General features: G+C 69.2%; 53 protein-coding genes and 2 pseudogenes (1 of these 55 only partly in view). 28 read left to right on the top strand and 27 right to left on the bottom strand.

Features of this window, described 5'->3' with window-relative positions; genetic code table 11:
- Window positions 1-352: the 5' portion of a PH domain-containing protein gene (locus tag PV682_RS38605; protein WP_319736819.1), read on the bottom strand. 308 nt of this gene lie to the left of the window's left edge; the window shows 352 of its 660 coding nt (coding positions 1-352); it begins with the start codon at window positions 350-352; its stop codon lies beyond the left edge, outside the window.
- 296 nt (window positions 353-648) lie between these two features.
- Between PV682_RS38605 and deoC the strand changes: the two genes are divergently transcribed.
- The 6 genes from deoC to PV682_RS38575 all read left to right on the top strand — a co-directional run bounded on the left by deoC (window position 649) and on the right by PV682_RS38575 (window position 6,781).
- Window positions 649-1,611, top strand: coding sequence for a deoxyribose-phosphate aldolase (gene deoC / locus PV682_RS38600; RefSeq protein ID WP_319736838.1), 963 nt, complete (start codon window positions 649-651; stop codon window positions 1,609-1,611).
- A 6-nt stretch (window positions 1,612-1,617) separates the two neighbouring features.
- Window positions 1,618-3,048, top strand: coding sequence for an aldehyde dehydrogenase family protein (locus PV682_RS38595; protein ID WP_319736818.1), 1,431 nt, complete (start codon window positions 1,618-1,620; stop codon window positions 3,046-3,048).
- The gene (locus tag PV682_RS38590; protein WP_319736816.1) at window positions 3,041-3,925 is read left to right on the top strand and encodes an aldehyde dehydrogenase family protein; all 885 of its coding nucleotides are present in this window, start codon (window positions 3,041-3,043) and stop codon (window positions 3,923-3,925) included. Before PV682_RS38595 ends, PV682_RS38590 begins: the two co-directional genes overlap by 8 nt.
- A 249-nt stretch (window positions 3,926-4,174) precedes the next feature.
- Window positions 4,175-4,651, top strand: a complete 477-nt coding sequence (locus PV682_RS38585; RefSeq protein ID WP_319736814.1) for a DUF5753 domain-containing protein — start codon at window positions 4,175-4,177, stop codon at window positions 4,649-4,651.
- A 383-nt stretch (window positions 4,652-5,034) separates the two neighbouring features.
- Complete coding sequence (locus PV682_RS38580; protein WP_319736813.1) at window positions 5,035-6,246, top strand: S1 family peptidase; 1,212 nt, start codon at window positions 5,035-5,037, stop codon at window positions 6,244-6,246.
- A 28-nt stretch (window positions 6,247-6,274) separates the two neighbouring features.
- On the top strand, window positions 6,275-6,781 hold the full coding sequence (locus PV682_RS38575; protein ID WP_319736811.1) for a hypothetical protein: 507 nt from the start codon (window positions 6,275-6,277) through the stop codon (window positions 6,779-6,781).
- Between the two features lie 48 nt (window positions 6,782-6,829).
- Here the strand turns inward: PV682_RS38575 and PV682_RS38570 are convergent, their stop codons facing one another.
- Window positions 6,830-7,237, bottom strand: coding sequence for a hypothetical protein (locus PV682_RS38570; protein WP_319736810.1), 408 nt, complete (start codon window positions 7,235-7,237; stop codon window positions 6,830-6,832).
- A gap of 92 nt (window positions 7,238-7,329) precedes the next feature.
- Here PV682_RS38570 and PV682_RS38565 point away from each other — a divergent pair, with 92 nt between their 5' ends.
- Window positions 7,330-8,034, top strand: a complete 705-nt coding sequence (locus PV682_RS38565; RefSeq protein ID WP_407705817.1) for a uridine kinase family protein — start codon at window positions 7,330-7,332, stop codon at window positions 8,032-8,034.
- Window positions 8,035-8,329: 295 nt separating this feature from the next.
- Here the strand turns inward: PV682_RS38565 and PV682_RS38560 are convergent, their stop codons facing one another.
- Entirely contained in the window at window positions 8,330-9,070 is a 741-nt protein-coding gene (locus PV682_RS38560; protein ID WP_319736808.1) for a SigE family RNA polymerase sigma factor, read from the bottom strand.
- 366 nt (window positions 9,071-9,436) lie between these two features.
- Between PV682_RS38560 and PV682_RS38555 the strand changes: the two genes are divergently transcribed.
- The 7 genes from PV682_RS38555 to PV682_RS38525 all read left to right on the top strand — a co-directional run bounded on the left by PV682_RS38555 (window position 9,437) and on the right by PV682_RS38525 (window position 16,280).
- Window positions 9,437-10,504: a class I SAM-dependent methyltransferase gene (locus PV682_RS38555; RefSeq protein WP_319736806.1), complete on the top strand. Its 1,068-nt coding sequence runs from the start codon at window positions 9,437-9,439 to the stop codon at window positions 10,502-10,504.
- 85 nt (window positions 10,505-10,589) lie between these two features.
- Window positions 10,590-11,267, top strand: a complete 678-nt coding sequence (afsQ1, locus tag PV682_RS38550) for a two-component system response regulator AfsQ1 (RefSeq protein WP_010352555.1) — start codon at window positions 10,590-10,592, stop codon at window positions 11,265-11,267.
- Complete coding sequence (locus PV682_RS38545) at window positions 11,264-12,820, top strand: HAMP domain-containing sensor histidine kinase (RefSeq protein WP_319736804.1); 1,557 nt, start codon at window positions 11,264-11,266, stop codon at window positions 12,818-12,820. Before afsQ1 ends, PV682_RS38545 begins: the two co-directional genes overlap by 4 nt.
- Before the next feature lie 83 nt (window positions 12,821-12,903).
- A complete protein-coding gene (locus tag PV682_RS38540; protein WP_319736837.1) occupies window positions 12,904-13,533 on the top strand; it encodes a hypothetical protein in 630 nt (209 codons plus the stop codon).
- 140 nt (window positions 13,534-13,673) lie between these two features.
- Window positions 13,674-14,225, top strand: coding sequence for a VanZ family protein (locus PV682_RS38535; protein ID WP_319736802.1), 552 nt, complete (start codon window positions 13,674-13,676; stop codon window positions 14,223-14,225).
- A gap of 99 nt (window positions 14,226-14,324) precedes the next feature.
- Window positions 14,325-14,537, top strand: a complete 213-nt coding sequence (locus PV682_RS38530; RefSeq protein ID WP_055719718.1) for a PspC domain-containing protein — start codon at window positions 14,325-14,327, stop codon at window positions 14,535-14,537.
- Between the two features lie 48 nt (window positions 14,538-14,585).
- Entirely contained in the window at window positions 14,586-16,280 is a 1,695-nt protein-coding gene (locus tag PV682_RS38525) for an immunity 49 family protein (RefSeq protein WP_319736799.1), read from the top strand.
- 109 nt (window positions 16,281-16,389) lie between these two features.
- On the opposite strand, the gene PV682_RS38520 is transcribed toward PV682_RS38525, so the two are convergent.
- Window positions 16,390-16,716 carry an ATP-binding protein gene (locus tag PV682_RS38520; RefSeq protein ID WP_319736798.1) on the bottom strand — a complete coding sequence of 109 codons (327 nt, stop codon included), beginning with the start codon at window positions 16,714-16,716 and terminating at the stop codon, window positions 16,390-16,392.
- 154 nt (window positions 16,717-16,870) lie between these two features.
- Entirely contained in the window at window positions 16,871-18,037 is a 1,167-nt protein-coding gene (locus tag PV682_RS38515) for an adenosine deaminase (protein ID WP_319736796.1), read from the bottom strand.
- A gap of 113 nt (window positions 18,038-18,150) precedes the next feature.
- Between PV682_RS38515 and PV682_RS38510 the strand changes: the two genes are divergently transcribed.
- The gene (locus PV682_RS38510; protein WP_319736794.1) at window positions 18,151-18,912 is read left to right on the top strand and encodes an alpha/beta fold hydrolase; all 762 of its coding nucleotides are present in this window, start codon (window positions 18,151-18,153) and stop codon (window positions 18,910-18,912) included.
- Between the two features lie 4 nt (window positions 18,913-18,916).
- On the opposite strand, the gene PV682_RS38505 is transcribed toward PV682_RS38510, so the two are convergent.
- Entirely contained in the window at window positions 18,917-19,867 is a 951-nt protein-coding gene (locus PV682_RS38505; protein ID WP_319736792.1) for a LysR family transcriptional regulator, read from the bottom strand.
- A gap of 63 nt (window positions 19,868-19,930) precedes the next feature.
- On the opposite strand from PV682_RS38505, the gene PV682_RS38500 reads away from it, so the two are divergent.
- Entirely contained in the window at window positions 19,931-21,196 is a 1,266-nt protein-coding gene (locus PV682_RS38500; RefSeq protein WP_319736790.1) for an MFS transporter, read from the top strand.
- A gap of 279 nt (window positions 21,197-21,475) precedes the next feature.
- Entirely contained in the window at window positions 21,476-22,483 is a 1,008-nt protein-coding gene (locus PV682_RS38495; RefSeq protein WP_319736789.1) for a sigma-70 family RNA polymerase sigma factor, read from the top strand.
- Here PV682_RS38495 and PV682_RS38490 read toward each other — a convergent pair.
- The gene (locus tag PV682_RS38490; RefSeq protein ID WP_319736787.1) at window positions 22,391-22,636 is read right to left on the bottom strand and encodes an STAS domain-containing protein; all 246 of its coding nucleotides are present in this window, start codon (window positions 22,634-22,636) and stop codon (window positions 22,391-22,393) included. The two genes, PV682_RS38495 and PV682_RS38490, sit on opposite strands and share 93 nt — an antisense overlap.
- A gap of 120 nt (window positions 22,637-22,756) precedes the next feature.
- Window positions 22,757-23,347 carry a Uma2 family endonuclease gene (locus PV682_RS38485; protein WP_319736786.1) on the bottom strand — a complete coding sequence of 197 codons (591 nt, stop codon included), beginning with the start codon at window positions 23,345-23,347 and terminating at the stop codon, window positions 22,757-22,759.
- A 249-nt stretch (window positions 23,348-23,596) separates the two neighbouring features.
- On the opposite strand from PV682_RS38485, the gene PV682_RS38480 reads away from it, so the two are divergent.
- Window positions 23,597-24,502 carry a helix-turn-helix transcriptional regulator gene (locus PV682_RS38480; protein ID WP_319736784.1) on the top strand — a complete coding sequence of 302 codons (906 nt, stop codon included), beginning with the start codon at window positions 23,597-23,599 and terminating at the stop codon, window positions 24,500-24,502.
- Complete coding sequence (locus PV682_RS38475) at window positions 24,499-24,768, top strand: DUF397 domain-containing protein (RefSeq protein ID WP_319736782.1); 270 nt, start codon at window positions 24,499-24,501, stop codon at window positions 24,766-24,768. The genes PV682_RS38480 and PV682_RS38475 overlap by 4 nt, the downstream gene beginning before the upstream one ends.
- Window positions 24,769-24,961: 193 nt before the next feature.
- On the opposite strand, the pseudogene PV682_RS44460 reads toward PV682_RS38475, so the two are convergent.
- The 11 genes and pseudogenes from PV682_RS44460 to PV682_RS38420 all read right to left on the bottom strand — a co-directional run.
- A pseudogene (locus PV682_RS44460) lies at window positions 24,962-25,183 on the bottom strand (NUDIX domain-containing protein); the annotation flags it as partial.
- A 409-nt stretch (window positions 25,184-25,592) separates the two neighbouring features.
- Window positions 25,593-26,876, bottom strand: a complete 1,284-nt coding sequence (locus PV682_RS38465) for a thymidine phosphorylase (protein WP_319736780.1) — start codon at window positions 26,874-26,876, stop codon at window positions 25,593-25,595.
- Window positions 26,877-26,935: 59 nt separating this feature from the next.
- Entirely contained in the window at window positions 26,936-27,325 is a 390-nt protein-coding gene (locus PV682_RS38460; protein ID WP_319736778.1) for a cytidine deaminase, read from the bottom strand.
- Entirely contained in the window at window positions 27,322-28,584 is a 1,263-nt protein-coding gene (locus PV682_RS38455) for an ABC transporter permease (protein WP_319736776.1), read from the bottom strand. Before PV682_RS38455 ends, PV682_RS38460 begins: the two co-directional genes overlap by 4 nt.
- Window positions 28,584-29,705, bottom strand: coding sequence for an ABC transporter permease (locus PV682_RS38450; protein WP_055719728.1), 1,122 nt, complete (start codon window positions 29,703-29,705; stop codon window positions 28,584-28,586). Before PV682_RS38450 ends, PV682_RS38455 begins: the two co-directional genes overlap by 1 nt.
- Entirely contained in the window at window positions 29,702-31,411 is a 1,710-nt protein-coding gene (locus PV682_RS38445) for an ABC transporter ATP-binding protein (RefSeq protein WP_319736835.1), read from the bottom strand. The genes PV682_RS38450 and PV682_RS38445 overlap by 4 nt, the downstream gene beginning before the upstream one ends.
- Window positions 31,412-31,608: 197 nt before the next feature.
- Complete coding sequence (locus tag PV682_RS38440) at window positions 31,609-32,664, bottom strand: BMP family lipoprotein (protein ID WP_319736774.1); 1,056 nt, start codon at window positions 32,662-32,664, stop codon at window positions 31,609-31,611.
- 190 nt (window positions 32,665-32,854) lie between these two features.
- Entirely contained in the window at window positions 32,855-33,931 is a 1,077-nt protein-coding gene (locus PV682_RS38435; RefSeq protein ID WP_319736771.1) for a BMP family lipoprotein, read from the bottom strand.
- Window positions 33,932-34,213: 282 nt separating this feature from the next.
- Window positions 34,214-35,635: an amidohydrolase gene (locus PV682_RS38430; RefSeq protein WP_319736768.1), complete on the bottom strand. Its 1,422-nt coding sequence runs from the start codon at window positions 35,633-35,635 to the stop codon at window positions 34,214-34,216.
- Window positions 35,636-35,838: 203 nt separating this feature from the next.
- Complete coding sequence (locus PV682_RS38425; RefSeq protein WP_319736766.1) at window positions 35,839-37,362, bottom strand: MFS transporter; 1,524 nt, start codon at window positions 37,360-37,362, stop codon at window positions 35,839-35,841.
- Window positions 37,359-37,967 carry a helix-turn-helix domain-containing protein gene (locus PV682_RS38420; RefSeq protein WP_319736765.1) on the bottom strand — a complete coding sequence of 203 codons (609 nt, stop codon included), beginning with the start codon at window positions 37,965-37,967 and terminating at the stop codon, window positions 37,359-37,361. Before PV682_RS38420 ends, PV682_RS38425 begins: the two co-directional genes overlap by 4 nt.
- Window positions 37,968-38,068: 101 nt before the next feature.
- On the opposite strand from PV682_RS38420, the gene PV682_RS38415 reads away from it, so the two are divergent.
- Window positions 38,069-38,719, top strand: coding sequence for a class I SAM-dependent DNA methyltransferase (locus tag PV682_RS38415; protein WP_319736762.1), 651 nt, complete (start codon window positions 38,069-38,071; stop codon window positions 38,717-38,719).
- A 152-nt stretch (window positions 38,720-38,871) separates the two neighbouring features.
- On the opposite strand, the gene PV682_RS38410 is transcribed toward PV682_RS38415, so the two are convergent.
- The 5 genes from PV682_RS38410 to PV682_RS38390 form a co-directional block, all read right to left on the bottom strand.
- The gene (locus PV682_RS38410; RefSeq protein WP_319736761.1) at window positions 38,872-39,348 is read right to left on the bottom strand and encodes a MarR family winged helix-turn-helix transcriptional regulator; all 477 of its coding nucleotides are present in this window, start codon (window positions 39,346-39,348) and stop codon (window positions 38,872-38,874) included.
- A gap of 197 nt (window positions 39,349-39,545) precedes the next feature.
- A complete protein-coding gene (locus PV682_RS38405; protein ID WP_319736832.1) occupies window positions 39,546-40,616 on the bottom strand; it encodes a hypothetical protein in 1,071 nt (356 codons plus the stop codon).
- A gap of 437 nt (window positions 40,617-41,053) precedes the next feature.
- Window positions 41,054-41,992, bottom strand: a complete 939-nt coding sequence (locus PV682_RS38400) for an N-acetylneuraminate synthase family protein (protein WP_055719919.1) — start codon at window positions 41,990-41,992, stop codon at window positions 41,054-41,056.
- Window positions 41,993-42,006: 14 nt separating this feature from the next.
- Entirely contained in the window at window positions 42,007-43,227 is a 1,221-nt protein-coding gene (locus PV682_RS38395) for an acylneuraminate cytidylyltransferase (RefSeq protein ID WP_319736758.1), read from the bottom strand.
- A gap of 41 nt (window positions 43,228-43,268) precedes the next feature.
- Window positions 43,269-44,588, bottom strand: a complete 1,320-nt coding sequence (locus tag PV682_RS38390; protein WP_407705816.1) for a DUF6716 putative glycosyltransferase — start codon at window positions 44,586-44,588, stop codon at window positions 43,269-43,271.
- Between the two features lie 200 nt (window positions 44,589-44,788).
- On the opposite strand from PV682_RS38390, the gene PV682_RS38385 reads away from it, so the two are divergent.
- The 3 genes from PV682_RS38385 (at window position 44,789) to PV682_RS38375 (ending at window position 48,338) form a co-directional block, all read left to right on the top strand.
- On the top strand, window positions 44,789-45,775 hold the full coding sequence (locus tag PV682_RS38385; protein ID WP_319736756.1) for a glycosyltransferase family 2 protein: 987 nt from the start codon (window positions 44,789-44,791) through the stop codon (window positions 45,773-45,775).
- Window positions 45,775-47,091, top strand: coding sequence for an alpha-2,8-polysialyltransferase family protein (locus PV682_RS38380; protein ID WP_319736755.1), 1,317 nt, complete (start codon window positions 45,775-45,777; stop codon window positions 47,089-47,091). The genes PV682_RS38385 and PV682_RS38380 overlap by 1 nt, the downstream gene beginning before the upstream one ends.
- A 125-nt stretch (window positions 47,092-47,216) precedes the next feature.
- Window positions 47,217-48,338 carry an acyltransferase family protein gene (locus PV682_RS38375; RefSeq protein ID WP_319736754.1) on the top strand — a complete coding sequence of 374 codons (1,122 nt, stop codon included), beginning with the start codon at window positions 47,217-47,219 and terminating at the stop codon, window positions 48,336-48,338.
- Here PV682_RS38375 and PV682_RS38370 read toward each other — a convergent pair.
- Window positions 48,335-48,985 carry a TetR/AcrR family transcriptional regulator C-terminal domain-containing protein gene (locus PV682_RS38370; protein WP_319736753.1) on the bottom strand — a complete coding sequence of 217 codons (651 nt, stop codon included), beginning with the start codon at window positions 48,983-48,985 and terminating at the stop codon, window positions 48,335-48,337. The two genes, PV682_RS38375 and PV682_RS38370, sit on opposite strands and share 4 nt — an antisense overlap.
- A 78-nt stretch (window positions 48,986-49,063) precedes the next feature.
- On the opposite strand from PV682_RS38370, the gene PV682_RS38365 reads away from it, so the two are divergent.
- Window positions 49,064-50,386, top strand: a complete 1,323-nt coding sequence (locus tag PV682_RS38365) for an FAD-dependent monooxygenase (protein WP_319736751.1) — start codon at window positions 49,064-49,066, stop codon at window positions 50,384-50,386.
- A gap of 22 nt (window positions 50,387-50,408) precedes the next feature.
- On the opposite strand, the pseudogene PV682_RS38360 reads toward PV682_RS38365, so the two are convergent.
- Window positions 50,409-50,639 (bottom strand): annotated as a pseudogene (locus PV682_RS38360) (LysE family transporter); the annotation flags it as partial.
- A 34-nt stretch (window positions 50,640-50,673) separates the two neighbouring features.
- Between PV682_RS38360 and PV682_RS38355 the strand changes: the two are divergent.
- The 4 genes from PV682_RS38355 (at window position 50,674) to PV682_RS38340 (ending at window position 55,357) form a co-directional block, all read left to right on the top strand.
- On the top strand, window positions 50,674-52,248 hold the full coding sequence (locus PV682_RS38355) for a recombinase family protein (protein WP_319736748.1): 1,575 nt from the start codon (window positions 50,674-50,676) through the stop codon (window positions 52,246-52,248).
- Between the two features lie 399 nt (window positions 52,249-52,647).
- Window positions 52,648-53,124, top strand: coding sequence for an Lrp/AsnC family transcriptional regulator (locus PV682_RS38350; protein WP_319736745.1), 477 nt, complete (start codon window positions 52,648-52,650; stop codon window positions 53,122-53,124).
- Between the two features lie 830 nt (window positions 53,125-53,954).
- Window positions 53,955-54,149 carry a hypothetical protein gene (locus tag PV682_RS38345; protein WP_319736743.1) on the top strand — a complete coding sequence of 65 codons (195 nt, stop codon included), beginning with the start codon at window positions 53,955-53,957 and terminating at the stop codon, window positions 54,147-54,149.
- A gap of 11 nt (window positions 54,150-54,160) precedes the next feature.
- On the top strand, window positions 54,161-55,357 hold the full coding sequence (locus PV682_RS38340) for a phage major capsid protein (RefSeq protein WP_319736742.1): 1,197 nt from the start codon (window positions 54,161-54,163) through the stop codon (window positions 55,355-55,357).
- A gap of 79 nt (window positions 55,358-55,436) precedes the next feature.
- On the opposite strand, the gene PV682_RS38335 is transcribed toward PV682_RS38340, so the two are convergent.
- Window positions 55,437-56,532: methyltransferase domain-containing protein (locus PV682_RS38335; RefSeq protein WP_319736740.1), on the bottom strand; the 1,096-nt coding region annotated here is incomplete at its 5' end.

Below are 56,532 nucleotides of genomic sequence, written 5' to 3'. Positions count from 1 at the left end.
GGAATGTGGCGCCCTCGTTGCTGACCGCCTCGTTCGTGTAGTTCGAGCGGACCACCGCGACCTGGGACCAGGGCAGGACGATGACACGGAAGGGGTTGCGGATGCGGAGGCGTTCCTCGTTGGCGTACACCGCGGGGCGGATCGTGAAGGCCGCTACCAGGGGGACGGCGAGCAGGAGCGCCGCGAGTGCCAGCCACGGCGTGCGGCCGTGTCCGACGACGACCGCGTCGATGCCGAGCCAGCCGCCGATGCCGAGCAGCAGGACTCCGCCGACGATGCCGGCGGGTGAGCGGTAGACACGGTCCGGGTACGTCGGACCGGAGGGCTGCGGCTCGTGTGCGGGGGTCGTCATGCGCCCGATTCTGCCCGAAGCGTCTCGCCGAGCCACCTCAGACCCCGGTAGGGGGTACCGGTAGCTCTGCCGGTGGGCCGCCTCCGAGCGCCCGGCACGCCGTCCACCCCTGGTAGGGGGTACCCGTCCCCCCACAGAGCCAGCCGCGGGCCTCATACCCGGGAGCCACCCCGACGCGTCGTACCCGTACCTCCCCGGAGCCACCCCGGCGTCATACCGGCCCTTCCCCGGAGCCCTGGTAAGGCCCACCGGCCCTATACATCCGCTACGCGCGTAGATATGCTCATCTGGTGACCATGCCCACCACTGCACCCCCCGCCGCCCGCTCGGCGCTCTCCGACGTCGCCGCGTCCGACAGCACACTGCGGCGCTTCCTGCACGGCCTCCCCGGTGTCGACGCGGTCGGCCTGGAGGCGCGCGCCGCCTCGCTCGGCACCCGTTCGATCAAGACCACCGCGAAGGCGTACGCCATCGACCTGGCGATTTCCATGGTCGACCTGACGACGCTGGAAGGCGCGGACACCCCCGGCAAGGTCCGGGCGCTCGGCGCGAAGGCCGTCCACCCCGACCCGACGGACAGGGCGACCCCCGCGACGGCGGCCGTCTGCGTGTACCCGGACATGGTCGCGACCGCGAAGGCGGCCGTCGCCGGTTCCGGCGTGAAGGTCGCGTCCGTCGCCACCGCCTTCCCCGCCGGCCGCGCCGCGCTCGACGTCAAGCTGGCCGACGTCCGCGACGCCGTGGCCGCCGGCGCCGACGAGATCGACATGGTCATCGACCGGGGCGCGTTCCTCGCCGGGAACTACCTCAAGGTGTACGACGAGATCGTGGCGGTGAAGGACGCGTCCGGCGCCGCCCGGCTCAAGGTCATCTTCGAGACCGGCGAGCTGTCGACGTACGACAACATCCGGCGCGCGAGCTGGCTGGGCATGATCGCCGGCGCCGACTTCATCAAGACGTCCACCGGCAAGGTCGCCGTCAACGCGACTCCCGCGAACACCCTGTTGATGCTGGAGGCGGTGCGCGACTTCCGCGCGCAGACCGGCGTACAGGTCGGGGTGAAGCCCGCGGGCGGCATCCGGACGTCGAAGGACGCGGTGAAGTTCCTGGTGCTGGTGAACGAGACGGCCGGTGAGGACTGGCTGGACAACCACTGGTTCCGGTTCGGTGCCTCCTCCCTCCTCAACGATCTGCTGATGCAGCGTCAGAAGCTGGCCACCGGCCGCTACTCCGGTCCCGACTACGTGACGGTGGACTGATTCCCCATGGCTTTCGAGTACGCACCCGCCCCCGAGTCCCGCTCGGTCGTCGATATCGCGCCGTCCTACGGCCTGTTCATCGACGGCGAGTTCACCGACGCGGCGGACGGCAAGGTCTTCAAGTCCGTATCCCCTTCCACGGAAGAGGTGTTGGCGGAGGTCGCGCAGGCCGGTGAGGCCGACGTCGACCGCGCGGTCAAGGCCGCCCGCAAGGCGTTCGAGAAGTGGTCCGCGCTGCCCGGCTCCGAGCGCGCGAAGTACCTCTTCCGCATCGCCCGCATCATCCAGGAGCGCAGCCGTGAACTGGCCGTCCTGGAGACGCTGGACAACGGCAAGCCGATCAAGGAGACGCGGGACGCCGACCTCCCGCTCGTCGCCGCGCACTTCTTCTACTACGCCGGCTGGGCCGACAAGTTGGACCACGCCGGGTACGGCGCGAACCCGCGTCCGCTCGGCGTCGCCGGTCAAGTCATCCCGTGGAACTTCCCGTTGCTGATGCTGGCGTGGAAGATCGCGCCCGCGCTCGCGACCGGCAACACGGTCGTCCTGAAGCCGGCCGAGACGACTCCCCTGTCGGCGTTGTTCTTCGCCGACATCTGCCGCCAGGCCGGCCTTCCCAAGGGCGTCGTCAACATCCTTACGGGGTACGGCGATTCGGGCGCCGCGCTGGTCGCCCACCCGGACGTGAACAAGGTCGCCTTCACCGGCTCCACCGCCGTCGGCAAGGAGATCGCCCGCAGCGTCGCCGGTACCCGCAAGAAGCTGACGCTCGAACTCGGCGGCAAGGGCGCGAACATCGTCTTCGACGACGCCCCGATCGATCAGGCCGTCGAGGGCATCGTCAACGGGATCTTCTTCAACCAGGGCCAAGTCTGCTGCGCGGGAAGCCGGTTGCTGGTCCAGGAGTCGATCCAGGACGAGCTGCTGGACGCGCTGAAGCGCCGCCTCTCCACGCTGCGCCTCGGTGACCCGCTCGACAAGAACACGGACATCGGCGCCATCAACTCCGCCGAACAGCTCGCGCGCATCACGGCGTTGGCGGAGCAGGGTGAGGCGGAGGGCGCCGAGCGGTGGTCGCCCGCGTGTGAACTCCCGTCCTCCGGTTACTGGTTCGCGCCGACGCTCTTCACGAACGTCACGCAGGCGCACACCATCGCGCGCGACGAGATCTTCGGCCCTGTCCTGTCCGTGCTGACCTTCCGCACGCCGGACGAGGCCGTCGCCAAGGCCAACAACACGCAGTACGGCCTCTCCGCCGGTATCTGGACCGACAAGGGCTCCCGCATCCTCGCCGTCGCGAGCAAGCTGCGCGCGGGCGTCGTCTGGTCCAACACGTTCAACAAGTTCGATCCGACCTCGCCGTTCGGCGGTTACAAGGAGTCGGGTTACGGCCGCGAGGGCGGTCGCCATGGCCTGGAGGCGTACCTCGATGTCTGACCGACTTAGTGTCTTCAAGACCTACAAGCTGTACGTCGGCGGGAAGTTCCCGCGTTCCGAGAGCGGCCGGGTGTACGAGGTGACGGACTCCAAGGGCAACTGGCTGGCCAACGCGCCTCAGTCGAGCCGTAAGGACGCCCGTGACGCGGTCGTCGCCGCGCGCAAGGCGTTCGGCGGGTGGTCGGGCGCGACCGCGTACAACCGGGGTCAGATCCTGTACCGCATCGCCGAGATGCTGGAGGGGCGCCGCGAGCAGTTCACGCGTGAAGTGGCCGAGGCGGAGGGGCTGTCGAAGTCCAAGGCCGCGGCTCAGGTCGACGCGGCGATCGACCGTTGGGTCTGGTACGCGGGCTGGACGGACAAGATCGCGCAGCTCGTGGGCGGCGCGAACCCGGTGGCGGGGCCGTACTTCAACCTCTCGACGCCCGAACCGACCGGCGTGGTCGCGGTGTTGGCCCCCCAGGACTCGTCCTTCCTGGGCCTGATCTCGGTGGTCGCCCCCGTCATCGCGACCGGCAACACGGCCGTCGTCATCGCCTCGGAGAAGTCCCCGCTGCCCGCGCTCTCTTTGGGCGAGGTTCTCGCAACGTCCGACGTCCCGGGCGGAGTTGTGAACATCCTCTCCGGCCGCACCGCCGAGATCACCCCGTCCCTCGCCTCCCACCAGGACGTCAACGCGATCGATCTGGCAGGCGCCGACGAGGAGTTGGCGAAGGAGCTGGAGATCGCGGCGGCCGACAACCTGAAGCGCGTCCTGCGTCCACAGCCTGTGGACTGGAACGACCCGCAGGGCACGGACCGCCTCACGGCGTTCCTGGAGACGAAGACGGTCTGGCACACGACCGGTTCGCTGGGGGCGTCGGGCTCGTCCTACTGACAAACACTCACCTATGGGGAGGGCGCCACTTGTTGCGGCCCTCTCCCTTTCCATGCGGTCCTTGAAACACCCGCTTTCACCTTTCGCACCCACGCCGCCACACACCGCAACTGCCTTTGGAATCAAGGCCGTCCCCAACAGGAGACGAAACAGCGCGTACGGCACGAGGGAGCACCGCCATGACCGAGCTACCCGCTCTCGACCTCGACCCCACTCGATCCGCCGCCGAGCTCTTCCGCAGGGAGCTCGATGTGGCCTTCGGACACAGGGGAGTTGTTCCAGACGCTGTACGCGATCACGAAGAAGGAGTACGTCGCCAAGCGGTTCGACCACTGCCTGGAGTTGGAGGCGAAGGCGAGGCGGGTCCAGCATGACCGCAAGGAGATCGACGAGCTGACGGCGACGCGCCTGAGCCGCCAGGAGATCCTCCGGCGCGACAACCCGCCGGACTTCTGGTGGATCATCGGAGAAGCAGCTCCGCGGCAGGCGGTCGGCGGCCCGGCGGTGATGCGGGAGCAACTCACCGCGCTGCTGCCCGTGGTGTACACAGAGATCACCACGATCCAGGTCGTCCCCTTCTCGGCGGGAGCGTGCGCCCTGACGAGCGGCGCCCTCATCCTGCTCACGCTGCCGGACGGGTCCACCACCGTGCACCAGGAGGGTCTGGGACCGGCGAGATCTTCGACGACAAGGAATCTGTCAGGCAAAAGTGCGGCAGTGCGATGAGCCACCGCAGACATGGCCAACGTCCGCTGGCTCAGGTCCACTTACAGCGACAGCGCCCCGGCACCCTCCCGGTCCGTGACAGCAAGCACCCCACCAGCCCCGTGTCACCGCCCTCAAGTCCAACTCCCTCTGGAGCAAGGGAGATCGCTCCCACCCACGCCTCCCACCAGGGCACCGACCGCCTGACCGCCCCCCCTGGAGACGAGGACGACTGAGCCGAAAGCCTCACCAAAAATCCTCCCAGGTTCAACAAAGGGCAAGCTAGAGTAAAGCCCGAGCCAAGTGACCTTGTGGCGGCGGTAGTTGCTGCAAGGTCACACGCTTGTCCGAAACTGACCCAGCCGCCGGCCGGGTCACTCGTCCTCGCCCCGCAGGCCGCGGCCGTGGAATCCGGCGCCCCGGTGGAGCGGTCCGTCTTCCTCAACTCCGAGGGCGGTACGGGCGTCGACCGTCCCGTGCTCGACAGCATCAAGCGGACCTCGGAGGTTCAGGGGATCTCCCTCGCGGAAGCGCTGGACTCCTATGTCGCGCAAGCCGCTTCGGCCGCCCGTCCCACGGCGGAGAGCCAGCCCGACGGGCCGGTGGACACCCCTGACGTGATGGTGGACGACCTGACCGCGGGGCAGTTGGAAGACATCCGGACCATGGCGTCGGACGAGGGAATCCCGCTCGCGGACGCCATCGAACAGTACGGGTGGCAGGACAAGTTCTCCGACATCGCGGAATCCCTGCCCGCGCCGGTCGAGTTGGTGACCAACCGAGGTTTCTCCGAGGCCGACCTCGCGGACGCCCAGCAAGTGGCCCACGCGAACGCGCTCGCCCAGAACGACGTCGCCGACGCGATCAGCTTCTACGACGTCCAGGAGGGGGAGGTCAAGGTCCAGATCGAGCTGAACAGCCCGGCGGCGAAGGCCACTTCGCGGCTGATGGGCGTCCAGGAAGCGGTGCGGCAGGACGCCTCCGACAACGCCGGTGTCCGCGTCTCGGTGGAAGTGGTGAAGGACGCCTCCCTCGACCAGCAGGACGCGTACATACGCGGTGGCGGTTACCTGTCCGTCGGCTGCACGGCCGGCTTCAACCTGAAGGAGATATCCGGCGACACCAAGCGCCTGGGTACAGCCGGTCACTGCACCACGGGCGGTGGCTCGCAGACGTACTCCAACCACAGCACCCACGGGGGCTCCACCAGCGTCAGCAATGTCTGGACCCACCAGGGCTCCTCGGGTGACCTCGGCTACACGAGCCGGGGCAACAAGACCAGCACGCGCACGTTCTACCAGAGCACCAACAGCACCCGGTACGCGGACGACCGGGGAACCATGCCCGCCGTCGGAACGTCTATCTGCAAGTTCGGCAGAACGTCCGGCAAGACCTGTAGCACCGTCAGCATCCGTAACGCGACCGTGGGTTCGCTCCAGCACATGGTCGTCATGAGGGGCGGCAACTGCCGTCCCGGTGACAGCGGCGGCCCCTGGTACAACGGTGGAACCGCCTACGGCATCCACTCCGGGGTCCTCAACGACGGGACGGGACGATGCGTCTTCACCCCGGCGTACCTCTTCCAGAACCGCGGTTACGACGTGTGGACGCGGTAGTCAGTCACCAATTCAGAAAGTTGTCCCGGTGAAGCCGATCAAGCTCGTACTCGTCGTCTCCCTGAGCATGCTGGCGCTCGCCGCCTGCGGAAGTTCCGGCGAGGGGAACGCCGAGCCTCGGGAGTCCTCCTCTCCGAGCACGGAAGAGGTGGTGGTCTCGGGCACCGACAAGATCTCCCTCACCGGTACGGACCCGCAGATCGTCGTGCACGATCTGGCCCTGGCGGCCGACATGTCCGTGGGCGGGCGCCTGGCGTACGTCGAGGTGGGCAAGTGCCTTGTCGTGCACGGCAAGAGGGCGGAGCAGGAGTTCACGATGACTCCGGTCTGGCCCGAGGGGACCGAGGCTGTGCTGAGCGGGGGCAAGCGGGGCGTGAAGGTGCCGGGCTTCGGCCCTGTCCTGGAAGGTGACGCCATCACCGCCGGCGGGAGTTACCTGAAGCCCGGCGACAAGCGGGCGGTGGCTTCCGGGATCGACCCGGCGTGCCGGGCGAAGGACGGCTTCATCGTCTTCAACGCGGGCACGTTCGCATAGGAAAACAGCACGGAGGGCCACGGCGGAGCCGTGGTCCTCCGTCGCCGTTCACCCCTTCAGCAACCCCGCCACCTGCCCCACCACCGGCATCGACCCGATCGACTGCGCCTGGGCGACCGGCCCGGTCAGTGCCCGCGTCGCCACCGGCTGGAAGTCGGCGAGTTGCGTGCCCACCCCGTTGTCGAGCGGGTCGACGCCGGTCCCGGCGAGGGGGTTGGGCTTGAGGGCGGTGACCGCGCCGGTGGCGTACGGAAGGGAGCCGAGCGCTCCTTGGAGGCCCGCCTGGGGGTCGATCTGGCCGAGGGCCGAGGGGTTCGTGCGGACGGCCTCGACGACCGGCGCGTCGGCCGCGGCGGCCACCCCGGCGCCGGCCCCGAGGGCCACCCCGGCGGTCGCGAGGGCGGCCAGTGTGCGACGGCCGGTTGAAGAGGAAGGGACGTTCTCGTGCTGAGGCATCTCGCTGCCACCTTTTCGATGCGGGGAGTAATCGAGTCGACGCAGAGGGTAGTTGAAGGGCGCCGTACGCATCAAAGGCGACCCGCGATGATGTGACGCACGCTTCAAAGGCACCCCGTGGACTCGTGCCGAGCAGGGCACATGCCGCACACTGGTGTCCCGTGAGTTCCCTTCCCCTCCCCACGCGGGTCGTCCTGCTGTGCGGCCCCTCCGGCTCCGGCAAGTCCCTCGTCTCGGCCCGCTCCGGTCTCCCGGTGCTGCGGCTCGACGACTTCTACAAGGAGGGCGACGACCCGACGCTGCCGCAGGTCGAGGGGAGCTCCGACATCGACTGGGACCACCCGGCGTCGTGGGACACGGAGACGGCCGTCGCGGCGATCACGGAGCTGTGCCGCAGTGGCTCCACAGAGGTACCCGTGTACGACATCTCGCTCAGCGCGCGCACCGGCACCGAGACCGTCGACTTCGGTGGTACTCCGGTATTCATCGCGGAGGGCATCTTCGCCGCCGAGATCGTCGAGCGATGCCGTGAGGAAGGGGTACTCGCGGACGCGCTGTGCCTGAGCCGGGGCCCGGTGAAGACCTTCCGCAGGCGTTTCCTGCGCGACCTCAAGGAGGGCCGCAAGTCGGTCCCCTTCCTCATCCGCCGGGGCTGGCGCCTGATGCGCGCCGAGCGGGCCATCGTCGCCCGCCAGACGGCGCTGGGCGCATACGCCTGCGACCGGGACGAGGCCATGACCCGCCTCGCGGAAGCCGCCGGCCGCGTACAGCCGACGGCACCGGCGACGACGACGTAACTCCCGCTCCGCGACCGGGAGTCGCGTACGAAGAACCCGAAGCCGAGCACGAAGACCCCGAAGCCGGGCGCGAAAAACCCGGAGCCGGGCACAAAGAAACGGGACTGGACAGACCCCCCGGCCCTCCAGCCCCGCTCTCTGTTCCCCCGTGTTTCCCCCGTGCTCCCCCCTGCGGTACCGCTCCCCGCGACGCTCCCCCGAACGCCGTCCCCCGAGGGTCCCCCCGGTACCGCTCCCCCGCATTCCCCCGATCCCCGGACCACCGCTCCCCCCAGAGCGGAGCCGGGGTTCACCCTCAGGCGACAAGCTCCCCGAAGGCGTTCTCCTCGTCACGGCCGAAGCTGAGGACCTCGTCCTCGCGCAGCCGGCGGAGCGACCGCCAGATGCTGGACTTCACCGTGCCGACACTGATGTCGAGGATCTCCGCGATCTCCGGGTCGGTACGGCCCTCGTAATACCTGAGGACCAGCATCGTCCGCTGGAGTTCCGGCAGCCGGGCCAGCGCCTGCCACAGGACCGCGCGCAGTTCGGTGCCGCGCATCGCGTCCGTGTCGCCGGGCGTCTCCGGCAGTTCCTCGGTCGGGTACTCGTTCAGCTTGCGGCGGCGCCACGCGCTGATGTGCAGGTTCGTCATGGTGCGGCGCAGATAGCCGCCCACCGCCGCCTTGTCGCTGATCCGGTCCCAGGCCCGGTACGTCGAGAACAGCGCGCTCTGGAGCAGGTCCTCGGCCTCGAACCGGTCGCCGGTCAGGTGGTACGCGGTGGCGTACAGGGAGGCGCGGCGCTCCTGGACGTAGGCGGTGAACTCCGCCTCGCTGATGGAACGACGCTCCCCCGTGTCCTCCCTGTACGCGGCTCCCCCCGGAACCGCATCCCCCGTTTTCGCGTCAACCACCGTGATGTACGTAGTGTGTTGACGCCCGGTGCTGCGAGCGCACCCCCGCCCGCTCACAACACCGGACTTCTCCGAGCTCCACCGGACGTCGTGGAGACGCGTGACCACTGCGCTGGTGTTCATGCTGTGCAGCGAGTTCATGTCGCGCCTCCCGTCGTGGACCTCTGGTGCTCTTGCGCCTTGCTTCAGAGCGGCTTGCCCTGTGCCGAAAAGCTTGCCGGGGGACCTTCATGGCCATGTCCGCCGACTGTCACAGACCTGTCACAGGGGCCCCGCACGGCGACACCACAGCGGGTTCAAAGGCGTCGGCGGTAGACCAGTTCGTTTGGCCTCCCCGCCAACCCCGTGGGACCCTGGCGGACATGTATTACGGCATGGTCCTCGGCGACCCGCTCCCCCGCGCTTCGGCGCGGCGGTGACAGCGGGTCCCCCAGCCGTTCCCCCTGCTCCTCGCCCCGTCGAAGTGCCTCCGCTCCCACGGCACTTACGACTTCCCGGAGCATCTCCATGCCCTTCGAGTACGACGCTGTCGTCCCCGTCGACGACCGTCTCCGCGCCGCCACCGCTCTCCGCCTGACCTCGTCCGGCACCGCCCTCCTGTGGCAGGGCGACTACGTCAACGCCCGCCAGATGCTTACGGCGTTGAGCCGCCGCATCCCGAATTCCCGTTACGACAGGGCCGGTTCACCGGCGGAGATTTTCCGCCTCCAGCGCCGCGACCGCGCCCGCCGGGCGGCGACGCTGAACCGTCTCCTCGTGGAACTCGGCGAACTCGACGGCGGCCACGCCCTCTCCCTGCGCCGCGCCCCCGACGTCCGCGAAGCCTGCCGAGCCGCGTACGGCCCGCCCGCCGGTCCCTCCGTCGTACCTCTGAGGGAGCTCCTGGGAGTGATCGGCGCCCACCAGTGGCAGCTGAGGGGCGTGGAGGTCCCCGCTCTGTCCGGCCGTATCCATCCCAGGTACGGGGTCTTCTCCCCCGTACGAGGGGAGTACGTCGACCTCGTCGCCTCCACCCCCCTGCCCCGCCCCTGCCGCACCGCCTTCGACCTCGGCACCGGGACCGGCGTCCTGGCGGCCGTGCTGGCCCGCCGGGGGGTCGGGCGGATCGTCGCGACCGACATCGACCCGCGCGCCCTCGCCTGTGCCGAGGAGAACGCGCGCCGTCTCGGACTCGGCGCGCGGATCGACGTACAGGGCCCGGCGCTGTACCCGGCGCGGGGCCGCGCCGATCTCGTCGTCTGCAATCCTCCGTGGCTGCCGGGGACGCCGAGTGCGGGGCTGGAACGGGGGGTGTACGACGTGGACAGCGGGATGCTGCGGGGGTTCGTCGGAGAGTTGCGCAACCGGTTGCTGCCGACGGGGGAGGGGTGGCTGATCATGTCGGATCTGGCCGAGCTGCTCGGGCTGCGGACGCGGGAGGAGCTGCTGCGGCTGTTCGCCGACGGTGGCCTCACCGTCGTGGGGCGGCACGACGTACGGCCCCGGCACCGGCGGGCGAAGGACCGGAGTGACCCGTTGTACACGGTTCGCAGCGCGGAGGTGACCTCCCTGTGGCGGTTGGGGATCAGGGGGTAACCGGGTAGTACCTGTGGGGGCTCGTAAAGGCGTTATAAGCCCCCACCTGTCGAACCTCACCCCCTGTATGGGCCAGAATGAGCCCGTGCCTTCCCTGTTGCTGATCGAGGACGACGACGCCATCCGTACGGCCCTGGAGCTCTCACTGACGCGCCAGGGGCACCGCGTGGCGACCGCTGCCAGTGGAGAGGACGGTCTGAAACTGCTGCGTGAGCAGCGACCGGATCTGATCGTGCTGGATGTGATGCTGCCCGGCATCGACGGGTTCGAGGTGTGCCGGCGCATCCGGCGCACGGACCAGTTGCCGATCATCCTGCTGACCGCGCGCAACGACGACATCGACGTGGTCGTCGGCCTGGAGTCCGGGGCGGACGACTACGTCGTGAAGCCGGTCCAGGGCCGGGTGCTGGACGCCCGTATCCGGGCCGTGCTGCGGCGCGGCGAGCGGGAGTCGAGCGACTCGGCGACGTTCGGCAGCCTCGTCATCGACCGGTCGGCGATGACGGTGACGAAGAACGGCCAGGATCTCCAACTCACGCCCACCGAGCTGCGGTTGCTGCTCGAACTGAGCCGGCGGCCCGGACAGGCCCTGTCCCGGCAGCAGTTGCTGCGGCTCGTGTGGGAGCACGACTACCTCGGTGACTCGCGGCTGGTGGACGCGTGCGTCCAGCGGCTGCGCGCCAAGATCGAGGACGTGCCGTCGTCGCCCACGCTGATCCGTACCGTCCGGGGTGTCGGCTACCGCCTGGACGCGCCTCAGTGACCCAGGCCGCACCAGGTTTCCGCGGCTGGTCCGCGTTTCGCAAAGTGGTCCTGTCCCGGCTGCGCTTCACGAGCCTGCGGCTGCGGCTGGTCGTCGTGTTCGGCGCGGTCGCGCTCGCGACGGCCGTCTCGGCGTCCGGCATCGCCTACTGGCTCAACCGCGAGGCGGTGCTGACGCGCGCGCAGGACGCGGTGCTGAAGGACTTCCGCACGGAGATGCAGAACCGCGCTGGCGCGCTCCCCGAGCGTCCCTCGCAGACCGAACTCCAGCGCACGGCCGCGCAGATGGCCAACTCCAGTCAGCGTTTCAGTGTGTTGCTGGTCGCGACCGACGACGTCGGGCGGACGGTGTACGGCAACTCCGGTGGCCTGAGCGGGTTTTCGCTGGACGACGTGCCTCAGTCGCTGCGCCGCGCGGTGAACAAGCAGCAGTCGGTGACGGGGGCCAACCGGGCGCCGTACCACCTCTTCTGGCAGCGCGTCGTCGATCACGGGACGCCGTATCTGGTCGCCGGGACGAAGGTCGACGGGGGCGGGCCGACCGGGTACATGCGCAAGTCGCTCGAACCCGAGGCGAAAGACCTCAACTCCCTTGCCTGGTCGCTCGGGATCGCCACCGGGCTCGCGCTGATCGGGGCCGCGCTGATCGCGCAGGCCGCGTCGACGACCGTACTGAAACCCGTGCACCGGCTGGGAGTTGCCGCCCGGCACCTCGGCGAGGGCCGGCTCGACACGCGGCTCCAGGTGTCCGGTACGGACGAACTCGCCGATCTGTCACGGACGTTCAACCGTGCCGCCGAGGCGCTGGAGAAGCGGGTCGCGGACATGGCGGCGCGGGACGAGGCGTCGCGGCGGTTCGTCGCGGACATGAGCCACGAGCTGCGGACGCCGCTGACCGCGATCACGGCCGTGACAGAGGTGCTCGAAGAGGAACTCGAGGCCGAGACCGGCAGCATGGACCCGATGATCGAGCCCGCCGTACGGCTCGTGGTGAGCGAGACGCGGCGGCTCAACGACCTCGTCGAGAACCTGATGGAGGTCACCCGCTTCGACGCGGGGACGGCCCGGCTGGTGCTCGACGACGTCGACGTCGCCGACCAGATCACCGCCTGCATCGACGCGCGCGCCTGGCTCGACGCGGTCGAACTCGACGCCGAGCGCGGGATCCACGCGCAGCTCGACCCGCGCCGCCTCGACGTCATCCTCGCGAACCTCATCGGCAACGCCCTCAAGCACGGCGGGTCTCCGGTGCGGGTATCCGTGCGGGAGAGCGCCGACGAGGTGGTCATCGCCGTGCGCGACCACGGGCCCGGTATCCCCGAGGAAGTCCTGCCGCACGTCTTCGACCGGTTCTACAAGGCCAGTGCGTCCAGGCCGCGTTCGGAGGGCAGCGGGCTCGGGCTCTCCATCGCGCTGGAGAACGCGCACATCCACGGCGGCGAGATCAGCGCCGCCAACTCCCCTGAAGGCGGTGCGGTGTTCACGCTGAGACTGCCCCGGGGGACCTCGGAAGCGGTGGAGCGGGAGGACGAGAACGGGGAGACGGCGTCGTGAGGCTGACGGAAGGTGTTACGGACCGGGCCGGCTCAACTGCCGTGCGGGAAGAAGGCGTCGCAGCATCGGCGCCCTCGACCGCCGTGACGGCGAACGGCGTTCCGGCCAAGGGGCGTGCGCGGTTGTTGCTCGTCGCCTCGCTCGGACTGCTGCTCTCCGGTTGCGGCATCCGCGCGACCGAGGTGCCCACCGACTTCGGCGCGGCGCCCTCCCGGGTGCGGTGCTCGGCCTCCGAGTCGGGTACGACCGCGGCGCAGTTGTCGGGCCGGGTGCCGGTGCAGGTGTTCCTGCTGTGCGGGGCGTCGCTCGTCGCCGTCGACCGGGCGGTTCCCGTGCCGGACGGGGCGGTCGGTGCCAGGCGCCGGGTGCTGGTCGCGCAGGGGCTGCTGGACGAGTTGGGGGCGAGTCCGTCGTCCCAGGAGAAGGAGTCGGGGTACACGACCGACGTGCGCGAGGGCGTGCGGGTCCTGCCGCCGCTGACCGGCACCGACCCCGACGACGCGCTCCGCCTCAGCGTCGCGCCCCAGACGCTCTCCCCGTACGCCCTCGCGCAGGTGGTCTGCACCCTCTCCGGCTCGGCCGCCTCCGACGGTGACGGCTCCGTGGTCCTCGGGGCGCAGCAGGGCCGGGAGTTGAGGCGCTACGAGTGCACGGACGAGGTGAAGCAGCGGCCGGGGAACAAGGTGCCGCCGTCGTCGAACGTGGCGAAGTAGGAGGAGCGGTACGGGAGTTGCGGCGGGCGCCGTGACTCACCGTGACCGGATCGCGGTGTGTGCGGGTGTGGTGAAGGACTCACCCCCCTCCCCGAGGCCCCTGCGGAACCATTCGCCGTGAGCGGTGCGTCTTGGGGGTCGTGCAGCGTCAAGGCCCCATCGGCGGCAGCGCCGTGATCCGTGTCCGTGTGGCGGGAGGTGTTCTCCTCGCCGCTCATCTCGCGTTCGTCGCCTGGTACTCGCTGCGACCGCTGGACGTCCCCTGGGTGATGCCGGCCAACCTGCACCCGCTCGACGGCATCCGCACCGATCTCGGCCTGGGCTGGCACGAGGCGGTCCGCAGGATCGGCCGGGGTCTCGCCCTGCTGGCCCCCCTCGGCGTCCTGCTCCCTCTGGTGCACGGCAGACTGCGGGTCTCCCCCCTGGGTTCCCTGGTGCGTACGTCCGCCGCCGGGGCGATGCTCTCGCTGACGGTCGAGCTGCTCCAGACCGGCGTACCCGGCCAGGTCGTGGACGTGGACTCGATCCTGCTGAACACGGCCGGTGTCGCCCTCGCTCATACCCTGGTGGTACCCGCCGGGCGATACCTGCTGCGTAGGCGTACGACGCGGCGACGACCGGCGGCCCTCCGTCAGGAGGAGCCGTCTCAGGGGCGTACCCCGACGATTCCCAGGGTCGGGATAGCTCCGTAGAGGGACGCTTTATCCGCTTCGTCCTCGTAGCTTGGAGTCATGGAGAGGCGGCCGACAGGGGCCGCGTCTCGACCGAGCACCGCTGTGAAGGAGCCCCAGATGTCCCGCCTCGCCCGTCCCACGCACGGCCGCATGATCGGCGGCGTGTGCGCCGCGCTGGCCAACCGCTTCGGTACGTCGGCCACGACGATGCGCGTCATATTCGTCCTGTCCTGTCTCCTGCCGGGCCCCCAGTTCCTGCTGTACATCGCGCTGTGGATCCTCTTCCCGTCGCAGGACAAGGCGCGGACGACCGGGAGCGCCGCCTGGTAGCCGCCGTCCGGTCACGGGGGTGGCCGAAACCCTCATAGAGTCATCCGGGTGACTTTCGACGAAGCACCAGAACCGACTCCCGACGCCGAACTCCCTCTGCTGACGGCGGCGCAGGCCGATCACCTGCGCTCGCTGGCCGCCCCGCATCTCCAGGACGGCCACCGGTACTCCCTGCACGACCTGGCGGTGCGCTGCGCCCGGTCCGCTGTCGAGGAGTGGCCCGCGCTGGTGGACGCCCACTTCGAGCACCTGCGGCAGGCGAGCCGTGGCGGCGAGAGCGCCGAGGAGCTGCTGAGGGGCGCGTACGTCCGGCTGCTGCCCGCCGAGTCGATCGGCCCGGAGATCGCCGCCGACCTGACGTACGCGCGCGTGGTGGCCGACGGCCTGGTCTTCGCGTACGCCCTGGACGGCCCGACGAGCGTGCGGATCCTCACCGACGCGGACGTGGAGCGCGCGGGCCTGGAGGCGCTCGGCAAGGCGGGGTACGACAACCTCGCGGGCGTCCCGGTCGAGCACGACGTCGTGCGGGTCGGCGAGCACACGACGCTGCACAGCCTCTACGGCGACTCCCCGTTCGTCGCGAGCAAGGCCCTGTACCTGGGCGAGGTCGCCCGCCGTGTCACCGGCGAGCCGCTGCCGGAGCACGGCGCGCTGTTCGCCGTACCGACCCGCGACAACCTCGTGTACCACCCGATCGCGGACGGCACGGTGGTGGACGCGCTGAACGCGCTCGCGCAGTACGCGCTGGGGGCGCACCAGCGCGGCGAGGGGCGGCTGTCGCCGCGCGTGTACTGGTGGTACCGGGGGAAGCTGACGTCCCTGACGGTCATCGACGAGGAGAGCCGCAGCTTCTCCATCCAGCCGCCGCCGGAGCTGCTGGCGGCGATGAAGGGCCTGGTCAGGCTGGACGGCGCGGGCCGGCTGCGGACGGCGCTGACCGGGCGGGCGCCGGACGCCGAGGCGCTGGCGCGGGACACGGCGGGGCTGCTGGAGCGGCTGGCCGAGGACCCGTCGGTGCTCGCGGACGCCTTCGCCTCGACGGTGACGCTGGCGCACGCGCGCTGCGCCGTCGACCCGGTCGCGTCCGAACTCGCCACGTGGGACGCCTGGTCGGCGGCGGTCCAGCTCGGGACGCTGCTGTTCACGGGCGGTGAGGCGCGGGAGTTCCTCTTCGACGACCTGGAGGTGCGCCTGCCCGCGTTCCCGGCGGAGCCTCCGGCGGACGCGCGGGCCTGGCTGGACGCGCTGTACCTGGCGCTGGTGTGCCGGGAGTGGGGCCGGGTGGCGCGGCTGGTGGAGGTGCCGCTGGAGCGGCTGCGGGAGGACGAGTCGGTCGACGAGTACGTGCTGCACTGGATCGACACGCTGCGGACGTACCTGTCGCGCGGGCCGATGGACGACATCGTGGGGAAGCTGCTGGCGACGATGGAGGCGGGGCACCCGGAGGCCGTCGCGTACACGCCGACCGGGTTCTCGGACCAGGTCGACTACCAGCCGGCCGCGCTGTTCCACCGGATGCTCGCGAACGACGACGAGCAGTTCGCGAAGACGCTGGCGGACGCGCTGGAGAAGCACGCGCTGTACTGGGGCGACTCCCCGGCGCCGCGCGCTCAGGTGTCGCTGGGGCTGCTGGCGCTGGCGAGCCTCGCCGGGGCGCAGGAGTTCCCGGTGCCGCAGAAGGAGCGGCTGCTGCCGCTGTACCTGCTGAACGGGGAGCGAATCGAGGTCATCCCGGCGCCGTGAGAGGGCCCGGGGGCGCGGGGGCGGGGAGGACGGGAACGGGGAGAGCAGAAACGGGGTGCGCCTGAAGTACTACCCGGGTAGTACTTCAGGCGCACCCCGCAGGGGTACGTCAGCCCAGCGGAATCCCGTTGATCGGCAGGCCGTGCGTGGGCAGGCCCTGGCCGACCGGGAGACCGCCGAGGAGACCGGCGACGGGCTTGGTGGGGCCGTCGGCAAGCGCGCGCTGGGCGATCGGGGCGACGGCGGCGGCGCTCGTCGCGATGGCGGGCTGGGCCTGGCTGACGACCTCGCCGGCGCCGGGCAGCGCGTTGGTGACCCCGCCGAGGGCCTGGACGTCCGGCAGTGCGGGGGCGGCGGAGGCGGCACCCGCGCCGACGGCGGCGATGGCGGCACCGAGGGCGGCGACACCGAGGGTCTTGGCAGCAGACTGCTTCATGGGAATTGCGTCCTCGAACTCGAAGGGGGCAACGGGGAATGTACGGGAATACGAGCGGTCCCCGACCGTAAACATGCCAAGGCGCCCACCGCAAACATCGAAATGCGGACGAGTGGTGAACACCCGTCCGCACCCCGGAGCCCCGAAGGCTCTGCTACCGACCCTGTCCGATGGAAGAACCGCTGGTGGAGGCCGTCTGCTGGAACAGCCATTCGGATTTCAGCTCGGCATACCCGGGCTTGATCACGTCATTGATCATGGCGAGTCGTTCATCGAAAGGAATGAACGCCGATTTCATAGCATTGACTGAGAACCACTGGAGGTCGTCGAGCGTATAACCGAACGCGTCGACCAGGTGCTCGAATTCCCGGCTCATGCTCGTCCCGGACATCAGGCGGTTGTCCGTGTTGACGGTGGCCCGGAAATGCAGCCGCCGCAGCAGTCCGATGGGGTGCTCGGCATAGGAGGCGGCGGCGCCGGTCTGGAGGTTGGAGCTGGGGCACAGCTCCAACGGGATCCGCTTGTCGCGGACGTACGCGGCGAGCCGGCCGAGGGTCACGCTCCCGTCGTCCGCGACCTCGATGTCGTCGATGATCCGCACGCCGTGGCCGAGCCGGTCGGCGCCGCACCACTGGAGGGCCTGCCAGATCGACGGCAGCCCGAATGCCTCGCCGGCGTGGATCGTGAAGTGGTTGTTCTCGCGCTTCAGGTACTCGAAGGCGTCGAGGTGCCGGGTCGGCGGGTGACCGGCCTCGGCGCCCGCGATGTCGAAGCCGACGACGCCCGAGTCGCGGTACGCGTTGGCGAGTTCGGCGATCTCCAGGGCGCGGGCGGCGTGCCGCATCGCGGTGAGGAGGGCGCCGACGCGGATGCGGTGGCCGTTCTCGCGGGCCCGGCGCTCGCCCTCGCGGAAGCCCTCGTCGACCGCCTCGACGACCTCTTCGAGGCTGAGCCCGCCGTCGAGGTGCTGCTCGGGGGCGTACCGCACCTCCGCGTAGACCACGCCGTCCTCGGCGAGGTCCTGCGCGCACTCGGCGGCGACCCTGACCAGCGCGTCGCGCGTCTGCATGACGCCGACGGTGTGCGAGAAGGTCTCCAGGTACCGCTCCAGCGAACCGGAGTCGGCGGCCTCACGGAACCAGACGCCGAGCTTGTCGGCGTCACTCTCAGGTAGCCCGGGGTACCCGTACTCGCGAGCTAGGTCGACGATCGTGCCGGGGCGCAGCCCGCCGTCGAGGTGGTCGTGCAGCAGAACCTTGGGCGCCCGGCGGATCTGGTCCGGTGTCGGGGTGACGCCCCTGGGGATGCTCTGGCTCGTCATCCCGGCACAGTAACTCCTACGCGCGTAGACGGCTCGGCTCAGCACACCGTCGATACGCAACGGTGACCGCCCGGACGGGTGGAGTACACCGGCGCTTCTGACACTGTTCTGCCATGGCACAGCATGTGACGCCGCTCCGAACCCCCCACCTGGGCAAGGCGATCGGCCCCGAGCCGGCCTCCGTCAGCGGAGCGGTCCTGCTCCTGCCCGCCGGCGAGGAGCTCTCCGAGCGCAAGCCGTCCCCCATGTGGGCGACGTCCTCCGTACGCGCCCTCGGCCGCCGCCTCGCCCGCGCGGGGCGCGCCGAGGGGCTCGCCGTCCACGCCGTCCACTACCGCTATCGCGGGTGGAACGGGACGGAGGCGCATCTCGCCGCGGACGCGCTCTGGGGGGCCGAGGAGGTCGTACGCCGCTACGGTGACGTTCCCGTCTGCCTCGCCGGGGTCGGGATGGGGGCGCGGGCCGCGCTGCGGGCCGCCGGGCACGATGCGGTCAACTCCGTTCTCGCGCTGGCCCCTTGGCTGCCGGAGGAGGATGTGGCTGCTCCCCCCGAGCCGGTCAAGCAGCTTGTCGGGCGGCGGGTGTTGATCGTCCACGGCACCAACGACGAGCGTACGGACCCGGAGTTGTCGTTCCGGCTCGCCGCTCGCGCGAAGAAGGCGAACCGGGACGTGTGCCGGTTCGAAGTGCACTCCGACGGGCACGGGTTGAGTCAGTACCGGGGTGAAGTGCAGGCGCTGGCCGAGGACTTCGTGATGGGGACGCTGTTCGGGAAGGTGTTCGCCCGGCCGTTGGAGGACGCGCTTGCTGCGCCGCCGCCGCTGGGGTTGAGGATGCCGCTTGCTGTGGGGTTCGGGGCGTCGTTGCGGAAGTAGGCAGTCAGGTAAGGAGGTTGCCCCTCCTCGACAAGAGAAACTTCTTGAATGCCGCCACCGGGGGCGTGTCCGGGTGGCCGTCCAGCCAGGCCACCCCGATTTCCCGCACCGCCCTCGGTGACGTCACCGTCAACTCCGCTACCCCCGGCCTGCGTACGGCCGGGGGCGGCAGCAGGGCCACGCCAAGTCCCGCCGCCACCAAGCCCCGTAGCGTCTCCGCCTCCTCCCCCTCGAAGGCGATCCTCGGTCGGAAGCCCGCCTGTTGGCACAGGTCGTCCGTGATGCGGCGTAGGCCGTAGCCCGGTTCGAGGGTTACGAACGTCTCGTCGGCCGCCTCGGAGAGCCGTACACGCTTGCGGACCGCCAGCCGGTGGTCCGCCGGGACCACCAGGCGGAGTTTCTGTTCGTCCAGGCGACGGGCCACCAAGTCCGGCGCGTCCGGCACCGGGGAGGTCAGGCAGAGGTCCAACTCCCCTGCCCGCAAACGCTCGATCATCGCCTCGCCGTAGTTCTGGACAAGGCTGAACCGCACGCGGGGATGGTCGGCGCGGAAGGCGTGGATGAGCGCCGGTACGGTCTCCGCGCCCATCGTGTGCAGAAATCCGAACGCCACCTTGCCGGTTGCCGCGTCCGCGTCGGCCCGTACCGCGTCGGCGGCCTTCCGGATCTCCCCCAACGCCCGTTCCACGGAGGCGAGAAAGGTCCGTCCGGCGGGGGTCAGCGAGACCGTACGGCCCCGGCGCGCGAACAGGTCCACCCCGAGGTCCCGCTCCAGCCGGACCATCGCCCGCGACAGCGTCGACTGCGGGACCCGCAACTCCTGAGCGGCCCGGGTCACGTGCTCCGTACGGGCCACCCCGGCGAAGTACGCGAGCCTCGGGGCGAGCAGCGCCGTCATGTCTTCCGTGTCACCGGACGGTGACAGATTCCCCTGTGACCTCGGTTGATGCACCATGGGAACGATTATGGCGAGTCCGTGCATTGGACGCATCAACGCAGGTCGGCCTACCGTCGGTGTATGCCTTCCGCCAGTACCGAGGCGCCCGCCACCACGGGCGCCCGCGCAGCCGTCCCCGCTCCCGACACCCGTATGCACCCCGGCTCCGGCGACTACCGCCGGATGAGCTTCGCGCTGTTCCTCGCGGGCGTCGCGACCTTCGCGCTGCTGTACTCCACGCAGGCTCTACTCCCCCTGATCTCCAGCGAGTTCGGCGTCGCGGCCGGCGAGGCGAGCTGGACCGTGGCCGCCGCGACCGGCGGACTCGCCCTGTTCGTCCTGCCGATGAGCGCGCTGTCCGAGCGGTACGGGCGCCGTACGGTCATGACGGTGTCGCTCGCGGTCGCGGTGACCGTCGGGCTGCTCGTGCCGTTCGCGCCGTCGCTCGGCGCGCTGGTGGTGCTGCGGGGTGTGCAGGGGGCCGCGCTGGCCGGGCTGCCCGCGTCCGCGACCGCGTACCTCGCGGAGGAGGTCCGGCCGAAGGCGCTGGTCACGGCCATCGGGCTGTTCGTCGCGGGCAACAGCGTCGGCGGGATGAGCGGGCGTGTCATCACCGGGTGGGTCGCGCAGGAGTGGGGCTGGCGGGTCGCCGTAGGGGTGATCGGGGGGCTCGCGGTGGTGTGCGCGGTCGCGTTCCGCGCGCTGCTGCCCGCGCCGCGCCACTTCACGCCGGGGTCGCTGCGGCCCCGGGTGCTGCTGGGCACCGTACGGGGTCACCTGGCTAACCCCCTCCTCCGCAGGTTGTACGCCATCGGTGCGCTCTTCATGACCGTCTTCGGTGGGGTGTACACGGTGATCGGGTACCGGCTCACCGAGGGGCCGTTCTCGCTGCCCCAGGGCATCGTCGGGTCCATCTTCCTCGTGTACCTCGTGGGTACGGTGTCGGCGTCCACCACCGGGCGGCTGGTCGGACGCGTCGGGCGCCGGGGAGCCCTGTACCTCTCCGGGGGTACGACGGCTACGGGGCTGCTGCTCTCCCTCGCCGGGTCGCTGCCGCTCGTGCTGCTCGGGCTGGTCCTCATCACCGCCGGGTTCTTCGCGGGGCACGCGGTGGCGTCGTCGTCGGTGAGCAAGACGGCGACGAGTGGGCGGGCGCAGGCGTCCGCGCTGTACCAGTCGGCGTACTACATCGGGTCGAGCGCCGGGTCGACGGTCGGGGCCATCGCCTTCCACGCCGGTGGGTGGGGCGGGACCGTCGCGGTGGGGCTGCTGGCGGTGGCCGGGGTCGTGGCGATCACGGTGGCGGGGACGCGGGCGGCGCGGCGGGAGGTCGTGGCGGCGGCCTGAGGTCGTGGCGGCGGCCTGAGGTCGCCGGGAGGGCCGGTCCCGTCGGGGCCGGCCTTTCGTGTACGGCGTCGGCGGGCCGTGTTCTCGTCCGCGGGGCGCGTGAGGTCCCCGTTGCCGGTGGTGTCCGGTGGTGTCGCGTGTTGTCATGGCCTCGCCTCTGATGCGCTGACCTGCGGATTTGTCAAGTCCAGGGGCCATTGTCAGTGGGGTGCGGTAGCTTCCGAGGTGGTGGACGCGACGGCGCGTGACACGAAGGCCACAGGGGTGGGTGGACGAGGAATGAGTGACGGTACGACGGCGGTGGCGGACCTCGATGTGCGGCTGGAGAAGCACCGCGTCGAGCTGACCGGGTACTGCTACCGCATGCTGGGCTCGACGTTCGAGGCGGAGGACGCCGTCCAGGACACGCTGGTGCGGGCCTGGCGGAACTACGAGAAGTTCGAGGGCCGGTCCAGCCTGCGCTCGTGGCTGTACCGGATCGCGACGAACGTGTGCCTGGACATGCTGAACGCGGGCAACAAGCGCGCCCGGCCGATCGACCTCAGCGAGGCGACGCCCCTCGCGCAGGCGGCGCTCTCCCCGCGCCCCGAGAACACCTGGCTCGAACCGATCCCGGACGCGCGAGCGCTCCCCACCGTCGAGGACCCGGCGGAGGCCGCTGTGGCCAAGGAGTCCATCCGGCTGGCGTTCATGGCTGCGCTCCAGCAGCTGCCGCCCAAGCAGCGGGCCGTCCTCATCCTCCGCGAGGTCCTCGCGTGGAAGGCCAGCGAGGTCGCGGAGCTGCTCGACACGTCCGTCGCGTCGGTGAACAGCGCCCTCCAGCGCGCCCGCGCGACCCTCGCCGAGCAGCCCGAGGACAAGGGCGCCGCCGCCGACGTCTTCAACTCCCTCGACGAGGAGCAGAAGAAGCTCCTTGAGCGGTACGTCGCGGCCTTCGAGGGCTACGACATGACCGCGCTCACCGCGCTCCTCCACGAGGACGCGATCATGACGATGCCGCCGTTCGACCTGTGGCTCACCGGCCACGCGGACATCACCGGCTTCATGACGACCATCGGCAAGGGCTGCGAGAACTCCCGCCTCTTCCCCGTACAGGTCAACGGGCTGCCCGGCTTCGCGCACTACAAGCCGGACCCGGAGAAGGGCGGCTGGTCGCCCTGGTCCATCCAGGTCCTGGAGATCTCGGACGGCCGCCTAACCGGTTTCCACTTCTACCTCGACACCCCCCGCTGGTTCCCCCTCTTCGGGTTCCCCCTCCACCTCAAGGACGAGACCGACCAGCCCTAGCAGCGCGAGCAGCGCCGGGCCGGGGTCCCTGAGCCGTATCCGCCCCCCGGCCCGTTTCGCCGCGAGCTGCAACCGGGCGACAAGGTTGACGTCCCCCAGCCCCGGCGGCCCGAGCCCGCCCACATCGACGACGACCACCTTCTCAACAGCCACGGCCAACAACCTCCGCACCTCGTCGGAGAGCCCCTCCACCACATCCGGGGTGAAGGGGCTACGCGGGATGACTACGGGGAGTCCTTCAGGGTCCACGAGGGGTAGACCCCGGCCGGCGGCTCAACTCATCGGTACGGGGAGATTCGACGTGCCGAGGGTGAGGTTGAAAGGCGCGGGAAGATCGACGGGCTCCCCGAAGGGCCGGGCACCGAGCATCCGGTAAACCCCGTCACGCGGCTCCCCGTACAGGGTGACCGTCGGCCCTCCGGGAGCCACCCCGTCGACGAGCAGATAGAGGGGAACCCCGGCCTCGGCGTACCCGGCAGCCTTCCGACCTCGGTCGTTCTCCCCGGTGACCGTCGAGGTGACCTCCCCGACGAGCAGAGCGGCGGCGGCCGGCACGAAGGGAACGTCCCCTTCCGGCACAGCACCCCGTGGCACTACGGCGATGTCGGGGACGTACAGCTCAAGCCGGGACGGCACCGCCAGACCAAGATGGTGGACAACCCTCCACTCCGGGTCGGTCCCCTGACAGAGAAGCCGGAACACGTCGGACACGGTCGTCTGGTGCCGGAGGTTCTGCACCGGCGTCACGGTGATCACCCCGCCGACGATCTCCACCTTGCATCCCTTGGGCGCCTCGGTCCGCTCCCAGATCCAGACCAGCTCGTCCCACTCGCTGTCGGTCCGGATGTAATCGCCTTCACTCATGGGCTCATTGAACACACAGCATGAGAGGGGATCGTCAAGTTGCCTGTGAGGGTGGTGTGTTGTGCGAGCTTCGCGAGGGTGACGGGTTTCGGGATCTCGACCGTGTCGGGCTCGCCGGTGGCGTACCGTCACGATTGGTGACGCACCGACGCCGGTCGGTTCTGTACGCGTGGGTGTCGGCCCCTGTACGAGCCGTGCGGCGTGACCGCGTTCCCCTGCGGGGCGTTGGTCCGGAGAGGTGGTGATCCTATGAAGGAAGTGGCCCGGGACAGCGGGGAGTTCGAGGGTGAGGGCGCGTTGTTGGCGTTCGGCGACAACTGGGACGACGAGGACGCCGGTCCTGAGCCTGCGGACGAGGCCAGCAAGGGGCTCGTCATCGCGTTCGGGCAGACCCTGAAGAAAGTGCGGGAGCGGGAGGGAGTTGACCGTCCGACCCTCGGTAAGGCGATCGGGTACTCGCCTGCGACGGTCGCCTCGTACGAGCAGGGTCGGCGGATTCCGAGCGGCCCGACCATCGACAAGGCGGACAACTTCCTCCACGCGAACGGGTTGTTGAGCGTGTGGAAGGAGCAGATGGAGCACGCCCAGTACCCGGCGTTCTTCCAGGGCATGGCCGCGCTGGAGAAAAAGGCGGTCGAACTGCTCACGTACGACACGTACGTCCTCAAAGGTCTGCTCCAGACCGAGGAGTACATGCGGGCACTACTGGCAATGCGGCGTCCACTCCTCGACCACGACATCGTCGAGCAGAGGGTGTCGGCACGGTTGGCCCGGCAGGCCATCTTCGACCGCCACCCCATGCCGATGCTCAGCTTCGTGATCGACGAGTCGGTTCTCGGGCGGCCGTACGGCGGGAAGGACGTCCTGCGCAGGCAGTTGGAGCACCTGCTGATGCTCGGCCAGAAGCCGAACGTCGACATTCAGATCATGCCGCACGACCGCGAGGAACACGCGGGCGTGGACGGGCCGTTCACGATCGCCATCCGCAGGGACGGCAAACGGTTCGTGTACACGGAAGCTCAGGGAAGCAGCACCCTCCAGACCGATCCGGAGCGGACAACTCTTGCCACTACCCGCTATGGGATCATCCGATCGCAGGCTCTCCCTCCACGGGAGTCGATGAAACAGATCGAAGGAGTGCTGGGATCGCTATGAACAACGCCGAGTCCTCGACCACCATTTCCGGTCTCGCCTGGTTCAAGAGCAGCCACAGCGGCGCCGAGGGCGGCGATTGCGTCGAGGTCGCCTGGCGCAAGAGCAGCTACAGCGGCGCCGAAGGCGGCCAGTGCGTCGAGGTCTCGGCCCGCACCGCAACCGTCCACGTCCGCGACTCCAAAGACACCAGCCTCCCCCACCTCTCCGTCTCCCGCGACGCCTGGTGTGGGTTCGTCGAGCTGGCCTCCGCCGAGCCGCGCGTCTGACGGTCGTACTCCCGCGCAACCCCCGTCCGCCCGGCGGGGGTTCGCGTGTCAGCCGACGGGATACCCGTCGCGTAGATACACCGGCCGTCCTTCTTCCAGCGCGCGCACCGCCTGTGTCAGCCGCCGCATCCGGCCCCGCAGCCGCCGCGAGATCCACGAACCTGGCCTCTGACAGCTCCTCGTCCTGAGGGTGCGGCGGCTCGGCGGCGTCGATCACCCCGCCGTCGAAGACGAACGCGATCTGGTCGTCCCACGGCCCGTGCGGTGCCACCCAGTCGACGACCAGGAGCCCGCGTACGGCCACCTCCAGGCCCAGTTCCTCGCGCAGCTCCCGTACCACCGTCTCCTCCGGCGGCTCGTTCGCCTCGGCCATGCCGCCCGGCAGGTCCCATCCCGGCTTGTAGGTGGGGTTCACCAGCAGCACTCGCCCGTCCGCATCCCGGAGCAACACGTCCGCCGCCACCCGCTTGCGCGGCTACGTGGCGTTGCCCTCGGCGAGGTACGCGTTCCGGGCGTCGGGGTCGGCGGGGGTGGGCGCGGGCTTCGGCGTCATCGGCAGGAGTCTCCCTGAGGTGGGATGAGATCCGCGAGCGGCAGCATCCTGGCCCTGCGCGCGTCGCCGACCCGTACCGGCCCGTAGCTCGTGTGCGGCTTCAGAAGTTCCCGTAAGCCGTCGAGCTTCTGGACAACGCGGACTGAGCCGAGGGTGGGGCTGGTGGCGACCTACTGGATCGGCGCCGGCCCGGTCCTGCGCTGGGAACATCGCGTCGCGTGAAAACCCCCGCCCTTACCAAGGACGGGGGTCTCAGGTGGGCGACGCAGGATCAGGCGATGCGTTCCAGCACCACCGGGGACGGCTTGAAGTCCGTGCCCGGGGCCGCGATGTCGTAGGAGCCCTCCACGGCCTCCAGCGCGTACGCGAAGCGGTCCGGGGTGTCTGTGTGGAGGGTCAGGAGGGGCTGGCCGGCGGTCACCGTGTCGCCCGGCTTCGCGTGGAGTTCGATGCCCGCGCCCGCCTGGACCGGGTCCTCCTTGCGGGCGCGGCCCGCGCCGAGGCGCCAGGCGGCGAGGCCGATGTCGTAGGCGTCGAGGCGGGTGAGGACGCCCGAGGAGGCGGCCGTGATCACGTGGTGCTCGCGGGCCACGGGGAGCGCCGCGTCCGGGTCGCCGCCCTGGGCGGAGATCATCCGGCGCCAGACGTCCATCGCCGAGCCGTCGGCCAGGGCCTTCGCCGGGTCGGCGTCGCGGACGCCTGCCGCGTCGAGCATTTCGCGGGCCAGGGCGATGGTCAGTTCGACGACGTCGGAGGGGCCGCCGCCCGCCAGGACCTCCACCGACTCGCGGACTTCGAGGGCGTTGCCCGCCGTGAGGCCGAGCGGCGTGGACATGTCCGTCAGGAGCGCGACCGTCTTGACGCCGTGGTCCGTGCCGAGGCCCACCATCGTGGACGCCAGCTCGCGGGCGTCGTCCAGCGTCTTCATGAAGGCGCCCGTGCCCACCTTCACGTCCAGGACCAGCGAACCCGTGCCCTCAGCGATCTTCTTCGACATGATCGAGGAGGCGATCAGGGGGATGGCCTCGACCGTGCCGGTGACGTCCCGGAGGGCGTACAGCTTCTTGTCGGCGGGGGCCAGGCCGTCGCCCGCCGCGCAGATGACCGCGCCCACCCCGTCAAGAACCGACAGCATCTCCTCGTTCGAGAGCAGCGCGCGCCAGCCCGGGATGGACTCCAGCTTGTCCAGCGTGCCGCCCGTGTGGCCGAGGCCCCGGCCGGAGAGCTGGGGGACGGCCGCGCCGCACGCCGCGACCAGAGGGGCCAGCGGGAGGGTGATCTTGTCGCCGACGCCGCCCGTGGAGTGCTTGTCGGCGGTCGGGCGGGAGAGGGACGAGAAGTTCATGCGCTCGCCGGACGCGATCATCGCCGCCGTCCAGCGCGCGATCTCGCGGCGGTTCATGCCGTTGAGGAGGATGGCCATGGCGAGCGAGGACATCTGCTCGTCGGCGACCTCGCCACGGGTGTACGCGTCGATGACCCAGTCGATCTGCTCGTCGGTGAGTTCGGCGCGGTCCCGCTTGGTGCGGATGACGGAGATGGCGTCCATGGCCATGGGTGGGTGCCTTTCAGACAGCGGCCCCTCCCGATCAACCGGGAGGGGCCGCAAGGGAGTTACTTGGTGAGGTGCCCCGGCCCGAAGGCCTGGGGGAGCATCTCGGAGAGGGGGAGGATCCCCTCGGGGGTCTCCAGGAGGAGATCCGGACCCCCGTGCTCGTACAGGAGCTGGCGGCAGCGTCCGCAGGGGACCAGTACGTCGCCGTTGCCGTCGACGCACGTGAAGTGGGTCAGCCGGCCGCCCCCGGTGCGGTGCAGCTCGGACACCAGCCCGCACTCCGCGCACAGGCCGATGCCGTACGACGCGTTCTCGACGTTGCAGCCGGAGACGGTGCGGCCGTCGTCGACCAACGCCGCTACGCCGACGGGGTAGTTCGAGTACGGCGCGTACGCGCGCGTCATCGCCTCGTGCGCGACCGCCCTCAACTCCGCCCAGTCGACCGTCACTTGCCCTGCCCCTTCCGGTACGGCAGCCCGTCGGCCTTCGGCATCCGCAGGCGCTGCGCGGAGAAGGAGAGGACGAGGAGGGTGACCAAGTAGGGCGCGGCGGTGACGAGTTGGCGCGGGACCTCGTCCGTGTTGGCGTACCAGATGAACATCACGACGGAGATGACCAGGGAGATCGCCGCCGAGACGTACTTCTTCCTCCAGACCTGGTACGCCGCAGCCGCGACCAGCACCAGCGCGAGCAGCAGGAGCAGCGCGTGCACGTTGGTCGTGCCGCCCCGGAGGTTGAGGCTGTCGGTGTAGCCGAAGAGGCCCGCGCCCAGGGCGAGTCCGCCCGGCATCCAGTTGCCGAAGATCATGGCCGCGAGGCCGATGTAGCCGCGCCCGGCGGTCTGGCCGTCGAGGTAGACGTTCGACGCGACGATGGAGAGGAACGCTCCACCGAGGCCCGCGAAACCACCCGAAATGATGACCGCGAGGTACTTGTACTTGTAGACGTTGACGCCGAGGGACTCCGCCGCGACCGGGTTCTCACCGCAGGACCGCAGCCGCAGCCCGAACGCCGTGCGCCACAGCACCCACCAGGTCAGCGGGACGAGCGCGACGGCGACGACGGTCAGCGGGGACAGGTTCGTGACGAGACCGCCGACCAGGCCCGCGATGTCGGAGATCAGGAACCAGTGCTTGCCGTTGAGGGTCTCCAGCCAGCTGGAGAGGCCCGGGATGTCGAAGTTGCCGAGCGAGTCGATCGGCGGGGACTGCTTGGAGGAGCCCTGCGGCGCGCCCTCGAAGGTGAACTTCGAGAGGTAGCGGGTGAGGCCGAGGGCGAGGATGTTGAGGGCCACACCGGAGACGATGTGGTTGACGTTGAAGGTGACGGTGGCGATCGCGTGCAGGACGGCGCCGAGCGCGCCGCCGAGGATGCCGAAGACGACACCCGTCCACGGACCCCACTGGTACCCGGCCCAGGCGCCGAACCAGGTGCCGAGGATCATCATGCCTTCGAGGCCGATGTTGACGACGCCCGCGCGCTCGGCCCACAGGCCGCCGAGCCCGGCGAGCCCGATCGGCACGGCGAGGCGCAGGGCCGTGGACATCTGGCCGGTGGAGGTGATGCCGTCGGCGCCGGAGATCAGGCGCACGACCGAGGTCAGGACCAGCACGCCCGCGATGATCAGCAGGAGTACGGGGAGGGAGAGCTTGCGGCTGCCCTTGCCGGGCTGCTTCGCCTGGGGCTTGGCGACGGTCGCGGTGGCCATCAGACCGCCACCTCCTTCTTGACGTTCTGAGCGGCTTCGGCGGCGAGCTGCGCGCCGACCTGCTTCTGCTGGCGGCGCAGACCCCACTGCCGTACGGCCTCGTAGCTGATGACGACGGCGAAGACGATCAGGCCCTGCATGATCGTGGCGATCTCCTTCTCGTACGCCACCGGCATGGCGTAGTCGAGCGCGGGGGACGCCTTGTCGAGGAAGGCCCACAGCAGCGCGGCGAGCGCGATGCCGCCGGGGTTGTTGCGGCCGAGGAGGGCGATGCCGATGGCGGTGAAGCCGAGGCCCGCCGGGAAGCTCAGGCTGTAGGTGTGCGCGTCGCCGAGCAGGAGCGGGAGGCCGGAGATGCCGGCGACCGCGCCGGAGACCAGCATCGCGGTGACGACCATCTTCTTCGCGTCGACGCCGGACGCGGCGGCGGCCGTCTCGGACTCGCCGGTCGCGCGCAGGTCGAAGCCGAAGCGGGTGCGGTTGAGGACGACCCAGTACGCGATGCCGAGCGCGACGGCGAGGAAGACCAGGCCGTAGATCTCGCCGACGTCCGCGCCGAGGTTGATGCCGGGCATCCAGCCGGAGTCCTTCATGATCCCGGTCGTGACGTTGTCGCCGACCAGGACGCCGAAGTTGTCGCGCAGGGTGAGGTAGCCGATGAGGCTGGTCGCGATCGAGTTCAGCATGATCGTCGCGACGACCTCGGAGACGCCCCGGGTGACCTTCAGGACGCCCGCGATACCGGCCCACATCGCGCCGGTCAGCGCGCCGACCAGGAGCAGCAGGGGGATCTGGAGGAACCCGGGCAGCGCGACGTGCGCGCCGACGATCGCGGTGACCAGCGCGCCGAGGCGGTACTGGCCGTCGACGCCGATGTTGAACAGGTTCATCCGGAAGCCGAGGGCTACCGCCAGCGCCGCGATGTAGTACATCGACGCCTGGTTGATGATCAGGACCTGGATGTCGGAGTAGGGGATCTGCTCCAGCATCAGCCGGTACGGCTCGATCGGGTTCTTGCCGGAGGCGAGCAGCACGACCGAGGTCAGCAGGATCGCCGCGACGAGCGCGATGACCGGGCCGGCCACCGCGAGGAGCACGCGCTCCTTGTCGAACTTCTTCATCGGGCGTCGCGCTCCCCTTCGGTGCGAGTGCCTTCGGCGGATTCGGCAGGCTCGGCAGATTCGGAAGTTTCGGAATCTTCTGAAACTTCGGTGACTTCGGTGACTTCGGAGTCTTCCGCGTGTTCCAGGTGTCCGCTGGCGGCGCCCGTCATCGCCGACCCCAGCTCCTCCGGCGTGATCGTCGCCGGGTCCGCGTCGGCGACCAGCTTGCCGTCGTAGATGACGCGGAGGGTGTCGGAGAGGCCGATCAGCTCGTCGAGGTCGGCGGAGATCAGCAGGACGGCGAGGCCCTCGCGGCGGGCCTCGCGGATGCGGTCCCAGATCTGGGCCTGCGCGCCGACGTCCACGCCGCGCGTCGGGTGCGCGGCGATGAGGAACTTCGGGTCGTGGCTCATCTCGCGGCCGACGATCAGCTTCTGCTGGTTGCCGCCGGAGAGAGAGGCCGCCGTGACGTCGATGCCGGGCGTACGGACGTCGTACTCCTCGACGATCCGGCGCGTGTCGGCCTGGGCGCCCTTGGGGTCGAGCCAGAAGCCCTTCGCGTTGGGCTTCTCGGTGACGTGGCCGAGGATGCGGTTCTCCCAGAGCGGGGACTCCAGGAGGAGCCCCTGGCGGTGCCGGTCCTCGGGGATGTAGCCGACGCCGGACTCGCGGCGCTTGCGGGTCGGCCAGGGGGTGATGTCCTCGCCGAGGAAGGCGATCGTCCCGGAGTCGGCGTTCTTCGTGCCGATCAGGGCGTCGATCAGCTCGGTCTGGCCGTTGCCCTCGACGCCGGCGATGCCCATGACCTCGCCGGCGTGGATGGTGAAGGAGACGCCGTCCAGGACCTTCTTGACCTCGCCGGCGGGCTGGCCCTCGACGCCGAGGGAGGCGCCGCCGGCGGCGTACACGGTGAGGCCCTCGACCGTGATGACCGCGCGGTCGGTGACCGTGGACTCCGAGGTCTCCGGCGTGGGGAGTTCGCTGCCGACCATCAGCTCGGCGAGCTGGCGGGGGGTCGTCTCGGAGGGGATCGCCGTGCCGACCGTCGTACCGCGCCGGATGACGGTGATGTCGTCCGCGACGGAGAGGACCTCGCCGAGCTTGTGGCTGATGAAGATGACCGAGAGGCCCTCGGACTTCAGCTCGCGGAGGTTGCCGAAGAGGGCGTCGACCTCCTGGGGTACGAGGACGGCGGTCGGCTCGTCGAGGATCAGGGTGCGGGCGCCGCGGAAGAGGACCTTGAGGATCTCGACGCGCTGGCGTTCGGCGACGCCGAGGTCCTCGACGAGGGCGTCGGGGCGCACGCCGAGGCCGTAGCGGTCGGAGATCTCGCGGATCTTCTTGCGGGCGCCGGCGCCGATCCCGTACAGCTTCTCGCTGCCGAGGACGACGTTCTCCAGGACGGTGAGGTTGTCGGCCAGCATGAAGTGCTGGTGGACCATGCCGATGCCGCGCGCGATGGCGTCACCGGGGCTCGCGAAGGCGACCTGCTCGCCGTCGACCGTGATCGTGCCCTCGTCCGGCTTCTGCATGCCGTAGAGGATCTTCATGAGGGTCGACTTGCCGGCGCCGTTCTCGCCGACGAGCGCGTGCACGGTGCCGGTGCGGACGGTCAGGTGGATGTCGTGGTTGGCGACGACACCGGGGAAGCGTTTGGTGATGCCCGCCAGCTCCACCGCGGTCGTCTGCTCTGCGGTGAGCGGAGGGCTGCTGGACGCGTCGATGGCGCACTCTCCTTGAGAAAGGGGCCATCTACGCGCGTAGCGCCCCTACTTTAAATAGAGCCCGGACCGCGATCGAATCTTTTCGGCCTCGATCCGTTCCGAGCATTGTGCCGCGCGAACGGGGCACGGAGAGGCGATCCTCCACGTACCCCGTTCCTGGGCGGTAACGGTGTCATTACGACAGCCGAGCCTCAGGGTCAGACGGTCGTCTTGACCTTGATCGTGCCCGCCTTGATGCCCTCTTCCGCCTTCTTCACCGCGTCCTGGATCGCCGTGTCGGAGGCGAACTTCGGGTTCGAGTTCGACAGGGACACGCCGCCGTTGGACAGGGAGCCGCGGACCTCTCCGGACTGCGGCTTGCCGTCGTGGACGGACTTGGCGAGGTCGTAGACGGCGCCCTCGACGTTCTTCATGGCCGACGTGAGGATGTACGCCTTGTACGCGGCCAGCGCCTTCTGGTTGTACTGGTCGGAGTCGACGCCGATGGCCCAGATCTTCTTCGCGGCGGCGGCCTTGATGACGCCCTGGCCGGAGAGGCCGGCGGCGGCGTAGATGACGTCGGCGCCCGCGTCGATCTGGCCGTCGGCGGCGGACTCGCCCTTGTCGGGGCTGGAGAAGCCGCCCTCGGCCGCCGTCTCGGTCAGGTACTGCGACTTGACCTTGACGCTCTTGTCGGTGTCCGTGACGCCCTGCCGGAAGCCCGCCTCGAACTTCTGGATCAGCGGCACGTTGACGCCGCCGACGAAGCCGACGGTCTTGGTCTTGGTGGCCTTCGCGGCGGCGACGCCCGCGAGGTAGGACGCCTGCTCCTCGTGGAAGACGAGGTCGGCGACGTTCGCGGCCTTGATCGTGTTGTCGTCGACGATGCCGAAGGTGGTCTTCGGGTACTTCGCGGCGACGTCCTTGACGGCGGGCGCGTACGCGTAGCCGACGCCGATGACGGGGTTGTAACCCTGCTTGGCGAGGCTCTCCAGGCGCTGCACCTTGTCCGCGTCGGACTCGCCGTCCTGCGGCTCGACCGCGTTGGACTTGTAGCCGAACTCCTTGTCGGCCTTCTCCAGACCGGCGGTCGCGGCGTCGTTGAAGGACTGGTCGCCCTTGCCGCCGACGTCGTACGCGAGCGCGAGGCCCAGGTTCTTCTTCTCACCGGCCGACGACGAGGACGACGTCGAGGAGGATCCGCAGGCGGACACGGTCACGGCGAGAGCCGCGGTACAGACACCCGCGAGGGTGAGACGGGAAACCCGGCGCATGGTGCGAGACTCCTTTGTGCAGGCGCCCTATACCAGGCGCTGGTTCCGCGGCAGCGTAACGCGCGTAGACCGGCAGGAAAAACCCTTCTGTCCGCTCCGTTACCGACCTGTGGCCACATTCGTGTTTCAGATTACGGACAGCAATACGCCCCTCGCTTCACGCGAGGGGCGTACGGGTGAAAGCGGAAGATCACTTCGTGGTCTTGACCGTCACCTTGCCGTCGATGATGTCCTTCTTGGCCTTGTCCACGGCCGCGACGACATCCGTCATCGCCTTGTACTTCGGGTTGGTGTCGGAGAACCCGACGCCGTCGTTGGACAGCGACCCGCGCACCACGCCGGTCAGCGGCTTGCCGTCCACGACCGACTTGACCAGGTCGTACACCGCGCCGCCGACGTTCTTCGTCGCCGAGCCGAGGATGTAGTCCTTGTACGCGGCCAGCGCCTTCTGGCTGTACTGGTCGGAGTCGACGCCGATCGCCCAGACCTTCTTCGCGGCGGCCTCGCTGATGATGCCCTGCCCGGACAGGCCCGCCGCGCCGTAGACGACGTCCGCACCCGCGTCGATCTGGCCGCTCGCGCCGGCCTTGCCCTTGTCGGGGCTGGAGAAGCCGCCCTCGGCGGGGGTCTCGGTCAGGTACTGCGACTCGATCTTGATGCTCTTGTCGACGGACTGGACGCCCTGCACGAAGCCCGCCTCGAACTTCTGGATCAGCGGGATGTTCACGCCGCCGATGAAGCCGACGTGCTTCTTCTTCGTGGCCTTGGCGGCGGCGACGCCCGCGAGGTAGGAACCCTGCTCCTCGTGGAAGACCATGTCGGCGACGTTGGCGCCCTTGACCGTCTCGTCGTCGATGATCCCGAAGGTGGTGTTCGGGAACTTCGCGGAGACCTCCTTGACGGCGGGCGCGTAGATGTAGCCGACTCCGATCACCGGGTTGTAGCCGGCCTGCGCGAGCTGGGTGAGGCGCTGGACCTTGTCCGCGTCCGACTCGCCGTCCTGCGGCTCGACGTCCCGGCCGGGGATCTTGAACTCGGCCATCGCCTTCTCCATACCGGCGTACGCGGCGTCGTTGAAGGACTGGTCGCCCTTGCCGCCGATGTCGTACGCGAGGCCGATCCCCTTGCCGGAGTAGCCGCTTGATCCGCTGGACCCGGACGACGACGGCTTCGTGCTCGAACTGCTGGTCTCACCGCAGCCGGCCGCGGCGAGCGTGACGACCGCGATCGCGGCGGCGACTCTCACGCTCCTGGACAACTGACGCATGGCAAGCACCCCTTACTTCCCCACGGCGCCGCGTGCGGCCCGTTTTCCCCATGGCGGAGCCCTCCGCGAAGGCTCCCCCAACAAGCCGTTCTCGGTGGCGATTTCGGGCACCGTAACGCGCGTAGAAGGGCAGGGGAACAGGGTTTCTCCCTGCCGTTACCGATTCGTGCCGGTGCCGCGTTACGACCGCGCACGCGGGGTTACACGAGGGTGACGCGATACGACGAAGGGGTGCTTTCCGGCGATTCCGGCGCACCCCTTCTGCCTTGCACGGAAAGGCGGTTACGCCGTCCTGGTCGCCGCGTCCAGCAGCGCGGCGGCGGTGAACAGCTCGACGCCGACCGTGATCGCGTGCTCGTCCGCGTCGAAGTTCCCCTGGTGCAGGTCCCGGACGGTCCGCTCGCCCGGCGTCCGGACCCCCAACCTCGCCATCGCGCCCGGGACTTGCTCCAGGTACCAGGAGAAGTCCTCGCCGCCCAGGCTCTGTTCGGTGCCCTCCACCGAGCCCGCGCCGCGCCGCGCGGTCATCGCGTCCCTCAACAGGCCGGTGACCTCGGGGTCGTTGACGACCGGGGGGACGCCGCGGACGTAGTTGATCTCCGACTTCGCGTGGTGCATGTTCGCCACCTCGTCGATCGCCGCGACGACGATGTCCGGGGCCGCGCGCCACGCCTCGATGTCGAGGCAGCGGACCGTGCCCGACAGTTCCGCGTGCTGCGGGATCACGTTCGGGGCGTGCCCGCACTCGATGCGGCCCCAGGTGACGGCGAGCCCCGCGCGGGTGTCGACCCGGCGTCCGACCAGGGCGGGTACGTCGACGACGACGCGGGCCGCCGCCGTGACCAGGTCCGTGGTGAGGTGCGGGCGGGCCGTGTGGCCGCCGGGGCCGTCCAGGGCGATTTCGAGGCGGTCGCAGGCGGAGGTGATCGCGCCCTCGCGCAGGCCGATCTTCCCCGCGTCGACCCGGGGGTCGCAGTGCACGGCGATGATCCTGCCGACGCCGTCCAGCACGCCGTCCTCGATCGCGTCCGCCGCGCCGCCGGGGAGGATCTCCTCCGCCGGCTGGAAGATCAGCCGCACCGGACGCGGGAGCCTGCCCTGCCGGTGCAGCTCCGCCAGGACCAGGCCGGCGCCGAGGACGACGGTCGTGTGGACGTCGTGGCCGCAGGCGTGGGCCCGGTCGGGGACGGTGGATCTGTAGGCGCAGGTGGCTTTGGTGTCGGGGATGGGGAGGGCGTCGATGTCTGCGCGGAGAGCGAAGATGCCGGGGGTTTTCACGCCGGACGGTGCCGGAGTGGCGGGGGCCCGCACGCCGGGGGCGGCCGGAGTGGCGGTTGCCGGAGCCTTCGTGCCGGGGGCGGTAAGGGGGGTAGCCGTAGCGCCGGGGGCGGTAAGGGGGGTGGCCGTAGCGCCGGGGGCGCTCTGCGTGCTCGCGGCTCCCGCCCCCGCTCTGCCGCCCGGACCGTCCCCTTCCACGCCGATGTCACACACGAGTCCGGTCCCCCCCGACAGGACGCGCGGCTTCAGGCCCGCCTTCTCCAGGCGGGCCTTGATCGCGGCCGTCGTGCGGAACTCCTGGTTGCCGAGTTCGGGGTGCATGTGGACGTCGCGGCGGAAGGCGACGAGTTCGGCGAAGAGGGCCTCCGGAAGGACGCCGGGGAGCTGGGTTCCTCCGGCGGGGTCGGCCTCGGACTCTCGGGACATCAGTTGCTTCACCCTCTGAAGGGTAGGACGCCGAGGTGGTCAACTGACCCGCGATCCACAAAACTTCAGCCCGTCAGGCGAAGAAAAGTGGCCGCGCGGCGCATGGCTGGCAGGGCGGATGGGTAAACTCGCCCGCTCGTGCGAGGGGTACCGCAAGGGGCGTTCCGCAAACCCGTCCGGGGTTTCCCGGGCCCCCACCCTTATCACGAGAGATCGACGGCGCGCGGTTCCTGTCCATCTGGTGAAACCGGTTGCCCGGACGTCACTTTGCGTAGCGGCCGGGCCCAGAGCAGGGTCACCGCGAGAACGGCCCCGAGAGGAACCAGCCAGGGCAGAGCCCCGTCCGTGGCGAGCGGCCCGATGATCAACCCCGTTGTGCCGGACGCGAGTTGGAGCGCCAGCGACTGCACGGACAGCGCCGTGGCCCGCCGGTCGTCGGGGACGCGGTGGTGCAGCAGCTCGTTGAGGTTGGGATTGAGGACACCGAGAGTGACGTAGAACACGACGTACCCCACGACACCGGCCGGCTCCCCACCGGCCGCGAGCAGCCCCAGCGCCCCCGCGACGACCCCCGTACCCACCACGACGGCCCGCCGCCCGCCGCCCAGCAGGGGCGCGGCCTGACTCCCCCCGGCGGAACACAGGAACCCGACGGTCGCGAGCCCGGCGTACCCGACGGCACCGGACTCGGCACCCCCGGTGAACGCGGCGACCCGCCCCGGCGTGAGCAGCTCGACGACGGCGAGCGCGCTGCCCGCCGCGGCGGCGCTGAGCATCACACGCCGGACGACGCCGTCACGGACGGCGAGGCGCAGGCCGTCGCGGACGGTGGCGGGTATGTCGCGCAGGACGCCGCCGAGCGTGAGCCGGCGGCGGTCGCTCGTCGCCCGCCCGAGGTGCGCACGCCGTCGGCGCAGGACGCCGCCGAGGGCCGGCCGGCGCGGGGGCGGCCCGCCCGGAACGTTCTCGACGCCCGCACCGGCAGGCTCACGCCGGAAGCCTTCGGGAAACCCCCGGGGACGAGGACGCCCACCCGGAACGCCCCCGACATCCCCGAGGTGCGCCCCGGGAGCCGGCGGCTCGCCCGGGACGCTTCCGGGAGTCTCCCGGTGCCCAGGCGGTTCCCGCAGCGCCAGCAGGGAGTGCGCGGTCAGGGCCAGTGCGCACACCGCCGCGAGCAGCATCGGCGCCGACAGGGGGACGACGGCTCCCCCGGTCGCCGTGCGCAGTTCGCCGGCGTACCCGCCGAGGGCCCACGGCAGCGCTCCCCCGGCGACCGTCCCCACGGCCAGCGCGACGGACGACGCGGTCGCGCCCCGCGCGAGGCCGGTGCGCAGGTCGGCGGACGGGCCCTGAGAGGCGCGGACGGAGTCGACGTACCAGGCTTCCGCCGGCCCGCTGGAGAGGGCTCGCGCGGCGCCGAGCAGGCCCGTTCCGGTGCCGAGGAGTGCGGCCGTACCGCCGAGGCCGATCAGGAGGAACGCGGCGCACATGAGGAGGCCGGCGGCGGCCAGGACACCCCGGCGGCCGAGGACGTCGGAGAGGCCGCCGGTCGGCAGTTCGAGCGCGGCGGCGGTGAAGGAGTGCGCGGAGATGAGGGCGGCGACGGTGGCGGGGGTGAGGCCGCGCTCGGAGAGGAGGAGGACGAGGGGGGCGACGCCGAGGCCGACGGGGAACCAGTAGAGGGCGGTGTTGGTGACGTAGCGGCGGCGGACGGACGCGCTCACGCGTCGTCCCGTACGTCGTCCGCGTCCCCGCGCGGCAACCCCGCGAAGATCACGGCGACTTGGCGGGCCCGGGGGTCCAACGCGTCGCGGTTGCCGAGTTCTTCGAGCTTCGTCTCGAGCAACTCCGTGAGTTCCGCGAGGGATTCGGGGGTCAGCCGGGGCAGCGCGTCGGTGACGCCCGCGACCGCCGTCCACTCCTCGCCGAGGAGTCCTACGGCGACGTCACCCTCGTACCGGCGTGCCGCCGCCGCGAGGTGGTCCGCCTGGAGGCGCCGCGCGATACCGACGAACTCCTGGCCGACGGGGTCCTTCTCCATCGCCGCGTTGTCCCACGACGTCACCCGGTGGACGGCCTTCCAGCGGCGCTCGCGGCTGTCGCGGTGCTCGGCCTCCGTGATGAACGCGTACTTGGCGAGGACCCGCAGGTGGTAGCTGGCCGACGCGGAGGACTCCCCCGTCCGCGCGGCCAGCTCGCTCGCCGTCGCCGGGCCGAACTGGCGCAGGAGGCCGAGGAGTTGGATGCGCAGGGGGTGGGTGAGGGCCTTGAGCGCGGCGGCGTCGCGGGTGGGGTCGAGGACGCGGCCCTGACTGTCGTCACTGTCCATGGGAGGTGACGGTAGACGCTCACGGGACGTTTCCCAAAGAGTTTTTGCAAAAGTTCTTCGGGAGAACCGTTCCGTAAGGTCCGGCGGATACAGTCCCCCTTGTGACGGACGCGGACTTCATACACAACGCCCGGGACTCGTACGACAAGATCGCCGAGGACTACGCGGAGCAGTTCCCCAGCGGTCTCGGCGACCGGCCCGTGGACCGTGGACTCGTGGGCGCCTTCGCGGAGTTGGTGAAGGCGAGGGGGACGGAACCGGTCGCCGACCTCGGCAGCGGGCCCGGTTATGTGACGGCCCACCTGCGCGACCTCGGCCTCCAGGTCTTCGGCGTCGACCTCTCCCCCCGGATGGTGGCCCTCGCCCGCCAGGCCCACCCCGGGCTCCGCTTCCACGTCGGCTCGATGACCGCGCTGGACCTGCCGGACCAGACCCTCGGCGGCATCTTCTCCCTGTTCTCGGTCATCCACATCCCCGACTCCGAACTCCCGGCCCTGTGCAAGGAGTTCAGCCGCGTCCTGGTCCCCGGCGGGTACGTCCTGCTCTGTTTCCAGACCGACCGCACCACCACCCGCCTGCGCATCACCGAACGCTTCGGCCACGACATCACCCTCGACTACCACTGGCACGACCCCGCCCGCTTCACCCAACTCCTCGCGGAGGAGGGGCTCTTGGTCGAGGCTCACTGCATCCTGGAGCCACCGGAGGGCGCGAACAGGCCGCGGGCGATCCTGCTGGCGAGAAAGGGGTAGGGGTCAACATCCCTGTGTACGGGCCGAGTCGGCGCGCGAAGTGGTCGGCCGTGCGGCAGCGGACGCCGGCCTCTCACCCACCCGTCAGCCGCGCGGCACTGGACGCCGCTCACCCCCAAGCCCCCGTACCCACCGCCCCCTCCTCCCCGGCCTCACTCCGCCCCCGCCCTGAACTCCTCCGCCGCCCCCGGGATCACGATCGACCTGTCGCCCGCCGTCTCCAGCAGGGCCCGCAACCCCTCCACCAGCCCGGCCCGGACCCTCGGCGGTACCCCCTCGACCAGTTTCTCGACCTCGCGGCGGCGGTGGTCCAGGACCTGCCGCACGAGGTCCTCGCCGCGTCCGGTGAGGCGCAGGACGACCTCGCGGCGGCTGACCTCGCTGGCGCGGCGGTCGACGAGCCCCGCCTGTTCGAGCCGCATCACGGACCGCAGGGCGGTGGAGGAGTTCACGCCCAACACCTCGGCCAGCACGGCCAGTTTGACGGGACCGCACCCCTCCAGCGCGACCAGTGTCCGCAGTTGGGCCAGCGACAGGGACTCGTCGACCTCGGCGAGCGCCCGTGCCGAGATCCCCATGACCAGCCGGGACGCGGCCATCACGACGGACACGACGTCGTCGGACTCCACGTCGGACTCCGCTCGGGATTCCACGGGGGAGTCATCCACCGTTCCTCACCGCCCACCGCGGCGCGTTCTCGGCCATGCGCTCTCCACCCTCGTTCCCCGGCAGGACGTCCCTCACCGCAGCATCCACATCAGGGGCGTGGGCGCACAAGTCCGCGGGCGGGCGGATGGCATGTGTACGCCGGGGGATTGACGCCCAGTCAGATCACGCTCACCGACGCCAGCCGGTGTACGTCGCGTGCCGTGCCGGTCACCCCGGACAGGAAACCCTGGGCCCGGGGCGACGCGTTGGTCGTCAGCCACTCCGGGTCGATGTCGCAGACGGTGACGCGGACGCCCGTACCGACGAGGGCGATCGGCAGGGTGTGCACGACAGTTGAGGGGAAGCTCAGGATCGTACGGCCGATCGGGCCGCGCCGGGCGATGAGTTCGAGGGGGAGTTCGGGGCGGACGATCTCCAGTCCTGACTCGGTCTGGAGGCGGTGGAGCTTCTCCGTGGACTCCCGGCGGTGGGCGAAGTAACGGGTCACGCCGTGGGTCCTGGCCAGGTTCTGGACGGCCTCCAGATACCGCTCCTCGTCCACGACTCCCGTCTCCACGAGGGACGTTCCGACCATGTCGGCGCCCTTCGTGACGGTCGGCGGCCCGAAGCGGGCGCGGGTCCACGCGAACGCGTTCTCCGTGATCCGCACGCCCTCGGGCGCGTCCTCGATGGGCATCGCCGAGAACACTTCGACGTGCCGCCGCGCGGAGGGGGTGAGGCGGCGCCGGGCGGAGGAGGACACCGGCGCGAAGACGAGGTCGCGCGGACCGGGCCGGCCTCCCTTGCGGTGCCACCGCACGAGCCGTTCCCCCCGGGCGAGTTGCCCGACGAACTCCATCGTGGCGGTGCCGTCGTCGACGACGACGAGTTCGGGGGCCTTGGTGATGGTCAGCAGCAACTGCACGTACCGGGAGAAGGGATCCCCCATGACGACCCGCCGGGCCCCCCGCAGCAGCCGCGACAACCCCCCAACGGTCCGGAAGGGAGCGGCAGTTCCCCCACGCGCCTCCTCCCACCGCACCACATGCCCTTCCTCCCGGGCGAGTTCGGCCATCCGCCTCAACTGGCCCCGGGTCATGGGGTCGTTGGGCGCGAGCACGACGAGCACGAGCCCGCCTTCGACACCCTCCGCCGCACCGGAGCCCGGAGCGAGCCCCGAACCACCCCCGGAACCAGCCGAGTCGACCGCCCCGCCCCCAGCTCCCGGCCGTCCCCACAGCCCCGGCATCCCGCCGGACGGCTCACCGGAGCCGAAACCCGAGCCCGACGACGTGCCGGACCCCGAGCCCGAGCCCGACGACTCACCAGAACCCGAGCCGCGCCCAGGACCGAGCGGATCGGCCGGCTCGCCTCCCGCCCCGGCCCCCTCGCCCGACCAGCCACTCGGCCCGGGCGCCACGCCGGACGACTCGCCCGCGCCCGCCCCCCGGCCGCCCCGCTCGCCCCCGGGCTCCGTCCCCGGCACCCCCTCGGTGCCGGAAGCGGGGCCCGGGTGTGACGGTTCGCCCTGCTCCGCCCCCGGGCCACGGGCATGCGCCCACTCCAGGACGTTGAGCAGCTGCACGGGGCTCTCGACGAACGCGAGCGTCGTGGGCGTGGGCGTGTCGGCGCGCGGGGTCATCCTCGTACGGCCAATCCGTCGTAAGGCGTAGCGGGGCACAGGGGTCAGACGGTGAGGGGCTCGCCCGCGGCGTCCGCGATCTCGGCCTCGGCGATGACGCCGGTGACGCGGCGGAGCTTCTTCATGGGGCCGAGCTCGGAGTCGTAGACCTTCTTGACGCCGTCGCCGAGGGACTCCTCGATGGTGCGGATGTCGCGGACGAGGCGTGTGAGGCCGCCGGGCTCGACGGACGCGGCCTGGTCGGAGCCCCACATCGCGCGGTCGAGGGTGATGTGGCGCTCGACGAAGGTCGCGCCGAGGGCGACGGCGGCCAGCGTGGTCTGGAGGCCCGTCTCGTGGCCGGAGTAGCCGATCGGGACGTTGGGGTACTCGGCCTGGAGGGTGTTGATGACGCGCAGGTTCAGCTCCTCCGCCTTCGCCGGGTAGGTCGAAGTGGCGTGGCAGAGAAGGATGTTGTCCGAGCCGAGGACCTCGACGGCGTGCCGGATCTGCTTCGGGGTGGACATGCCGGTGGAGAGGATGACCGTACGGCCGGTGGAGCGCAGGGCGCGCAGCAGCTCGTCGTCCGTGAGGGACGCGCTCGCGACCTTGTGGGCGGGGACGTCGAACTTCTCCAGGAAGGCGACGGCCTCGGTGTCCCACGGGGACGCGAACCAGGCGATCCCCTTCTCCTTGCAGTAGTCGTCGATCTTGCGGTACTCGTCCTCGCCGAACTCGACGCGGTGGCGGTAGTCGATGTACGTCATCCGGCCCCAGGGGGTGTCCCGCTCGATGTCCCACTGGTCGCGCGGCGTGCAGATCTCGGGCGTGCGCTTCTGGAACTTGACGGCGTCGCAGCCGGCCTCGGCGGCGGCGTCGATCAGCTTGAACGCGTTGTCGAGCTCGCCGTTGTGGTTGATGCCGATCTCGCCGCAGATGTAGACGGGGCGGCCGGGGCCGGCCTCGCGCGAACCGAAGTGGCGGATACGGGAGTTGGTGCTCATGGCGGGGTGTTTCCTTACTGGGTGAGGGTGTCGAGCGAGGGTCCGAGGAGCCAGCCGGCGATCTCGCGGATCGCTCCGTCGCCGCCGGCTGTGGCGGTGACCGCGCGGGCGGCGCCCCGGACGACGTCGTGGGCGCTGGCCACTGCCACCGGCCAGCCGACGAGGGCGAAGCAGGGAAGGTCGTTGACGTCGTTGCCGGCGTAGAGGACGCGCTCGGGCGCGATGCCCTGTTCCTCGCACCACTGCTTGAGCGCGAGGTCCTTGCGGTCGATGCCGTGCAGGACGGGGATCCTGAGCTTGCGGGCCCGGGCGGCGACGACCGGGTTCTGCTCGGTGGAGAGGATGAGGAGCTTCTTGCCGCTGCGGCGCAGCGCGGCGATGCCGAGTCCGTCACCCCGGTGCACGGAGACGAACTCCCGGCCGTCCTGGTCGATCATGACCCGGTCGTCGGTCTGCGTCCCGTCGAAGTCGATGACGACAGCGTCGACTTCGGCGCCGGTCGGCAGGCCGCCGGCCCTCTCGGAGTCGAAGAGGGGCGCCAACGCCCGTGCGCGGGCGAGGTCGTGGGGGTCGTCGATCTCCAACACCCGGGCGGGGTCGGTGCGGACGAGTTCGGTGCGGCCGAAGAAGCGGTGGTTGTGGGTGCGGAACCCGGCGGCGTCCATCGCGTACGCGGCGCCGGTCTCCAGGAAGTCCTGCGGCCGGTCCTGGCGGCGGGGCCGGTACGCCTTGTCGTGGTTGACGCCCTGCCCGCCCTCGGTCTCCTCGCGCCACACGAACCCGTGGAACGCGGCGACCGTCACGGCGGTGTCGGCGCCCTTCTCGACGACGGCCGCGGCGACCCCTTCGACGTCCTCGCGGATCACGAACGGGCTGGTGCACTGCACGAGCAGCACGACGTCCACGGGCGCGCCGTGCGCCGCCTCGTGCGCGTCCATCGCGTGCAGGACGGCCGCCTCGGAGGTCGCGGTGTCCCCGGCGATGACGGCGGGCCGCAGCACGACCTCGGCCCCGGCCTCCCGCGCGGCGGCGGCGATGCTGTGGTCGTCGGTCGACACGACCACGTCCGTGACGAGCCGCGCGGCCAGGCACTCCCGTACCGCTCTCGCCACCAGCGGCACGCCCCCGACCGGCGCGAGGTTCTTCGCGGGAACGCCCTTGGAGCCACCCCGCGCGGGGATCACGGCAAGCACCCGGCGCGGCGAACCGCCTTGTGTGGCTTGCGAGTTGGACATGGAGTGGACTCCTTGTACGGATTCTGGGGACACCGCGCCGCTCACAGCTCGCCCATCCGCCGGATCACCGGCGCCACGCGCTGCACCCCGTGCCGGTAGGCACCCCGGGCGGCGCGGCGGACGATCTGGCGGACGGGTCCGGGCGCCTTGTCGGCGGCCGGCGCACCCGGCAACGGCGAGCCGTCCGGGCCGAGGTGGTGGCGGGCGAGGATGCCGGGGAGGTAGCCCGGCGCGGTGGCCTGCGTGTAGTACGGCTGGAGCAGCGGGAGTTGGGCGCGGTCGAGGAGCTCGGCGATCCGCTCGCGGGCCGCGTCAAAGGCGTTCTCATAAGAGCCCCCAGCGCACACACCCTGCCGCGACACCCACTCCTCGTCCGCCACCGGCCGGTGCCCGGCGTCGAGTTGCTCCCAGGACGCGAGGCACCCGGAGCCGACGAAGTGGTGGTTGCCGAGGGACTCCCGGATGCCGAGGTCGGTGAGGACGACGGTCGGGATACGGCGGTGGAGCGATTCGAGCGCGGCCGTGGAGCTGATGGTCACCAGCAGGTCGGTGCGGTCGAGGACCTCGCCCATGTTCCCGTACACCAGCCGGAAGTTGGCCGGCAGGTCCTGGCGCTGGGCGAGCTTCTGGTAGGGCAACTCCTCGATGTGGGTGGTGTGTTCACCCGGCTTGGAGCGCAGCTTGAGCAGCACCTCGCGGTTCGGGTGCAGCCGGGCGTGCTGGACCAGCCGGTCCAGCAAGTAGGTGCGGTCCTTGCGGCTCTCCGGCACGGAGGGCTGCGCGGCGAACACCACGGTGTACGGCTGGTGTTCACCCGTGTAGGGCGCGCCCCCCAGGAACGGCAGGGCGACTTCGGTCACCGCCGAGGAGTCGGCGCCGACCCCGTCGTACACGGCCTTGAAACGGTCCGCGTCCTGGCGGGAGTTGGCGAGGACGAGGTCCGCTCCGTGGCGCAGGAGGAGGCCGTCGGCGAGCTTCTCGTAGACGACACCGACGTACCCGGTGACGACGACGGGACGCGGCCCGTCCGCCCAGACGCGCGCCAGGCCGTGGAGCATGGCCTGCACGCCGCCGCCGACGAGTGACAGGACCAGGACGTCGTACTTCTCGGCCTTCTCGGCGCCCATGGCGCGCAGGAACTCGGCGGCCGTGACCTCGCGCAGCGAGTCCGCGGCGATCCCCACCTCGGCGAGCTGCCGGGGTGTGGGGGTCGCGCGTCCGCGCAGCAGATAACCGTCCAGAATGGGTTCCGGGCCGCTGTCGGGAGCGAAGCGCCGGGCGGTGCGTGCTCCCCATTTCCAGCGGGTGTCGGAGTCCGCGAGGACGGCGATCCTGAGGGGTGTCGAAGTACGTGGTGGCACAGCAGGAGAGACTAGTAATGCAAAATCCGGCATCGCGAAAACCAAGACTCAACAAAAAGTGAACAGCACCCTACCGAGCGGCCAACTGGGCCGTGGAATCATGGAAAGCAGCCAGGATGCACATTCCCGACGCATCGAGTTCACCGCCCGTACAGCTTCCGGACGCCTCCCCCGCCGCGCCGCCTCCTAGGCTCACCCAGGTGCCCAAGCTCTCCGTGATCGTGCCCTGTTACAACGTGCAGCACCTCGTACTGGACACCCTCAGAAGCCTCCAGGCGAACGCGCGCGAGGATTTCGAGTTCGTCCTTGTCGACGACAAGTCGAAGGACGGCACCGCGGCCGTTCTGGAACGTGCGGCCGAGACCCTCGGGAAGGTCTCCCAGGTGCAGGTCGTCCGCCCCGAGAAGAACGGCGGACTGGCCACCGCCCGCAATAACGGACTGAATGTGGCGCGCGGTGAATATCTGACATTCCTCGACGGCGACGACTGGTACGCGCGCGGTTTTCTGGCCGAATTGGTCGATTCGATCGAGAAACTCGGCTGTGATTTCGTCCGGGTGGATCATGTGCAGACGACGGCTCGCGCCCGCGCGGTCTTCCGCCACCCCGAGGGCCGCCGGAACGTGGTCCTCGACCCCCGCGACTCGATCCTCCCGGCGGACCGCTCGACCTCGGTCGACTACCCGTACGCGTGGGCCGGCGTCTACCACCGCCGCCTCGTCGACCAGGGGCTGCTGCACTTCACGGACGGTCTGCGCACCGCCGAGGACCGGCCCTGGATCTGGAAGCTGCACCGCGAGGCCGAGTCGTTCGCGGTGGCCGACCTGCACGGCATCTTCTACCGGCGCGGCGTGGCCAACTCCCTGACGCAGATCGGGGATGTGCGCCAGCTGGACTTCATCCGCGCCTTCGACCAGGTGATCGAGGAGACCTCGAAGGACCCGGACGCGGACCGGCTGCTGCCGAAGGCGGTCCGCACGTACCTCGCGATCATCGCCCACCACCTGTCGGAGATCGAGAAGTTCGAGCCTCCGGTGGCCAAACTGCTGCGGGTGCGCAGCGCCGCCGCCATGCAGCGGCTGCCGCAGGAACTCCTCACGGACGTGCTCGACACCATGGACATCGAGCGCTCCGCCAAGCTGCGGCGGCTGCGCCGCAAGGTCACGACAGCGAAGGCGGCTGCCTGATGCCCCGCACGACCCAGATCTACGTCGCCTCCACGCTGTACGGCGTCGCGACCATCGCCGCCGCGATGGACTCGGACGCGTTCCCGGCGGCGGACCGCCGGCTGCTGCTGGTGTGCAACAACGCCAACGCCCCTGAAACAGTGGACACGTTGGAGGCCATGCCGGGGTTCGCGCCGCTGCGCCGACGGTTCGACGGGGTGCTGTCCTGGAACGACGCGATCAGCCCGTTCCACCCGAGCACCTGGTCGCCGCGCGCCGACGACACCGTGCTGTTCGAGCGGTACCTGCGGATGCTGTGGGACCTCGGCGACGACCGGATCGAGATCGTCCTGGAGTCCATCCAGGTCAACCCGGCCCAGGCCATTGCCGCTTGCTTCTTCGGCGCCCCCGTCGACGTGTACGCCGACGGCCTGATGACGTACGGCCCGACCCGCAACAAGGTCGACCCGCTGATCGGCACCCGGGTCCGCCGGGTCCTGCACCTGGACCTGGTCCCCGGTGAAGTCCCGCTGGTCCTCACGGAGTTCGGCGTCCCCGCCGAGATCGTGCCGACGGACGCATTCCTCAAGGTGCTCGGCGAGATCACCGACACCGCCGAGGAGTTGCCGCGTCTGCCGGACAACTCGGCGCTGCTGCTGGGCCAGTACCTCGCCGCCCTCGACATCCTCACCGTCGAGGAGGAAGAGGCCCTGCACGTACGGATGTTGCGCGGCGCGGTCGCCCGGGGGCACACCTCGATCGCGTTCAAGCCGCACCCCTCCGCACCGGCCGGGTACAGCACGGCACTTGAGGCGGCGGCGAAGGAACTCGGCGCGGATCTCCTGGTGCTGGACACCCCGGTCCTCGCGGAGGTGCTGTTCGCGACCGCCGGACCGGCCCTGGTCGTGGGCTGCTTCTCCACCGCCCTGTTCACGGCGAAGGAGTTCTACGGCATCCCCGTCGCGCGCGTCGGCACCCCGCTGATGCTGGAGCGGCTCGTCCCCTTCCAGAACAGCAACCGCGTACCGGTGATCCTCGCGGACGCCCTGCTGCCCGACCTGGAGGGCAAGGACCAACCCGTCGCCGTCGACGACCTGTTGGAGACGATGGGCTTCGTCATGCAGGCCCAGATCTACCCGCACCTGCGGCCCGTGGCGGAGAAGTACCTGAGCACCCGCCTCACCCCGCGCACCCAGCGCTTCTTCCGCCGCCGCCGGCTCACCGCCCTCGGTCTGCCCGGCGGCATCCCGGCCCGCCTCGCGTTCCTGCCCCGCAACGCCACCGCGCGCAGGGTCGTACGGCGGGCCCGCGCGCTGAAGAAGTCCGTGAAGAAGTAACCCGGCGGGGCGCCGGGATGAACATTCGGCGACGAGTGGGCGCAGCGTCCGTTCCTCGCCCGAACGTGCCGATCCGGCGCCCTACCATCCCCCTTGACCACCTCTCCCGTACGAGGGATACCAGCGTGACCGAGACGGCCGTAAGAACCACGGAGCCCCCGGCGGAGCAGATAGCGGCGCCCGAGCCGCCTCGGGTGAACCGGCTGCGCGCCCTCGACGGGCTGCGGCTCGTGGCCGCGCTCATGGTCGCCCTGTACCACTACGCGGGGCGCGGCGCGCAGGTCTCCACGTCGTGGGGTGCCTCGCCGAAGACCGAGTTCCCGACGCTGCACCAGTTCGCGACGTACGGCTGTCTCGGTGTCCAGGTCTTCTTCGTCATCAGCGGGTTCGTGATCTGCATGAGCGGCTGGGGGCGGTCCCTCCAGTCGTTCTTCGCGTCCCGCGTCTCGCGGCTCATGCCGGCGTACTGGTTCGCCGTCGCCCTGCTCGTCGTCGTCATGGCGCTGCCCGCCGTCCCCTTCAAGGGGGTCTCGCCGAGCGACGCGCTGATCAACTTCACGCTGCTGCAACAGCCGATCGGCGCGGAGCGCGTCCTCGGCGTCTGCTGGACGCTCTGGGTCGAGATCCGCTTCTACGCCCTCTTCGCGCTCCTCGTCGTCATCCCCGGCGCCGACCGCCGCCGCGTCCTGATGTTCTCCATCGGCTGGCTCTTCGCCATCCCCATCGCGCAAGCCTCCCACCTGCCGTTCCTCGACCTGGTCGTCATGCCCGAGTACGCCCCCTACTTCATCGGCGGCATGGGCCTCTACCTCGTCCACCGCGACCGCCGCGACATCTACGCCTGGGGCCTCGCCGCCGCCGGCTTCCTCATCGGCCAGCACTACGCCGTCAAGGACCTCTGGAACGCCTCCGACCCCAACGCCTTCGCCCACCGCACCACCTTCGGCATCGTCGCGATCGTCGCCTTCGGCTTCATCGCGGTCGCCGCGATCGCCCTCGGCTGGCTGAACTGGGCGAACTGGAAGTGGCTGACGGTGGCGGGGGCACTGACGTACCCGTTCTACCTCCTGCACGAACACCTCGGCTGGGTGATCATCTGGGCCCTGCACAGGAAGCTGGACATCCCGGCGATCCCGACGTTCTTCCTGACGGTCGGGGGGATGCTGGTGCTGGCGTACTTGATCTACAGGTTCATCGAGAAGCCGTTCACACCGAAACTGCGTACGGCGTTGCTGAAGGCGCGCTAACGCTTTCCGTACCGTGCCGCGACGCCGTCGAGGATGATCTCCAAGCCCTCCGCGAAGTGCCGGTCGTAGTCCGCGAAGATCTCGGCCCCGGCGGCAGCCGCCAGCGGAAACTCCGCCATCCGCCGAGCCCGCTCCTGCACGTCGTACCCCTCCCGCCGCTCCCCGGGCAGGGGTACAACCCCTTGCTCCTCGATCACGAACCCGACGGTGTAACTGGTGGCGGTGGTGTACGCCCGCACCCCGTCGGCCAAAGAGAACCCGGCGTCGACGAAGAACCGCAGGTTCTCCTCCATCCGCACCGCGTGCTCGGTCCCGGTGAACCGTGACCCGCTGAACACCTTCGCGCCGTCCCGGTACGACAGCAGCGCGCTCCGCAGGGCGACACACGCCCCCCGGATCCGCTCCCGCCAGGAATCCCCCGCGTCGAGGACGATCCCCGCCTCCATCCGCTGGAACATCACGGTCGCCATCTCGTCGAGCAGCGCCTGCTTGTCCTTGAAGTGCCAGTAGAGCGCGGGCGCCTTGACGTCCAGCTCCTTGGCGATGGCCCGCAGGGTGAGCCCGTCGAGCCCGACCTCGTTCAAAAGAGCGAGCGCGGTCTCGGCGACCCGGGTGCGGTCGAGGGGGGCACGGCGTTCGGTCGTCACGGGAAACAGCTTGACACCTTAACAACGTTAAGGGCACCCTCGTAGGCGTAGCCACTTAACGACGTTAAGGAGACGACCGTGCAGCACACCGACGTCCTGATCATCGGCGCGGGCCCCACCGGCCTGACCCTCGGCATCGACCTGGCCCGCCGGGGCGTCGCCGCCCTGGTCGCCGAGAGGGGCCCGGCCCTCTCCCCCGGCTCCCGCGGCAAGGGCCTCCAGCCCCGCACCCTGGAGGTCTTCGAGGACCTCGGCGTCGCGGCGGAGATCCTCGCGGCGGGCGGCCCCTACCCCACGACGATGACCTGGCGGAACGGCGAACAACTCGGCGAACGCGCGATGTTCGACCCCGTCGAGGAGGACGAGGGCACCCGCTACACCGAACCCTGGATGATCGCCCAGTGGCGCACCCAGGAGATCCTGTACGACCGCCTGCGCGCCCTCGGCGGCCAAGTCGCCTTCGGCAAGGAGGCGTTGACCCTCACCCAGGACGACGACGGCGTGACCGTCACCTTCACCGACGGTACGGAGACCCGCGCGCGGTACGTCGTCGCGGCGGACGGCGGACGCTCGGCCCTGCGCCGGGCCCTCGGCATCGGCCTGGCCGGCGGCGAGCCCCTCTCCCCCGACCCGATCGTCGTCGCGGACGTCCGCGTTCCCGGCCTCAGCCGCACGCACTGGCACATGTTCCCGCCGGCGGAGGAGGGCACCGGCTTCCTCGCGATCTGCCCCCTCGCAGGGACGGACCACTTCCAGCTCGTCGCCCAAGTCACCGGCGCCGAGGGCCCGTTGGAGACGGTCCCCCTGGAAACCGTGAACGATCTCCTGCGCGCCCGCACCCACCTCTCCGGCGCGACCGACCTCACCTGGTCCTCGGCCTTCGTCCCCCGCACCGCCCTCGCCGACCGTTTCCGCGCCGGCCGGGTCTTCCTCGCGGGCGACGCCGCGCACATCCACACTCCGGCGGGCGGCCAGGGCCTCAACACCAGCGTCCAGGACGCCTACAACCTCGGCTGGAAACTCGGCGCGGTCCTCAAGGGCGCCCCGCCGAGCCTCCTCGACACGTACGAGGAGGAGCGCAGGGCGGTCGCCGCCGACATGCTGGGCCTGTCGACGGCCATCGCCCGCTCCGCGGCGCGGCGCGGCCGGTCGACCCGCCAACTGGACCTGAACTACCGGGAGTCGAACCTGTCACAGGGGACGACTCAGGGGCTGCGGGCCGGCGACCGCGTCCCTTGCACCCTCGACGGCACCGACCTCCACGCCCTCGTCCAGGGCCCCGACTGGACCGAACTCACCCTCGCCGAGGGCGTGTTCCTCGTCCGCCCGGACGGGTACGTCGGCTGGTCCGGGCCGACGCGCGAGGGCCTGGCCGAATACGCGGCACAGGTCGGCGCCTGACCTCATCCGGCGGCCACCTCCCTCACGCGCCGGCCAGCGACAGCTTCACCGCGAACCCCAGGAACAGCGCCCCCGCCGCCGAAGTCGCCCCCGCCGCAAGCCTCTTGCGACGCCGGAACGCCGTCGCCAGCTTCGTACCGCCGAAGATCAGCGCGCTCAGGTACAGCACGCTGAAGGCCTGCGCGAACGCTCCGAGCACCACGAACGACAGCGCGGGGTAGGCGTATCCGGGGTCGACGAACTGCACGAAGAACGTTTCAGAATCCAACTGCCTGTAGTCTCACGCCATGACCGCTACCAAGACCGCTCCCGAGTGGACCCCTGAGGAACTGGCAGAGCTTGCCGACCTCCGGGCCAGGAACGATGCGCTACCCGAGGACGCGCCCCGTGGCCTCCTGTCGGTACGCCTGTCCATCCTCACGGAAGACACAACCTCTCCCGCCAGGCAGGAACTTGACCTCCGTCGCCATGCCATCCGCGAGGGCGTAAGGGTTGTTGGCGTTGCCAAGGACCTTGGAGTGTCCGCAACCAAGAAAGCACCTTGGGAGCGGAAGGAACTCGGGGACTGGCTCAACAACCGCATACCCGAGTTTGACTTGATTCTGTTTTGGAAGTTGGACCGGTTCATCAGGCGTATTTCCGACCTACATGAGGTCATCAGGTGGTGCGAGAAATTCGGGAAGAACCTGATTTCCCTCAATGACACCTTGGACCTGTCATCCCCCATAGCACAGGCAATGGTGACTTTCATTGCAGCCGTCGCCGAGATTGAGGCGGCCAACACTAAGACTCGCGTTTCGTCCCACTGGGAATACACGAAGCAGCAGGACCAATGGCGGATTGGCAAACCGTCGTTTGGCTACAAGACCGCCAGGGTGCACGGGAAGCTCCGCCTCGTCCAGGACCCTAAGCAAGCCCGAGCTGTGCGTTACATGTACCAGGCTGCAATGCGGGGAGTTCCGGCAAACCGCATTGCGAAGGTTCTAGACCGGGCCAAGGTTCCGACCTACAGCGATCGGAAGTGGAACAATCAGCAGGTTCTTAGGACTCTGAGAAACCCTGCGGTCAGGGGAATTCGAACCGAGGGAGGGACGAAGGCGGCAACCTATAAATCTACGCCGGTACTGGATAAGCAGGGCCAGGAGATCAGGGTTACGGATGAGCCAATCCTGACTGGCCAAGAATTCGAAAGCGTGCAAGCGGCGCTGGCCACCCGTTCGAAGAACAAGCGTCATCATGAGAAGAACCGTCGTCCGACCCGGTTCCTCGGCGTCATGAAACACGGCTGCGGCAGGAACATTAACGAAACGAACAACTACAAAACGCTCTCTACTGGTGAAGAGAAGGAATACCGATACTTGCGGTGCCCCGACTGCCGGAAGCCCGGGTTCGTGACACCGGACCCTGAGCATGTGTACTCATCTTTGGCACAGGCCGTCTTTGACGCCCTGGGGGATTACGAGGTGATCCGCCGAGAGTACGCCAGAGGCGACGAAAACAGGCGCGAGCGCAAGCGACTGGAAGAGTCCATCGCCTACTACATGTCCGGGCTGGAGCCCGGAGGGAGGTTCGATAAGGCCGGATTTATTCGAGAGAAGGCAGAGAGCACGCTAGACGCTCTTATGAACGACTTGACGAAGATCGACCCGGATTCCACAAAGGACAGGTGGATCTACGAAAGTACCGGCATGACGTACAAGCAGCATTGGGAGGCCGGTGGCGTAGAGGCCATGGAAAAGGACCTACTGAGCGCCGGGATAACTTTCGAACTTGGAAAGCAGGATGGAGAATTGTTGGGGCGTCTGGTCATTCCGCATGACGTTAAGGAGCGACTGATCAAGATGGACAACAACTGGAGTTAGCCATACCGGCGCACTCCGCGAAACCAAAAATGCCCCTTCCGGGAGGAAGGGGCATTCCTTATGTCAGCTCTCGGAGGGATAGACAACATCAGCAATCACTCGCCGGTTGCCGTCCTGATCCTGGATCACGGTTACAACGCGCATACTCCCCCTGTTGCAGTGACCCCCTTGAGGGACTTCTCGGCGCCGAGGCCGCACGCCCGGTGTGAGTGGTGAAGCAACCTTGCGTTACTCCCCCCTGACGGAGTCAAAGGCATCGTTTAAACGCCTTCCTTGAAACCGTCAGGGGGTTCCCGGTAGACCTAGGCCATGGTCGCTACTTCTCGCGTAGGTCACGACGTATGGAGGAAATGCCTTGCCCGTGACTCCCGTATACGGCAAAACACGTTCGCCGTCGCCATGGCCTTTTCGATGTTCGGGGACTACACGGACGGTACGGACGTGTATCCGTCCATAGCGACTATCGCGGAGATGGTCGGTCTGTCCAATGCGACGAAGGTGCACCCGCACCGGAAGAAGCTGGTTGAGTTCGGCTATCTCGCCGACACGGGAGTGCGTTCGTCCGCCGATACCGTTGTCTACTCCCTGACTGCCCCGACAGAGGTGATCTCGACGGCCACTGCTGAACGAGAGGCCCGTGTGCGGAGGAAGCCCGAGAAGGCGCCTACGGCGGCCGTGGCCGATGCTCCCGACTCTCCGGCCCCTCCGGGCCGAGCTTGCCCTTCTGACGCCGATCTGGCGGCGTTCGAGCTGACCTTGGAACAGAAGATCTGGTTCCTCGACGAAAGAGAGCCGAACTCCTGGCCCTGGTCTGACATTCCCTACGCCCTGGCCGAACGCGCCTACAAGCTCTACTGCAACCGGGAAACCGGATAATGCTCCTACAGGTACAGGGGGGTGTGCCTGTAGGAGCACAGGGGATATACCCCAGGCGGTACACAATCCCATAGGGATCTCATACAGAGATCCCCTAGTTAACATCTCATATAGAAGATGTACCCATGCGGGTACATCTAGCCTTGGCCGAACGAAGTGAGGAACGATAGGCATCCTGACGGAGCCTGTTTCAGCCCAGGCTAAAAAAGCTCGAAGCTTGCGGAGCAGAGCGAAGAGCGAGAGTAAGACTCCTTCGGCCTGTAAGCCTTTGGAGTCTTCTAACCGCCAAGGCAGAGTGAAGCTGCGGAGCAAGCGAAGCGAACTGAACAGCTCTCTTCGGCAATGCAGCCTTCGAGATCTGTTCAACAGCCAAGGCAGAGTGAACGACTCCGAAGGAAGTCGGAGCGGAAAAGTAACTCCAGCTTCGCCCGGCCTTCGGGCCGGACTACTACAGCCAAGGCGGCAGAACGGCCCAGGATGCGTTCACGCTACCAAAGTGGGCCGAGGGGCCTATGCCCTTCTCTCCGGCCGTCACAAGGCCGCTCAAGGCTCATCTACTGGCCAAGGCACCCCGACCGGAGGGGAAGGGGCGTCTGAAACTTTCCGGGTGCCTTCTCCGCACCCGCCGTCTTCCCTCGGCGTGCGCGTCCGCAGTTTAGCCGGGATTGGTGGGATCGAGTAACGGCCCGTAACAGCATGTAGCGGAATTCCTCCCGTGCAGCATCGGTCGCCAATTCAGTGTGTGGCATCAGCCTTCGTAACGGGTCTTTGGTCTGTGTGGAAAACACCCGGAGCTTCTGTGCTCCGGCTCATGACCAAGGAGTCAAAACATGATCACCGAACTGCTGACGTGCGTCCGCTGTGTTCACTACTTCGAGTACCCGTTCCGCCCTGGCGCGAAGCCGCGCTACTGCTCCGACGAGTGCCGCAAGGAAGCCGCCCGAGAGCGGCGGATTCAGCGCGCTCGCGATCGAGCGAATGAGCGCCGTACTCGAATCATCGAAGACATGACCGTCAACGACTAACCATCAGAAGAGTGCATTATCTGCAAACTTTTCCGACCTCTACCGGCGATAGGAACATTATGGATTACCGCACCCTGGCCAAGACGGCTCTTGAGAAGCGCGCTCAGCTTGTCGCGGAGATGCGCAGCGTCAACGACGATGCTTCCCTTTCGGACGCCGCGAAGCGCGAGCGCATCGAGCGGTACGACACCGACATTGAACTTCTTGAGGCGGAAGCCCGAGACTGGATCGAGCGGGAAGAGAGGGAAGCGTCGGTCCGTGCTATTGCGGCTCGCGGCGGTGGTCTTTTCGCTCCGAGGTCTTCGCGTGATGAGGACTCTTGGCAAGCTTTGATGCCTAGCCTTAGCGAGTACCGTGCCCTCATCTCCGAAAGCGCGCCGGGCGATGGCGGTTATACCGTGCCCGATACCATGTCCTCGAAATATATTGATGCACTCAAGGCGAAAAGTACCTTCCTTCGTGGACTTCCCGCCGAGAACATCATTCCTTTCGATTCGGCTACTTTCTCGGTTCCTCAGCTTGTCTCTTCGACGGGTACCGATTACGTCGAAGAGGGTCAAAAGATTCCAGAGGGTGAGATGGTTTGGGGGTCGGTTAAGTTCGAGGCGAAGAAGATCGGGCGGGTGCAATGGGCGAGCGTTGAGATCCTTGAAGACTCCGCCGTTGATCTGCGTAACTCTATTGCGAACAATCTTCTGCGTGATGCTTCGCTCAAGTTCGATGCCGACAGCTTTACAGGTTCCGGCAGTAATCCGGTCAAGGGAATTGTCCACCAGGGTGTTTCTACGGTCCTCGGCGCCGGTCACGTAACTGTCACCTATGACGATTTGGCCGACGCCGTTGCGCGAATTGAATCCACGAACGGAACCCCCTCGGTTGTATGGGCGTCCGTCGACGCGGCTGCGGCTCTGCGAAAAGAGAAAAGTTCAGGCTCCGGCACCTACCAGGGCGGGCCTCCGACGGATTCGCCCGCTGCTACCGCTTGGGGGCTTCCGATCCTGCCTAGCGCCTTCCTCCCGGGAGGCACGGTGGTTGTCGCGGACGGCTCTCGCCTCACGGTTGGTATTCGCCGCAATGCCACGGTGAAGGTTTCCGAAGACGCGCGGTTCGACTCGGATGAAATAGGCTTTAAGGTCACCATCCGCGTGGCTGGTGTTTCGTTGGCCGAACCTAGTTCGGCGCAGATCGTCAAGGCTGCATCCAAGTAAATAGAGAAGCTCCAAGAATTCAGGGGTACCTAGGAGCCGGCTCCTAGGTACCCCTGAATTTTCTGTTTCACCCGAGAAGCTACGGAACCGGGCTTCCTGGATCGTCGAGCCAGACAGTCTCACTTTCGGCTGTGATGGTGAGTCCGAAGCGCTCGAAGCCGGGTCTTCCTTGCTCGTTCCACCACTTGTGAGCGGACTCGACTTCGTCCCAGAGTCGGCGCGGTCCGGCTTGCCAAACTTGTGTCTCTTCTCCTTCGCGGAATACCGCGCACGCCCATGAGTGGTCTGTCAGTCCGTAGAGCCAGACTGGACGTTTCCCGTCGTGCTTCTCGGCCGCGACGTGAACGCACTCGCGGAGGCTCACGCCGAGGGCGAATTGCAGGGGATCGAATCGTTCCCCGAGGAAGTCACCTTCCAAGATTGTGGTGGACGACCTCTCCCGGTCGGGGGCGCCGCTGATGTAGTCGGCGTGGACGATGGACGGGAGCCGTTGAGTCCGTGCCTTCATGAACTCCACAGGGCCGGTGAAGGTCCCTGAGGCGCTTTCTCCGTCCTCGGAGACTGTCAGCCGTGCGACGGCGTCGCCGTTGCCGTAGTGGGTGCCCCAGGGGGCGACGACGACCCCGTCGGGTCGGCACTGCTCCACCCATGCGAAAGGAATGGAACGCAGCCCGCATGTGGCAATGATCCGGTCGTACGGACCGCCTTCCGGGTACCCTTTGAGCCCGTCCCCGTGAACGACCCGGACCGGAAGCCCGAACACGTTCAAGGCCATTCGCGCATCGGCGGAAATCGCGGGATCTACTTCAACCGTCGTGACGTTCTCGGCGCCCAGCCGGTGAGCGAGCAGAGCCGCATTCCATCCCGTTCCGGTGCCGATCTCCAACACGCGGTTTCCCGGTTGCACGTCGAGATCCTGAAGCATCCGGAACACGACGGACGGCATGGAAGCCGAAGAGGTCGCCACTGCTCCCGGTTCAGGGCCGGAATGCTTTCCGTCGTCCCACTGCGTGACCAAGGGGACGTCGGACTCCGCGTACCGGTACCAGAGTTCAGGATCGGTCGCCCGCGACACGGGAACGCTCTGCCCGGTCTCCATGTCGAACGGCCAGATGAGTTCCGGGAGGAACGGCGCGCGGGGCACGGCGGCGAACGAGGGCGCCCAGTCCGAGGAC

This window comes from Streptomyces niveiscabiei (assembly GCF_033794345.1).
Classification (GTDB): Bacteria; Actinomycetota; Actinomycetes; order Streptomycetales; family Streptomycetaceae; genus Streptomyces; species Streptomyces niveiscabiei.
The sequence above is the reverse complement of the archived record's forward strand: the minus strand, read 5'-3'. Positions and strand labels throughout refer to the sequence as shown.

What these genes read in the sequence shown, in the direction of transcription:
- deoC (WP_319736838.1), top strand. Translation starts at nt 649, where the DNA reads ATGCCCACCACTGCACCCCCCGCCGCCCGCTCGGCGCTCTCCGACGTC.
- PV682_RS38595 (WP_319736818.1), top strand. Translation starts at nt 1,618, where the DNA reads ATGGCTTTCGAGTACGCACCCGCCCCCGAGTCCCGCTCGGTCGTCGAT.
- PV682_RS38590 (WP_319736816.1), top strand. Translation starts at nt 3,041, where the DNA reads ATGTCTGACCGACTTAGTGTCTTCAAGACCTACAAGCTGTACGTCGGC.
- PV682_RS38585 (WP_319736814.1), top strand. Translation starts at nt 4,175, where the DNA reads ATGTGGCCTTCGGACACAGGGGAGTTGTTCCAGACGCTGTACGCGATC.
- PV682_RS38570 (WP_319736810.1), bottom strand. Translation starts at nt 7,237, where the DNA reads ATGCCTCAGCACGAGAACGTCCCTTCCTCTTCAACCGGCCGTCGCACA.
- PV682_RS38560 (WP_319736808.1), bottom strand. Translation starts at nt 9,070, where the DNA reads ATGAACTCGCTGCACAGCATGAACACCAGCGCAGTGGTCACGCGTCTC.
- PV682_RS38555 (WP_319736806.1), top strand. Translation starts at nt 9,437, where the DNA reads ATGCCCTTCGAGTACGACGCTGTCGTCCCCGTCGACGACCGTCTCCGC.
- PV682_RS38530 (WP_055719718.1), top strand. Translation starts at nt 14,325, where the DNA reads ATGTCCCGCCTCGCCCGTCCCACGCACGGCCGCATGATCGGCGGCGTG.
- PV682_RS38520 (WP_319736798.1), bottom strand. Translation starts at nt 16,716, where the DNA reads ATGAAGCAGTCTGCTGCCAAGACCCTCGGTGTCGCCGCCCTCGGTGCC.
- PV682_RS38515 (WP_319736796.1), bottom strand. Translation starts at nt 18,037, where the DNA reads ATGACGAGCCAGAGCATCCCCAGGGGCGTCACCCCGACACCGGACCAG.
- PV682_RS38510 (WP_319736794.1), top strand. Translation starts at nt 18,151, where the DNA reads ATGGCACAGCATGTGACGCCGCTCCGAACCCCCCACCTGGGCAAGGCG.
- PV682_RS38505 (WP_319736792.1), bottom strand. Translation starts at nt 19,867, where the DNA reads ATGGTGCATCAACCGAGGTCACAGGGGAATCTGTCACCGTCCGGTGAC.
- PV682_RS38500 (WP_319736790.1), top strand. Translation starts at nt 19,931, where the DNA reads ATGCCTTCCGCCAGTACCGAGGCGCCCGCCACCACGGGCGCCCGCGCA.
- PV682_RS38495 (WP_319736789.1), top strand. Translation starts at nt 21,476, where the DNA reads ATGAGTGACGGTACGACGGCGGTGGCGGACCTCGATGTGCGGCTGGAG.
- PV682_RS38485 (WP_319736786.1), bottom strand. Translation starts at nt 23,347, where the DNA reads ATGAGTGAAGGCGATTACATCCGGACCGACAGCGAGTGGGACGAGCTG.
- PV682_RS38480 (WP_319736784.1), top strand. Translation starts at nt 23,597, where the DNA reads ATGAAGGAAGTGGCCCGGGACAGCGGGGAGTTCGAGGGTGAGGGCGCG.
- PV682_RS38475 (WP_319736782.1), top strand. Translation starts at nt 24,499, where the DNA reads ATGAACAACGCCGAGTCCTCGACCACCATTTCCGGTCTCGCCTGGTTC.
- PV682_RS38465 (WP_319736780.1), bottom strand. Translation starts at nt 26,876, where the DNA reads ATGGCCATGGACGCCATCTCCGTCATCCGCACCAAGCGGGACCGCGCC.
- PV682_RS38455 (WP_319736776.1), bottom strand. Translation starts at nt 28,584, where the DNA reads ATGGCCACCGCGACCGTCGCCAAGCCCCAGGCGAAGCAGCCCGGCAAG.
- PV682_RS38450 (WP_055719728.1), bottom strand. Translation starts at nt 29,705, where the DNA reads ATGAAGAAGTTCGACAAGGAGCGCGTGCTCCTCGCGGTGGCCGGCCCG.
- PV682_RS38440 (WP_319736774.1), bottom strand. Translation starts at nt 32,664, where the DNA reads ATGCGCCGGGTTTCCCGTCTCACCCTCGCGGGTGTCTGTACCGCGGCT.
- PV682_RS38435 (WP_319736771.1), bottom strand. Translation starts at nt 33,931, where the DNA reads ATGCGTCAGTTGTCCAGGAGCGTGAGAGTCGCCGCCGCGATCGCGGTC.
- PV682_RS38430 (WP_319736768.1), bottom strand. Translation starts at nt 35,635, where the DNA reads ATGTCCCGAGAGTCCGAGGCCGACCCCGCCGGAGGAACCCAGCTCCCC.
- PV682_RS38420 (WP_319736765.1), bottom strand. Translation starts at nt 37,967, where the DNA reads ATGGACAGTGACGACAGTCAGGGCCGCGTCCTCGACCCCACCCGCGAC.
- PV682_RS38405 (WP_319736832.1), bottom strand. Translation starts at nt 40,616, where the DNA reads ATGCCGGGGCTGTGGGGACGGCCGGGAGCTGGGGGCGGGGCGGTCGAC.
- PV682_RS38400 (WP_055719919.1), bottom strand. Translation starts at nt 41,992, where the DNA reads ATGAGCACCAACTCCCGTATCCGCCACTTCGGTTCGCGCGAGGCCGGC.
- PV682_RS38395 (WP_319736758.1), bottom strand. Translation starts at nt 43,227, where the DNA reads ATGTCCAACTCGCAAGCCACACAAGGCGGTTCGCCGCGCCGGGTGCTT.
- PV682_RS38380 (WP_319736755.1), top strand. Translation starts at nt 45,775, where the DNA reads ATGCCCCGCACGACCCAGATCTACGTCGCCTCCACGCTGTACGGCGTC.
- PV682_RS38355 (WP_319736748.1), top strand. Translation starts at nt 50,674, where the DNA reads ATGACCGCTACCAAGACCGCTCCCGAGTGGACCCCTGAGGAACTGGCA.
- PV682_RS38350 (WP_319736745.1), top strand. Translation starts at nt 52,648, where the DNA reads ATGGCCTTTTCGATGTTCGGGGACTACACGGACGGTACGGACGTGTAT.
- PV682_RS38345 (WP_319736743.1), top strand. Translation starts at nt 53,955, where the DNA reads ATGATCACCGAACTGCTGACGTGCGTCCGCTGTGTTCACTACTTCGAG.